Raw genomic sequence first — 56,864 nt, 5'->3', positions numbered from 1 at the left:
GGCCGAAGTAGACGCCGCCGTTGTAGGACGTGATGCCGATCGAGAGCGCCTGCCCCTTGGCGAGCGGCGTCACCGGATAGGTCGAGAGCATCTCGGCGTCGCCGGCGTAGAGCGGGGCCTGCGGGCCCGGCACGTTGGTGATCATGACGTTGTAGAGCCGGCGAGACATCGCCGAGCCGAGCCGCGCCCCGAGGGCGTGCAGGGTCGGCGGGGCGAACCCGGCGAGGTTGGCGAGGGACGTCGCGCCGACCGCCTGGCCGCCCTCCATCTGCTGGCGCATCGCGAAGGCGATCTGGTGCAGGCGCATCGAGGCCCCGGGCTCGCCGACGGGCAGGTTGACGACGCACGCCATGACCTGGTTGGCATACATCCCGGCGGGGTCGTCGCCGTAGATGCTGACCGGCACCATCGCGCGCACCGACGTGTGCGGGCTCACGGCCTCGCCGCGTCCGAGGAGCCACGCGCGGAAGCCGCCGGCGATGGTGGCCAGCACGACGTCGTTGATCGTCACGTCCTCGGCGTACGCCCCACGCGCCAGGCGCTTGCGCACGAGGCGGTAGTCCTCGAGGTCGGTCGCGATCATGACCCACCGGCGGGCCGACCCGATCTCGGCGTTGAGGGGCGAGTCGGGGGCCGGGCGCGCCGCGGTGCGCGCGACGGTGGAGAGCACCTGGCCGGCGGACTCGACGGCACGCAGGCCGACGTTGAGGGCGTCGTTGAGGCCGCCGCGCACGAGGTCGACGACCTGGGTCGGGCGCCGCACCGCGTCGATGACGGCCCCGGTGACGAGCTCGACCGACGAGGGCGAACGGCTCGGCTCCCACGGCACGACGACGTCGTCCTGGCCCTCGCCCTTGACGGCGTCGACGATGACGTGGGCGATGTCGAGGGCGTTGACGCCGTCGATGAGCGCGTGGTGCGTCTTGGTGACGATGGCGAACCGGCCGTCGTGCAGCCCCTCGACGAGGTAGACCTCCCACAGCGGGCGGGTGCGGTCGAGCTTGCGCGGCTGGACCCGCGCGACGAAGTCCTGCAGCTGCCGGTCGCTGCCCGGGCGCGGGAGGCCCGCACGGCGCACGTGGTAGCCCATGTCGAAGGCCTCGTCGTCGACCCACACCGGGTTGCCGATGCGTCCCGGCACGTCGCGGACCTTCTGCCGGAAGCGAGGGATCGCCCCGATCCGGCTCTCGATGATCCGGACGAGCTGGTCGTAGTCGAACCCCTCGCGAGGAGGCTGGAAGACCATGACCGACCCGACGTGCATCGACGTGGTGGACTCCTCGAGGTAGAGGAACGACGCGTCGAGCGAGGTCAGGCGGTCAGACATGCTCACACTCTGCCAGACGCCCCTGCCTAGGATCGTGGCCATGCGTGCGTTTCGTGCCCTCCCGTATGCCGTGTGCGTCCTCGCCCTCGTCGCAGCCGCTGCGTGCTCGTCCGGCAGCCCCGAACCGGGGCCGGGCGGTGCCACCGGCGTCGCCTCGACGGGCAGCGTCAGGCGCCTCGAGGTGACCGTCACCGGCACGACCGTGACTCCGGCCCCGGCGCAGGTCGACCTGCCGATCGGCTCGACGCTCGAGCTCGTCGTGACGAGCGACCACGACGACGAGCTGCACGCCCACGGCTTCGACGTCGAGGCGACGCTCAAGGCCGGCACCCCGACGACGCTGCGCCTCACCGGCTCCGAGGCCGGGGTCTACGAGGTGGAGACGCACGACCCCGCCCTGACCCTGCTCACGGTCGCCGTCCGCTGACCGTGGGGCTCCTCCCGGCCGCGCTCGCCCCAGCCCGGCTCGGCGCGCTGGTCCCGGCCCACGGCGTCGGCAGCCGCGGCGACCTCCCGCTGCCGTTCACGGCCCTCGTCATCGCCGCGGTCGCGGCCCTCGTCATCTCGTTCGTCGCCATCGGCACCCTGTGGCGCGAGCCGCGCCTGAGTGACACGGACGGGGTGCTGCTGCCCGGACCGGTCGCCGCCGTCCTCGACTCGCACTGGCTGCGGGTCGTGGCGCGGGTCCTCGCGGGCATCGTCACGGTGTGGACGCTCGCCGCGCTCGTCCTCGGCCCCGACTCCGCCCGCAACCCGGTGCCCCACGTCGTCTACGTGTGGCTCTGGGTGGGGCTTGCCTTCTCCTCGATGCTGCTCGGTCCGGTCTGGCGGGTCGTCAACCCGCTGCGGGCGCTGCACGCCGGGCTGCTCCGCCTGGCCCACGTCTCCCCCGACCTCGCGGCGCTGCCCTACCGCTGGGGCCTCTGGCCGGCCGCGCTGGGGCTCGGGACCTTCACGTGGGTCGAGCTCGTCGCCGAGGACAACACCTCGCTCGGCTTCCTCCGGTTCCTCGTCGCCGGCTTCTTCGCCGTGTCGCTGCTCGGTGCGGCCGTCTTCGGCCGCACGTGGTTCGACCACGCCGACCCCTTCGAGGCGTGGTCACGCCTGCTGGGCCTGCTCGCGCCGCTCGGTCGGCGCCGCGACGGGCGGTGGGTGCTGCGCACGCCCCTCCACGGTGTCAACGGCCTGCGCGGCCAGCGGGGGCTCGTGCCCACCGTCGCCGTCATGCTCGGCGGGACGGCATACGACGGCTTCTCGGCCAACCTCTCGTGGGCGACGTTCGTGCAGACCTCACCGGTGCCGTCGGCGCTGCTGCGGACCGCCACCCTCCTCGCGTTCTTCGGCCTCGTGGCCGTGACGATCTGGCTGGCCTCGGTCGTCTCGATGAGGCTCGCCGGCGAGCCCTTCTCCCGCTCCTTCGCCTTCGTCAGCGACATCGCTCCGTCGCTGATCCCGATCGCCGGCGGCTACGTCATCGCGCACTACTGGTCCCTGTGGGTCTACCAGGGGCAGTATGCATGGCACCTGCTGACCGACCCGCTCGGCACCGGCGCCGACCTGCTCGGCACCGCCGACCTCACCCCGAGCGACCTGCTCATCCAGCCGACCCTCGTCGCGACGATCCAGGCCGTGAGCATCGTCGTCGGGCACCTGCTCGGCGGCCTGGCCGCCCACGAGCGCGCGATCACGGTCCTCGACCGCCGCGCCGCGGTGATCGGGCAGGTGCCGCTCATGGTCGTCATGGTCTTCTACACGCTCGGCGGTCTGACGATCCTCTTCGCGCCCTGAGCGGCGCCGCCTGCTCAGGTGCCGACAGCACTCGACGAGCGGCTACCCGCGCCCAGCCGACGTCGACGGCCGCGGCGATCGCGTCGGTCCCGACGATCTCCGGGCGGGGCCGTCCACGGCAGCAGGCCGGTCGCGAGGTCGGCGACGGCATGACGCACCGGAGAGTCCGGCGCGTGCTCGACGAGCGAGCGTCCGGCGAGCAGCGCCCCGTCGACGCCCGGGGCGTCGTCGGGCACGAACCGCACCGACGTGAGTCCTGCGAAGCGCAGGAGCGAGTCGGCGATGCGGGACTCGGGACGGGACCCGACGGCGCGGCTGCGGACCCGGTTGACGACGGGGACCGGCTCACCGGACGGCACCGTGCCGAGCTCCTGGAGGCCCCGGACGAAACGCTGCAGCGCCACCGGGTCGGCGCCACCGACGGCGACGACGACGTCGGAGGCCGCCAAGGAGGTCAGGGTGGCCTCGTTGCGGCGGGGGGCGACCGTGTCGTAGCTGAGCTCCTCGTCGTCCTCGAGGCAGAACGCGCAGTCGACGACGACGACCCGCACGAGCTCGCGGCTCAGCTCGAGGACCCGCTCGAGGGCGGCGGCCCGCACCTCGGGCCAGCGCTCCGCCTTCGGCAGCCCGGTCAGCACGCGCAGGCCCGGGACGACCTCGGGGGCGATCCGCGAGAGGGCGGGCAGGTCGAGCAGGCCCTGGTCGGCCGCGCGGCACGCAGCCGCGATCCCCGGCGCCTCGTCGAGCAGCCCCAGGGTCTGTGCCACGCAGCCCCCGTAGGTGTCGGCGTCGACGAGCAGCACCTCGACGCCGCGGCCGGCGATCTCGGCCGCGAGCGTCGTCGCGACGGTCGTGCGCCCCGGCGCCCCGGTGGGCCCCCACACCGCCACGACGGGCGCACGTTCGGGTCCCGGTCGCGGAGCAGTGCCGCGACCCGGGACCTCGCCGTCGACGGCCAGGACCGCGGCGTCGCGCGGCTCGTCCGACGCTCGACCCGGCGCGACGGCACCCGCAGGACGCCACCCGGAGACCTCGTCGGCGGCTGCGGCGGCTGCGGCGGCCTCGGCCGGGCTGGCCCCGTCGCGACCCGCGCCGTCGCGGAGGGCCGCCTCGAGATCGTCGACGTCGGCCGCACCGTCCTCGAGCGACTGCTGCCACCGGTCGGTGCCCGCATCGACCGCAACGGTGGCCGTGATCGTCAGCTGGCGGAGCCGGCGCTCCGCGCCCTCGTCGTCGGCGGGGTGCACCCCGATCACGCGGATCCGATTGGCGCGCAGGCGTTTCACGACCGCCAGGTCGAGTCCACGCAGGTCGGAGGAGACGACGGCGGTGTCGCCGAGGCCGGCGTCGGCCACCGAGAGCAGCTCGGACACGTCGGCACACCGACGGGTCACCGTCACGTCGCGCAGGCCCTCGAGCGTCGTCGCGACCGCCGACTCCCACTGGTGGCTGAGGGCGGTCAGGACCTCGGTCATGCTCCACCGCCCGTGACGGCTCCGACGGACGGGACGAGGGTCAGCTTGGCCTCGCCGTCCACCGCCTCGACGAGGGGCTGGACCTTGTCGGCGGGCACATAGATCTGCACCGACGTCATCGATCCCGACCCGAAGCCGCCACTGCTCGTCATCACCGCGGCCACGGCGGCGGACGCGAGGACCTTCTTCGTCGGGGTGGCCGCTGCGTCGCTCGTCGTCGAGGACTTGGGCGTGACGAAGACGTCGACGCGACTGCCGCGGGCCAGTCCCGTCGTGGACATCGCGTCGGCGCGGACGGTCACCCGCTGCACGTCGACGGCGTCGGCCCCACCGACCGCGGACACGGGCACGAGCTCGCCGGCGCGCACGTCGCGCACCATGAACGAGCCGGTCGGGGCGGGCGCGTCGGCGGCGAGGTAGCCGGTCATGCCGTCCGCGAGCCGGACGTCCGCACGCACGAAGGATGCCTCCTCGACCTCGTCACCGGCGACGAGGTTGCTCGCCGCGACCCAGACCGGGACCCGGTCGTCGGCGCTGGCGACGGCCTTGGCACCGAGCGTCGCCGCGACGACGACGAGCAGCACGCCGACCACGAGGCGGCTGTCGCGCCAGGACGGTCGCTGCAGGCGCTTGGCGCTGGGAGTGGCGAGCTCGGTCATGTGGGCCCCCTGTGGTCCGCTGGTCGATGCCTGGGCGCGCCGGGCGCAGGTCACCGCGACGACGCGGCAACATCTTGCATCAACCGGACGCAAACCGCCCGTCCAGGTGCACAGCTGGGGACGACGCACGATGACGGCGGGGTCGATCTCTAGGATGAGGACGTTCCCTGCCGTGGACCGACCGCTCGAGTGGCAGTCGGGCGGCGGTGTCCGTGCCCGGAGGCGGCGCGACGGGTACGGGTGTGGTCGAGGCCGTCGACGAGACGGTGCCAGAGGAGGAGACAACGTGGCCCAGCGGTTCCTGCAGCTCGCCGAGGTGTCGGAGATCCTCAACATCTCCTCCGCCCAGGCCTACGCCCTCGTGCGGTCCGGTGAGCTGCCGGCCATCAAGATCGGTGGCCGTGGCCAGTGGCGTGTCGAGGCCACCGAGCTCGAGGGCTACATCCAGCGGATGTACGCGGAGACGAAGTCCTTCGTGCAGGCGCACCCCTTCGGCGGCTCAGCCGAGGAGTGAGCCCGGGGCCGCCCCGCCCCGCCACCCTCAGAGGCGACGCACCGACGCGAGCGACCAGAAGGGTACGAGCAGCCGCCCGGTGACGTTGGCCGAACGCCGCGTCTCGTCGGGCGCGTGCTCGGCCAGCTCGAGGTGGTCGGACCCGACGACGTCGACGGTCCCCGTAGCCGGGTGCCCGTCCACGTCGACGACCTCCACGACGGCCCGGTCCCGGCTCACCGCCCGCAGCGCCGCCCCCAGCACGAAACGTCGGGCCACGACCGACGGCGTCCGGGCTCCCGGCCCCAAGCCCGACACGGCCCGGACCGCCGCAAGCGCCACCAGGACGGGCCGTCCCGGCGCGGTCTCGACGAGCGCCCAGTCGGGGCCGACGTCGACGAGCCGTCCCGCGACCACCCGCTCTCGCAGCCGCAGCCCGACGTGCGTCGCGTCGACATGGGCGAGCAGTCGCGCGTGGACGTCGAGCAGCGCCCGCTCACGCCGGGTCCGGTCTGCGACCTCGGCCTCGAGCCCGCGCACGTCATGCAGCGCGAGCTGGGCCTCGAGGTCGTCGAAGAGGCGGTCCCAGCGCATGCGCACACCCTCCCCTGCCCCGAGGACCGGGGCCACTCGATGTTTCTTGACCAACACCATACTTGACCAAACGTAGGTAAACTGCATTGAATGAAACCATGAACAGGGGAGCGCAGGCATCGACGGCCGCACGGTGCTCGGCGCTGACCACAGCCGGGGGCACGACAGCGGAGCCGGGCACGGCCCCCTTCGTCCGGCGCAGCCCGCGCGTCACCGACGGAGGACCACCGGCCACCGCCCGTTCGGTCCGGGCCGGCGCCCTGGGCCTCGGTGTCGCCGTCACGGCGCTCGTGCTCCTCGCGGCCGTCGCCCGGCGAGGCCTGGGCGCGACCGGTGGCACCGCCCGGCCCGACGACGTGCTCCTCGTCCTGCTCGCCTGGGTGGGCGTCCTCCTCGCCGCATGGCTGGCGCTCGGGTGCCTGCTCGGCCTCGCCGCCCTCCTGCCGGGGACGGCGGGACGGGTGGCGGGCCAGGTCGCCGAACGGGTCACCCCGGTCGCGGTGCGCAAGGTGCTGACCCTCGTCCTCGGCGCCTCCGTCGGCTCGATGGCGCTGCCACCGGCTGCGGTGTCGAGCGCCGACACCGGGCCGACCGCACGCGACGCCGGGGGTCAGGCCTCGTCTGCCGCGCCCGGGCTGTCACCCGGCTACACCCCGACCGACGTGACGCCCGGCTACACCCCGACCGACCTGACGCCCGGACACACGCCGACCGACCTGACGCCCGGCTACACCCCGACCGACCTGAGGCCCGGCCACGCACCCCCGGACGGTCGGAGTCCTGCTCCAGCAGGCCCTCCCCGGTCAACCCCGGGGGCCTCTCTCCCCGCCCTCCCGGATCCCACCGTCGGCGCGGGGCCCGGATACGCACCCACCCCGGCACCCGCCCCGCAGGGAACCGGGGCACCCGCACCGCCAAGCGCCCTTACCGGCCCGGGCTACGTCCCCACCCGACCCGCCCCCGTCCACGACGCCGACCGCTCACGCCTGCTGGCGCCGGCCCCGCGGCCCGTGGCATCGGCGCACGACCTCGTCACCGTCCGTCGCGGCGACTCCCTCTGGGCGATCGCCGCTCGTCACCTCGGTCCGGGCGCTTCCGACGCCCAGGTCGCCCACGAGTGGCCGAGGTGGTACGCCGCCAACCGCGACGTCGTGGGCGAGGACCCCGACCTGCTCGTTCCCGGGCTGCAGCTCCGTCCACCCTCGAGCGCGCCGGCACCGGCCGCCGCGTCCCGGTCGACCTCGCCCCACCCGTCCGTCACCCACCCCGGCGTCGGCAGCGGCGCCGCCGCTGAGCAGGGAGCCCGGTGATGGCCAGAGCGACGCCCGCAGCCGACCCGGCGGCCACGTCCGCGCGCGACGGCTTCACCGTCCGACGCATCCCCCAGACCGCACCACGGATCATCAGCGCCGACGAGGCCTGGCACGGCGAGCCGCCCTACGCCCAGGACGCCCTCGCCCTCGACTTCTTCGGCGCGCGCGACGACGAGGACTTCGGCCGCCAGCCGACCCGCACAAGCCTGCTCCCCGAGCCCGCCCCGCTCGTCGTCCGCCTCGCGCAGGCCATCATCGAGGTCGTCTCGGGCCAGCGACCCGCCCCGCAGCTGATCCGCCACACGGCGCCGACGATCTACTCGGTCATCGCCCGGCAGGCCATGGTCGCGGGCCGGCGTCGCGCGCCCGGGCCGAGACGTCCGGCGATCGTGCGTCGCGTGCGCGTGTGCGAGCCCGCCGACGGCATCGTCGAGGCCTGCGCCGTCGTCGTCTCCCACGGCCGCGTCCGGGCCCTCGCCCTGCGGCTCGAGGGCCTCGACGGTCGATGGCTCGTCACGGCGCTCACCATCGGCTGACCGCGACCCGTCATCGACGAGGGCACACGCGGCGTACGCCCTCGGACCGGGCGGCGAACGGCCCGGCACCCTCAGGGGCCGGGCCGTCTCGCGTGGTGGGTCAGCGGCGCTTGCGCTTGACCTTCTTGCCGCGGCGGTCGGCCTTGCGCTCGACGGTCTGCTGGCCGCTGGTCTCGACGGCGCGACCGTCCTCACCGGGAGCGGTGTAGTGCAGGGCTGCCGGGCGCTGCGCCCCGGGGTCGAGGTCGACGCCCGAGACCCGGACACCGGAGCCGAACGGGCGACGTCCTGCCGCCAGGGCCTCCGCCTCCTCGTCCGTCTCGCCGTTGCGGGCGGCGGCACCCGTCGTGTCGTCGGCCACGTGGCCGGCAGCGGCGAGCCCGCCGACGAGGTCCCCGACCGACATCGGTGCGGCCCCGACGGGGGTCGCAGCGGCCTCAGGAAGCTGCACCTCGACGGAGAAGAGGTGGCTGACCGACTCCTCCTTGATGGCCTCCATCATCGCCTCGAAGAGCTGGAAGCCCTCGCGCTGGTACTCGATGAGGGGGTCGCGCTGGGCCATGGCCCGCAGACCGATGCCCTCCTGGAGGTAGTCCATCTCGTAGAGGTGCTCGCGCCACTTGCGGTCCAGGACCGACAGGACGACGCGGCGCTCGACCTCACGCATCGTCTCGGCGCCGAGCGTCTCCTCGCGCTGGTCGTACGCGTGGTGCGCGTCGGACATGAGCTGCTCGCGCAGCAGGTCGGCGGTGATGGCCTGCCGGCCGCCGGCCATGTCCTCGACCTCGTCGACGGTGAGCGAGACGGGGTAGACCTGACGCATCGCGTCCCAGAGCTTCTCGAGGTCCCAGTCGGCCGCGAAACCCTCGGCCGTGGCGGCGTCGACGTAGGAGCCGACGACGTCGTTGACGAACAGCCGCAGCTGCTCGTGGAGGTCCTCGCCCTCGAGCACTGCGCGGCGCTCGTCGTAGATGACCTGGCGCTGGCGGTTCATGACGTCGTCGTACTTGAGGACGTTCTTGCGGATCTCGTAGTTCTGCGCCTCGACCGAGCCCTGGGCCTTCTGGATCGAGTTCGTCACCATCTTCGACTCGATCGGCACGTTGTCCTCCATGCCGGCCGTCTGCATGAAGCGGTCGACGAGGCCGGCGTTGAACAGACGCATCAGGTCGTCGTTGAGCGAGAGGTAGAAGCGCGACTCGCCCGGGTCGCCCTGGCGGCCGGACCGACCACGCAGCTGGTTGTCGATGCGTCGCGACTCGTGGCGCTCGGTGCCGAGCACGTAGAGTCCGCCGAGCTCGGTGACCTCCTCGTGCTCCGCCGCGACGTCACGCTCGGCCGCGGCGAGGGCCTCGTCCCAGGCGGCTTCGTACTCCTCCGGCGTCTCGTGCGGGTCGAGACCGCGGCGCTTGAGCTCTGCGACGGCCCGGAACTCGGAGTTGCCGCCGAGCATGATGTCGGTGCCTCGACCGGCCATGTTCGTCGCGACGGTGACGGCGCCCTTGCGACCGGCGTCGGCGACGATCGCGGCCTCGCGCTCGTGCTGCTTGGCGTTCAGCACCTCGTGCTTGATGCCGCGCTTCTTCAGCTGCTGCGAGAGGTACTCGCTCTTCTCGACCGACACGGTGCCGACCAGGACTGGCTGGCCGACGGCGTACTTCTCGGAGATGTCGTCGACGACGGCGTCGTACTTGGCGACCTCGGTGCGGTAGACGAGGTCGGCCTGGTCCTTGCGGACCATCGGGCGGTTCGTCGGGATCGGGATCACGCCGAGCTTGTAGATCGAGTTGAGCTCGGCCGCCTCGGTCTGGGCGGTGCCGGTCATGCCCGAGAGCTTGTCGTACATACGGAAGTAGTTCTGCAGGGTGATCGTGGCGAGCGTCTGGTTCTCGTTCTTGATCTCGACGCCCTCCTTCGCCTCGATCGCCTGGTGCATGCCCTCGTTGTAGCGGCGGCCGGGGAGCATGCGGCCGGTGTGCTCGTCGACGATGAGGATCTCGCCGTTCATGACGACGTAGTCCTTGTCCTTCTTGAACAGCTCCTTGGCCTTGATGGAGTTGTTGAGGTAGCCGATGAGCGGCGTGTTGACCGTGTCGTAGAGGTTGTCGATGCCCAGGAGGTCCTCGACGCGCGCGATGCCGGACTCGAGGACGCCGACGGTGCGCTTCTTCTCGTCGACCTCGTAGTCGCCGCGGCCGTCCTCACCGCGGTTCAGGCGGGCGGCGATGCGGGCGAACTCGACGTACCACTTGGTCGCGAGGTCGGCCGGGCCGGAGATGATGAGCGGCGTGCGCGCCTCGTCGATGAGGATCGAGTCGACCTCGTCGACGATGCAGAAGTTGTGGCCACGCTGGACGAGCTCGGCGGGGTCCCACGCCATGTTGTCGCGCAGGTAGTCGAACCCGAACTCGTTGTTGGTGCCGTAGGTGATGTCCTTGGCGTACTCGGCACGACGCTGCTCGGGCGTCATCGAGGCGAGGATGCAGCCGGTCTCCATGCCGAGCGCGCGGTGCACGCGGCCCATCAGCTCGGACTGGTACTCGGCGAGGAAGTCGTTGACGGTGATGACGTGGACGCCCTTGCCCGACAGGGCGTTGAGGTAGCTCGGCAGGGTCGCGACGAGCGTCTTGCCCTCACCGGTCTTCATCTCGGCGACGTTGCCCTGGTGCAGCGCGGCACCACCCATGAGCTGCACGTCGAAGTGACGCTTGCCAAGGGTGCGCTTGCTCGCCTCGCGGACGGCCGCGAAGGCCTCCGGCAGCAGCATGTCGAGCGTCTCGCCGTTGTCGAGGCGCTCGCGGAAACCCTTGGTCTCGTCGCGCAGCTCCTCGTCGGTGAGCTTTTCGAAGTCGGCCTCGAGGGCGTTGACCTGCTTGGCAAGGCCCTGGAGCTTCTTCAGGGTCCGGCCCTCGCCGGCGCGAAGCAGCTTCTCGATGACGGCCATCTGGTGATCTCACTCCCGACTGAACGTGTGGACTCGCCCGGTGGGCGGGCTCCATCGCCCGTGATGGGTCACGGGACCCGCCTAGGCTAGCCGCCTTCCGGACACAACGACCAACGCATCGGCGGTCGGGCCGGTTCCGGCACCGGCGCAGCCCGCGCCCCCTCCCGTCACCGACGGCGTATGCCGTGTGCCCGGGGGCGCGCTCAGCGGCTCGTGGCGGCGTCGGCCGGGGCGGGCTGCTCGGGCGCGGCGAGCGCGTCGCCCGACGCGGCGGGCAGGTCGCCCGACGGGTCGAGGGACAGGTCGACCCGACCGAGTCCGAGCCAGTCGGCCATCGACTCGAGGTTGGCAACCAGGGCGGGGCGGGCGTCGGCAGGGGCCCCGGGCTCCCACGTGACCCGGTGGCAGCGCAGCACGCCCGCGACGCGGTCGGCCTTGAGGTCGCAGCGCGCGACGAGGGCGTCGCCGTACAGGAAGGGCAGGACGTAGTAGCCGTGCACGCGCTTCTGCGCCGGCGTGTAGATCTCGATGCGGTAGAGGAAGTCCCAGAGGGCGTGGATGCGCTCGCGCTGCCAGACGAGCGAGTCGAAGGGACTGAGCAGGGCCTCGGCGTGCACGCGCCGGGGCAGCCGTGCCTCGGCGTGGAGCCAGGCCGGCTTCCAGCCCGGCACGGTGACCGGGATGAGCTCGCCGTCGGCGACGAGCTGGGCGATGGCCGGGCGGGCGTCCTCGCGCTTGATCCGGAAGTAGTCGGCCAGGCACAGCTCGGTGCCGACGCCGTGGGCCCGGGCGGCGATGCGGACGAGCTCGAGATGGCGGTCGGGGTCGGCCTCGGGACCCGGCCGGTCGGTCCAGGCCGCCCGCAGCGGCGGTGGGGCGGTCGCGGCGAGCGCGGCATAACGTCGCTCGAACTGGGTCGTGCGCCCCGCGGAGCTGATCTGCCCGGCCCAGAAGAGGTACTCGAGCGCCTGCTTGACGTCGGACCAGTTCCAGCCCCAGTGGTCGGTCCGGCGCGGCTGGTCGTGCGCGAGGGCGACCTCGACCTCCCGCGCCGTCATGGGGCCACGGGCCTCGACCTCGGCCCGCACCAGGTCGACGTAGTCGGGGCGCTCCTCGAGGATGCGCCGCATCCCGCCCCACGCCTTCTCGGCGGCCGCGCGCATGCGGAAGTCGAGCAGCGGCCACGTCGAGGGCGGGACGAGACTGGCCTCGTGGGCCCAGTACTCGACGAGGCGCCTCGGGGCACGGTCGCGGGCCCGGTCGAGGAGCGCGGGGTCGTAGGGCCCCAGACGTGAGAAGAACGGGAGGTACTGGCTCCGGGCGAGGACGTTGACGCTGTCGATCTGGACGACCCCGACGCGGTCGATGACGCGCTGCACATGGCGCATCGTCGCCGCGAACGGCTCGGGTCTCGGGTCGAGGAAGCCCTGGGCGGCGATGGCGACGCGGCGGGCCTGGGCGCGCGTCATCGGGCGCGTGACGACGGTCATGGACGGTGCTCCTGGACAGGTCGGCCGTGTCGGCGGGGTCGGCCGTGTCGGTCGGGTCAGTTGGGTCAGTCGGGGTCGATGAGCCGCTGGCGCACGGCATACATGGCTGCCTCCATGCGTGAGTGCATCTGCAGCTTGTCGAGGATGTTGCGGATGTGGTTGCGCACGGTGTTCTCGGAGATGAACAGCTCGGCGCCGATCTCGCGGTTGAGCTTTCCCTTGGCGACGCGCTGGAGGATCTCGAGCTCGCGCTGGGTCAGCCGCGGCAGCTCCAGGCCGGGCGTCGGCGCCGGGGGGACGTCCTTCTGGCTGATCGCCTTGAACTCCTCGAGCAGCTTGGAGGCCATGAGCGGAGAGAGCAGGGACTGACCCTGGAAGACGCCGCGGATGCCGGCCGCGACCTCCTCGGGCGGCACGTCCTTGAGGAGGTAGCCGTTGGCCCCGGCGCGGACCGCCTCGAAGAGGTTGGCCTCGTCGTCGGAGCTCGTCAGCATGAGGATGCGCGCCGAGGGGACCCGCTGCTTGATGACCCGGCACGCGTCGATGCCCCCGCGCTTGGGCATGCCGACGTCCATGACGATGACGTCGGGCAGGATCTCCTCGGCCTGGTCGACCGCCTCGACCCCGTCGGCGGCCTCGCCGACGACCTCGATGCCGTCCTCGGTCGACAGGACGGTCTGCAGTCCCCGGCGGTAGAGGGCGTGGTCGTCGACGATGAGGACACGGATGACGTCGGGGGGCGGGTTCACCCCTCCATCTTGGCCCAGACCACGGACACCGCGCCCGCCGGAGGCCCCGCCGCGCCGTCGGGGCACCGGGGACCCGTCGGGGCGTCCCCTCGGGAGGGGACGCCCCGACGCCGTCGATGCCCGGGGTGCAGGGGGTTCAGCCCGTGGCGGCGACGGCGGCGTCCGCGTCGGTCTCGAGGTGCAGCACCCCGTAGCTCCAGCCGCGTCGCCGGTAGACCACGCTCGGGCGGTCGGTGTCGGCGTCGTGGAAGAGGAAGAAGTCGTGTCCGACGAGCTCCATCTGGTTCACGGCGTCCTCGAGAGACATGGGCGCGGCCGTGTGGATCTTCTCGCGGACCTCGATGGGAGAGTTGCCGAGCGCACCGAAGCGCTCGAGGTCGTCGACGCGGCCCTCACCGGAGTCGCCGGAAGCGGCGTCGCCCCGGGCGGACCCGTTGGCAGAGGCGTCGATGCGTGCGGTCGCCTGCGCGACCGACTCGGGGATCCGTCGTCCGCGGCTGACCTTGCGCTTGTCGTGCACCCGCCTCAGGCGGTCCATGAGCGTGTCCACGGCCGCGTCGAGGGCGGCGTACTTGTCGTCGAGACAAGCCTCCGCCCGGATCACGGGGCCCTTCGCGTGGCACGTGATCTCGACCTTCTCGGACCCGCGGGCGACCCGCTCGTGGGTGACGACGACGTCGATGCGGTGCACCTTGGGCGCGAGCGCGGGCACCTTGGCCAGTCGCTCGTCGAGCTGCTCACGGAATCGGTCGGGGATCTGGACGTGGCGTCCAGTGACGACGATCTCCACGGTTCCTCCTTGATCGCGCACGTCTTCTTCGTGCGGTGCAGTGAGAGTGTTTCCGGGCCTCTGGTCACCTAGGACAGGCCCGCGGTCGACGCGGCACCACCCCTTCCTGTCGATCACGTCCCGGGGAGGCGGCCGGCAGGCCGTTCCTCGTGGGACGGGGGTCCATGACTCGACACTACTTGGGCCGCGGGCCCACTGGAAGGCGTGCCGGACATCCCCCGGCAACATCACACGCACGGCGCCCGCCGGGCCACCCCCACCCGCCCCGGGTCATCCACGGGTCCGCTGGGTGGCGGCCAGCGAGGCCCCCATGACGGAGCCGGCGCCCGCGGCTCGGAGCGCCCTGGCCGCCTCGGCGAACGTGGCACCGGTGGTGACCACGTCGTCGACGAGCAGGCAGCGCCGACCCCGGATCACGCTGCGCCACAAGGGGATCACAGACAATGCCCCAGCGAGGTTCCCGCGACGCTCGACCGTCCCGAGCCCGGACTGGTCCTCGACCCGGCGCACGTGGCGCAGGGCCGGGGCGACGCGCAGCGCGGGTCCCGGTCGGTCGGCGAGCTGCGCCACCGCCGCCTCACACAGTCCTGTCATCGGTGTGTCGCCGCGTTCGCGCACGGCGCGCCGCGAAGAGGGCGCGGGCACGACGAGGACGGCTCCCCCGTCCCAGCCGGCGCCGGCCAGTGCTGCGTCGAGCGAGGTCGCGAGCAGGGGCACGAGCACGGCCTCGAGGTCGCGGCGGCCGGCGTCCTTCCACGCCGACACCGCGGCCCGGAGCGGGTCGGCGTAGACACCCCAGGCGTGCACCGGCGGCATGCCGTCCGGGACCGGGTGCGGGACGACCCAGGGCCCTCCCCCGTGCACGCGGGCACCGGTCGACACCACGGGCGTACGCGTGGAGTGCCCGCGCGCGTCCCGTGACGCCGCGGCACCGAACGCCAGATCGGCGAGGGCACGTCGGCAGCGTGCGCACCAGAGGCTGCCCGGGCGCAGGCACCCACCGCACTCCCGTGGCAGGACGAGGTCGGTGAGGGCGCTGTCCCGCACCCGGGCCAGGGCGCCCGACAGGACGACCCGCACGGACCGTCCGACGGCTCCGGCCCGCTCGAGGCGTGACGGGCTCCCCGGCCCCGGCCCGCGATGCCCTCGCACGGCTCCAGCCCACCGCACGGGGACCCGTCGGTCGAGGCAGCCTCCCGCCCCTGGGGACGGTAGGCGTCACCGCCGAGGGGCTGTGGACGGGCGGAGGGCGCCGCTCAGCCGCCGGGGACGAGGACGTCGCTGCCGCGCTCGATGAGCGGCCAGTTGGAGCCGGCCCTGGCGAGCACCCGGTTGTCGCTCGTGACGATGATGAGGCCGCGTGGACCGCCGACGGTCGTGATCGTGACGGCACCGGGGACGGGGCTCAGACGCGCTGCCCCCGAACGGGTCCCGTCGACGCCGGCGCCGATCGTCGCGAGCCAGGCGCGCATCGCGTCGCCCTTGCGCACCTGCCCCAGCACGGCGTAGCTGACCGGGTCGAGCCACGTGACGTCCTGGATGCGCGTCAGCGACTGGGCCTGGCGCAACGGCTGCGACAGTCCCTCCGGCTCGCCGTTCGTCGCCCGGACGATGCCGCTCAGACCGAGCTGCTCGTCGCCCCCCGAGCGGTCGGTCGTGACGACGAGCACGCGCGTGGCGTCGGCCGCGACGGAGATGGACTTGACCCGGCGGTCCCCGAGCCACGGCGTGCTGATCGGCTTCGGCGTCGAGTCGGGGTCGCTCGAGACGGAGTCGAGGACGAAGACCCGGTTGTCGCCGTGCCCGTCGCTGCCCGCGATCCACAGGTAGCCGTCGGCGTCGTAGACGGGCCGGATCAGCGACGCGGCGAACGGTGCCACCGACCTCGGCTGCTCGGTGGCCTTCCAGATCGACAGGTCCCGGCGGTTGGCCGACACGGCCGCGACCTGCTTGCCGTCGACGGACAGGGCGAGGGTGCGCCACGTGTCGGGGATGCGCGCGACGTCCCCGTCCTTGGGCTTGAGGTCAGGTCGCTTCGCATCCTGGGTGTCGGGCACGTAGCGCGGGTCGAAACGGCGGAGGGCGTCGCCCGTGCGCAGCAGGGCCGTGTCGAGGAAGGTCTTGGGGACGAGGCCGTAGCCGAGCTCCGACGCGGACGCCACCGAGGTCACGCTGCCGGGCAGCTCGAGCTGGGTGCTGTCTACCGCCAGCGACACCGAGCTCACCGACGAGATCTGGCTCAGGGTCTTGCTCAGCTGGGCCCACATCGCGGCCCGTCCGACCGGGTCCGCGGACAGGGCCTCGCTGCTGAGGTTGACCTGGGCCCTGCCGTTGACGACGGGGACGGCGTTGACGGCCAGACGGGTGCCCGCGGGCACGCCCGTGGTGACGGCGCCGGCGAGGTGACCGGGGACGGCGCTCAGCTGGGCGCGGGCCAGAGTGGTGGCCAGCCGGGTCCCGATCGGGAACCACCGCGAGTCGGGCACGAGGTCGCGGCCGGTGCGCGTCACGTAGTGGACGACGCGGTTGACGTAGACCCGGTTGAACTGGTCGTTGTCGAGCCACAGCCCGAAGCCCGTGCTGGGCAGCTCGACGCGCCACTCACCGCCGACCTTGGTCAGGCCGAGGATGACCTTCTCCCGCGCGCCCGGGGGCTGCTCGACGTAGCGTCCGTCCGGCGTCAGCCGGGCGAGCCCGGCCGCGCTGACCTCGACCGTGTCGTCGGTCAGCCGTCGCACCGTGAGGTCACCGTCGTAGACGACGACGTCCTCGCTCGACCAGCGCCACAGGTCGACGGACTGCGGCACGAGGAACGACCGCCCGGTCGCGTGGGTCTCGTCGGTGTCCTCGCCGGCACGGAGGAAGCCGCGGACGACGGCCTCCTGGCTCGCCCCGTCCACCGGACCGACGGCCACGACGCGGACCGGCTCGTTGAGGACCTCGCCGAGCGCGCGCCCCTCGACGACCGGGCCAGTGGCGGGCAGGCCGCCGCAGGCCGCGAGGGTGGTGGATGCGACGAGCAGCAGCGCCGCGAGGCCGCGGGCTCTCACGGGGCACGCTCCACGACGATGCGTCGCAGGCGCACCGTGTCGTCGTCGGCAGGCTGGTCGGGACCCGACGAGCCGGGGCGGCCCGCGGTGTCCATGGAGTCGTCCCGTCCGGCCGCGCGTGCCCGGGCGGCCTCGGCTGCGAGCGGGCTGAGCGGCAGCGGCGAGCTCGTGATGGTCGCGTCGGCCTGGCGCGGCAGGGTGAGGCGGAAGCACGACCCCTCGCCCCGGGCGCCCCAGGCCTCGAGGCGGCCGGCATGCAGCCGAGCATCCTCGAGGGCGATGGCGAGGCCCAGGCCGGTGCCGCCGGTCGTGCGTGCTCGGGCGGGGTCGGCCCGCCAGAAGCGGGTGAAGACGAGTGCCGCCTCGCCCGGACGGAGCCCGACACCGTGGTCCCGCACGGTCACTGCGACGGCGGAGTCGTTGGAGCCGATCGTCAGCTCGACGGGCTTGCCCTCGCCGTGCTCGACGGCGTTGGACACGAGGTTGCGCAGGATGCGCTCGATGCGTCGCGAGTCCATGTCGGCGACGACGGGGCTCGAGGGTGCGTTGACGACGAGCCGGGTGCCCTTGCGCCCGGCCAGGGTGCGGTGGGCGTCGACGGCGCGCTCGACGCAGGCGCGCAGGTCGCTCGCCTCGACTTCGAGCACCGCGGCGCCGGCGTCGAAGCGGGAGATCTCGAGCAGGTCGCTGAGCAGCGACTCGAAGCGGTCGAGCTCCCCGCGGAGCAGCTCGGCCGAGCGTGCCACGGTCGGCTCGAAGTCGCCGCGTGAGTCGTGGATGAGGTCGCCGGCCATGCGGATCGTCGTGAGCGGCGTGCGCAGCTCGTGCGACACGTCCGACACGAAGCGCTGCTGCACGCGCGAGAGGTTCTCGAGCTGGGCGATCTGCTGCTGGATCGAGGCGGCCATGCCGTTGAAGGAGGTGCCGAGGCGCGCGAGGTCGTCCTCGCCCTTGGCCTGCATGCGCTCGTTGAGGTTGCCCTCGGCGAAGCGCTCGGCCACCGCGGCGGCGCGACGCACCGGGTCGGCCACGAGGCGCGTCACGACGAAGGCGATGGCACCGATGAGCAGGATCAGGGCAGCCCCACCGAAGAGGAACGTCTGCCCGATGAAGCTGATGATCTCGCGCTCGCGGTCCATCGGGTAGATGAAGTAGAGGCCGTAGTTGCCCGCCACCGGGAGCACGACCTTCTGGCCGACGATGACGGCCGAGATGCTGTCGCTGCCCTCTTCGATGGTCGCGACCTGCAGGTGCTGTCGCTCGGGCTGGGCCGCGACCTGCTGACGCAGCTCGTCCGGGATGAACCGGACGCCCACGCTTCCGCTCTCGATCGGCCCGACGATGAACGGCGACCTGTTGTCATCGAGGCTGGTCAGCACGACATAGCGGGTCTCGTTGCCGGCGTCGCGGCGGTAGGTGTTGATCAGCGTCGTCGCGAACTGCGTCAGCTTGGCCTGCGTGTCGGTCTGGTCGGTCGAGTCGAACTGTCCCTGCGCGTCGGTGGCGTCGCGCAGGCTGTCCTCGGACGCGATGCGCTGCCGGCTGTCGACGAGCCCCTGCGCGATCGAGCCGTAGAGGTAGGTGCCGACCGCGGTGAGCACGAGGATGCCAAGCAGCATCGTCACGACGACGACGCGGAAGCCGAGCGAGGCCCGCCAGAGATGGAGCAGCCGGCGCCACGCGCCACGCAGCGCCGAGCCCACCCGCGAGGCGAGGCCCGCGGGTCCGCTCCGGGCCGCGCGTTCGGTCATGTCAGGTCGGCCCGGCCTTGTAGCCGACACCACGGACGGTCACGACGATCTCGGGCCGCTCCGGGTCGTGCTCGATCTTGGAGCGCAGTCGCTGCACGTGGACGTTGACGAGGCGGGTGTCGCCCGCGTGGCGGTAGCCCCAGACCTGCTCGAGGAGCACCTCGCGGGTGAACACCTGCCACGGCTTGCGGGCGAGCGCGACGAGGAGGTCGAACTCGAGCGGCGTCAGCGACAACGACTCGCCGTCGCGCTTGACGGAGTGGCCGGCCACGTCGATCTCGAGGTCGCCGATGGACAGCTTCTCGGGCGCCGGCTCGTCACCGCGGCGCAGCCGGGCGCGGACGCGGGCGATGAGCTCCTGCGGCTTGAACGGCTTGACGACGTAGTCGTCGGCGCCGGACTCGAGACCGACGACGACGTCGACGGTGTCGGTGCGTGCCGTGAGCATGACGATGGGCACCCCGCTCTCGGCGCGGATGCGGCGGCAGACCTCCATGCCGTCGAGCCCCGGGAGCATGACGTCGAGCAGCACGAGGTCGGGCCGCGACTCACGGAAGGCGCCGACCGCCTCGGAGCCGTCGGCCACGTGCGTGACCTCGAGCCCCTCGTTGCGCAGCACGATCCCGAGCATCTCGGCGAGTGCGAGGTCGTCGTCGACGACCAGTACCCGACCCTTCACGACACACTCCTTCCCGGGACCCGCGGACCACGCGCCCCGTACGTCCTGACCAAATCATCACACACGCCTGACGACCTGCTGACCGTCCCGAGCCCGTATGCCGTCCGCGCACCCTCCGCGGCCGCCTCCCGAGAGCGCGCCACGCGGCCTCCGGCCTCGGACGGGACGAGGGGCCCCGACCGTGGTCGGGGCCCCTCGTCGAACGGCTCGGCGCAGCCGCTCAGCTCTGCGTGACGTACCACTTGCCGCCGATCTTGACGGCCTTGAAGCTCGAGACGACGTCGGCGGCGAGGGCCGGCTCGGTCGTGACGCTCTCGAAGGTGGCGTTGTTGCCGTTGACGGTGGCGCCGCTGATCTTGAGGCCCTGGAAGGCGGCCCCGAGCTCCTTGATCTGGTCGAGCATCGGGGTGATCGTCTTGCCGCACGCTGCGGCTGCGCCCGGGATGCTCGAGATGGCCTTGCCGCCCGTGGCCATGAGCTCGCACACGGTGTTGCCGTCGCCGGCCACCATGGCGCCGAGCCACGAGGTCATCGCGGCCTCGGGCGTCGACTGGTCGACCGGCCCGGCGGTCGCGCCGGGCGTGCCGGTGCCGGTGCCCGTGCCGGTGGCGCCGGTGTCGTCGGTCGTGCCCGACGACATCGTGTCGGACGGAGAGGTCGCGCTCGAGGTCGAGCCGACCGCTGAGGTCGGGGTGGCCGCCGGGTCGACGGACTTCGAGCAGGCGGCGAGCGAGACGGAGAGGGCCAGTGCGAGTGCACCGGTCAGGAGCTTCTTCATGGAGGGTCCCTGCCAGACGGGTGGTCGGTGAGTCCCCCGATCCTCCCACGGGACGGGGCTCCCGGAGCCGTGAGGGGCGGGGCGCGACCTGCTCCCGGGGATGCACGACGCCGGGCGCCAATCCCCCCCAAAAGCCCCCGTGCGGTCCGGCGAGCGGGGATGATCGCCCGGTGACGAGCGACACGAGGGGAACGACCCCGGCCGCCGCGCTGGACCCGCAGGCCGGACCTGCCGCCGGCGCAGCGGGCGGCACGCCCGACCGCACCTCCGGCGGCACGCCCGACGGCTCCTCCGGCGGCACCCCCGAGAGCGGTCAGGAGCCGGCACCCCGCGGTCGACGTGGCCCCCTCCCCCTCGGCGTGCGCCAGGCCCTGCCGGGGCTCGTGATCCTCGTCGCCGTCATCCAGATCGCGCGTCCGGTCGGGGATCCCGACACCTTCTGGCACCTGGCGGCTGGCGACCGGCTCCGCGAGACGTGGACCTTCAACGGGCCCGACCCGTGGAGCACGATGTCGACCCAGCCGTGGCGGCTGCACGAGTGGCTGCCCGAGCTGCTGATGAGCGTCGTCCAGCAGCTGCTCGGGCTGCCCGGTGTCGCGTGGCTGCTCCCGCTCGGCGGTGCCGCCATCGGCCTCACGCTGTGGCGCGCGACCCGGCCGCGGGCCTCGCTGCTCGCCTCGGCCGCCGTGACGTCCGTGGCCCTCGTCGCGATGAGCCAGAGCCTGTCGCTGCGGCCCCACCTGCTCTCCTTCGCCTTCGCGGTGGCGTTCACCGCCGCGTGGCTGCGCTCGGCCGCCGACGGCCGCCCCAGGTGGTGGCTCGTGCCGGTCACGTGGGTGTGGGCCTGCACGCACGGCATGTGGTTCTTCGGGGTCGTCATCGGCGTCGTGGCGCTGGCCGGGATCGCCCTCGACCGTGCCGTGACCCGTCGGCAGTGGCTGCGGCTCGCGCTCGTTCCCCTCGCCTCGGTCGCCGCGGCCGCCGTGACCCCGACCGGACCGGAGCTGCTCCTGTCGCCCTTCGCCGTCAACGAGACGACCCAGTACATCGAGGAGTGGATGCCGCCGTCGCTCCACCAGCCCGGCTTCCTCGCGTTCCTCGCCCTCGCCGGCACCGTCGTGCTCGTGTGGGCGCGGTCGCGATACCGCGCCCGCTGGACCGACATCCTGCTCGTCGGCCTGGCGATCGGGCTGGCCCTGCTCTACAGCCGCACCGTGGCCGTCGGTGCCGCCGTCATCGCGCCCGTCGCAGCAGTGACCATCCAGGGCCTGCTCCCACCCGACCGGGAGCCGGTGACCCGGCGCGAGGTGGGCCTGACCGTCGGGCTGACGGCCCTCGGCCTGCTCGTCGCGGCGCTCGTCCTCCCGACCAGGGCGGCCGTCCCGGCCTGGGGCGCCAACGACCTCGACACCCCCCTCGGCGCGCTGCCGCAGGGCACGGTCGTCTGCAACGACTACGGGGTCGGGGGCTGGCTCATCTGGCGTCACCCGAACGTGCGCCCCACCATCGACGGTCGCGTCGAGGTGTATGCCACCGGGCACGTCAAGGAGCACATCGACTTCGAGCGGGCCGCCCCTGGCTGGCAGGACTACGTGCGCCGGACCGGGTGCACCTACGCGCTGCTGACGAAGGGACAGCCGGTCGTCGAGGCCCTGACCCAGCAGGCCAGGTGGACCGTCGTCCAGCGCGGCTCCGAGTACGTCCTGCTCCGCGCGCCGCTCTGACGGCGAACACCTCCGCCCCGGACGTACGTATGCCGCCCACCTCCGTGAGGTGGGCGGCATACGTACGCCGTTGCGTGCCGTCCCGATGCGGAGCGGCGGTGCGGGTGGGCTCAGTAGCGGTAGTGCTCCGGCTTGTACGGGCCGGCGATGTCGACGCCGAGGTACTCGGCCTGGCCCTTGGTCAGCTCGGTGAGCCGGACGCCGAGGGCGTCGAGGTGCAGGCGCGCGACCTTTTCGTCCAGGTGCTTCGGCAGGGTGTAGACCTGCTTGGCGTAGTCGCCGGTCTTGGTGAAGAGCTCGATCTGGGCGATCGTCTGGTTGCTGAAGCTGTTGCTCATGACGAAGCTCGGGTGGCCGGTCGCGTTGCCGAGGTTCATCAGGCGACCCTCGGACAGCACGATGATCGAGCTGCCGGACGTGAAGGTCCACTCGTGGACCTGCGGCTTGATCTCCGTCTTCTGGATGCCGGCGACGCGAGCGAGGCCCGCCATGTCGATCTCGTTGTCGAAGTGGCCGATGTTGGCCACGATCGCCTTGTTCTTCATCTTCGTCATGTGCTCGGCCGTGATGACGTCGTAGCAGCCGGTCGTCGTGATGAAGATGTCGGCGGACTCGACGACGTCCTCGAGGCGGGCGACCTGGAAGCCCTCCATCGCGGCCTGCAGGGCACAGATCGGGTCGATCTCGGTGACGATGACGCGCGCGCCCTGGCCACGGAGGGACTCGGCGCAGCCCTTGCCCACGTCGCCGAAGCCGGCGACCACGGCGACCTTGCCGCCGATGAGGACGTCGGTGGCGCGGTTGAGACCGTCGATGAGCGAGTGGCGGCATCCGTACGTGTTGTCGAACTTGCTCTTGGTCACCGCGTCGTTGACGTTGATGGCCGGGAAGAGCAGCTCGCCGGCCTCGGCCAGCTGGTAGAGGCGGTGGACACCGGTCGTGGTCTCCTCGGTGACGCCCTTGATGCCGGCGGCGACCGTGGTCCACTTCTGCGGGGCCGTGGCGAGCGTCTGGCGCACGAGCTCCTTGAAGACGCCGAACTCCTCGGAGTCCTCCTCGGTGGTCGGCGGCACCTGGCCGGCCTGCTCCCACTCGCGGCCCTTGTGCACGAGCATCGTGGCGTCGCCGCCGTCGTCGAGGATCATGTTCGGGCCCTCGCCGCCGGGCCAGGTGAGGATCTGGTCGGTGCACCACCAGTACTCGGGGAGCGTCTCGCCCTTCCAGGCGAAGACGGGCACACCCTGGAGGTCGTCGGCCGAGCCGTGCGGGCCGACGACGACGGCCGCGGCGGCCTCGTCCTGCGTCGAGTAGATGTTGCAGGAGGCCCAGCGGACCTCGGCACCGAGCGAGGTGAGCGTCTCGATGAGCACGGCCGTCTGGACGGTCATGTGGAGCGAGCCGGCGATGCGGGCGCCCTTGAGGGGCTGGGCCTCGGCATACTCCTCGCGGATCGCCATGAGGCCGGGCATCTCGTGCTCGGCGAGTCGGAGCTGGTGTCGGCCGGCCTCGGCGAGGCTCAGGTCGGCAACCTTGTAGTCGAAGGACATGAGTGATCGTTTCCTTTGATCGTCGGTGTGCAGACCCGGCGCGCCCCTCTGGGCTCTTGTGGCGGGTCATCACCCACGCCGGCAGTCGCCCAGTCTAGCGGCGCGCCCGACGGGCCTCGAATCACCTGTCGAGCCCTGAGCGTCGTCCGTCTCCGCGCTCTCTGACGGCATACGGGGCGTGGTCGACCCCGAGGTGTGCCGCTGGACCCCGCACGCGCGTCAGTGCGTGGCCGCGGCCTCGTCGTGCTTCTTGCGGCGCGGGAGGACGTGGAGCACCGCGACGACGACCGCGCCGACCACGAGGCCGATGAGGGCCGAGGCGAGCGTGTTGACGACCCACGCCAGGAAGCCGCCGATGCCGGCGACCCCGGACACGCCCTCCTCGAGGTGGTGGACGACGTCGTAGAGGGCGTGCCAGCCGAGCTCGTCGACGCCGACGAGGAGGATGTGGCCACCGACCCACAGCATCGCGGCGATGCCGACCGTCGACAGGACCGAGAGCAGCTTCGGCATCGCCTTGACGAGGCCGCGCCCGATGCGCTGCGAGGCGCCCGACTCGCGCTCGGCGAGGTGCAGGCCGACGTCGTCCATCTTGACGATGAGGCCGACGACGCCGTAGACGAGCGCCGTGATGAGCAGCGCAACGATGACGAGGATGATGAGCCGCGAGACGAACGGCTCGGTGTCGACCTCGTTGAGGGCGATGACCATGATCTCGGCCGACAGGATGAAGTCGGTGCGGATCGCGCCGGAGACGACGGCCTTCTCGTCGACCTCGCCGACCTCGGCCTCCTCCTCCTCGTGTCCGGCGACGATCTCCCAGACCTTCTCGGCGCCCTCGTAGGCGAGGTAGGCGCCGCCCACCATGAGGATCGGGGTCAGCAGCCACGGCAGGAACTGGCTGAGCACCATGATGACCGGGAGGATGATGAGCAGCTTGTTGCGCAGTGAGCCGAGGGCGATCCGCTTGATGATCGGCAGCTCGCGCTCGGGTGCCAGCCCCTGCACGTAGCGCGGGGTGACGGCCGTGTCGTCGACGACGACGCCGGTGGCCTTGACGCTGGCCTTGGCGGCGGCCGCACCCACGTCGTCGACGGACGCCGCCGCGAGCTTCACGAGTGCCGCGATGTCGTCGAGTAGGGCTACGAGTCCGCCTGCCATGGCGTCATCCTAGGGTGGTCTGGGAGCCGGCTGGGAACGCGCTCAGGCCGGTGCGTCGAGCTTCAGCCCGAGCAGCGCGTTCTCGACGACCTCCGCCAGGGCCGGGTGGATCCAGTACTGCCCGCGGGCCAGGTCGTGGACCGCGGTGCCGAACGCCATGCCCTGCACGAGGGGCTGGATGAGCGAGGTGGCCTGGGCGCCCATGAGATGGGCGCCCAGGAGGAGTCCGGTGTCGGGGTCGGCCACGAGCTTGCAGACGCCCGTCGTGTCCTCCATCGCCCAGCCGTACGCCGTGTCGCCGTAGGCCTGCACGTATGCCGTGTGGGCCAGCCCCTGGTCCACGCACTCCTGCTCGGTCAGGCCGACGGTGGCGATCTGGGGGTGGCTGAAGACCCCCGACGGCACGTTGTCGTGAGGCAGCCGGCGCAGCTCGTCGGGGTGCACGAGGTTGTGCGCGATGGTCCGCGCCTCGGCGTTGGCCAGGTGCTTGAGCTGGTGGGGCGCACTGATGTCGCCGAGGGCCCACACCCCGGGTGCGCTGGTGCGACCCCAGGCGTCGACCTCGACGCGCCCGTCGTCGAGCAGGCTCAGGCCACCGGCGTCGGCTCCGAGCCCCGCGCTGTTGGGACGGCGACCGGTCGCGACGAGCAGGAGGTCGGCGTCGACGACGGCCGTGCTGTCGAGGTGGAGGCGGACCCCGGCTCCCCCGTCGCCCCGCTCGAGACCGACGACGCTCGTGCCGGTGCGCACGTCCCACTGCTCGCGGGCGAGGTCGGTGAAGCGCTGCGCGATCTCGGTGTCGAGGTGACGCAGCAGCAGCGAGGAGCGCGCGACGACGGTCACGTGCACGCCGAACGAGGCGAAGACGTGCGCCATCTCGGCCGCGATGAAGCCGCCGCCGATGATGGCTAGCCGCTCGGGCAGCGCGTCGATGCGCATGATCGTGTCGGAGGTGTGGAACGGCACGCCCGCCTCGGTGACGACCTCGGGGATGACCGGGTGGGCGCCGGCGGCCACGACGACCTGGTCGGCCGTCAGCGTCTCCTCGCGTCCCTCGCCGAGGTCGACGGTGAGCGTCCGGTCACCCGTGAAGCGCGCATGCCCGAGGTACGCCGTCGTGTTGGGACCCTCGACGCGGTAGCGCCGGCCACCGTCGGAGATGGGGTCGATGCGCCCGAAGACCCGGTCGCGCACGTCGGCCCAGCGCACGCCCTGCAGGGTGGCGTCGACGCCGTAGCGGCCGGCGTCGCGCACGTCTCGGGCCATGTCCGCGGCGTAGACGAACATCTTCGTCGGGATGCAGCCGACGTTGAGGCAGGTGCCGCCGAACGTCCCGCCCTCGATGATCGCGACGCGCTTGTCGTCGAAGTCGGGCGTCACGAGCGAGTTGCCCGATCCGCTGCCGATGATGGCCAGGTCGTAGTGCTCCGTCACCGTGGCAGCCTACGTGGCACACCCGGCCGAGCCGGGACGGCATCCGGTCCCGTGCGGCCCGCCCACGGCATACGCGGCCGGTCGTCTCCGGGGGCTCAGGTGTCCCGGGCCCCACGCAGCAGGCGGACGTGGGGCGACGTCGCGGGGTCGAAGCCGAAGCCCAGAGCGAGGTAGGTCGCGGCGAAGTCGGTCAGGGCGACGTGGTGGGCGAGGCGCAGCAGCGGGTCGGCTGCGGGGGCGTCGACGAGCGACACCCGGACCCCGGCGTCCTCGGCGACGGACACGACGGTGTCGGCGAGGCCGTGGCCGTCCCCGGGCGAGGTGTCGCGCAGCATGATGAGCCGCAGCGGCGGCCGGCTCGGGCCGTCGAGAAACGGGTCGGCGAAGATGTCGTCGCTCCCACCGCCGCCGGACTGGCCGGGTGCCAACGGACCGTCGAAGCACGCGACGATCTGGCTGGCCGCGTCGGGCAGGGCGCCGTGCGCGACGGGCACCCGACCGGTGCGACCGAACATCGCGGCGGCCCGGCGTGCGGTGACGTCGCCGAAGGGGCCCTCACCGAGGACGATGGGCGTCGACTCGGCCAGCTCGGTCGCGAGCACCTTGGCGGGGTTGACGAACGACTCCGACGAGGGACGCGCGTCGGTGGCCGTGCGGTCGAGGAGGTCGGCGAGCTCGGCGAGCGTCTCCTGGCTGACGGACGCGATGCCCATGGCGTCGGCAGCGAGCAGGGCCGGCGTGGCCTGGGCCCACACCGACGTGCGGGAGGACGAGCCGCCGACGGCGATCGGGACGTGCACGCCGTGGGCACGCGCGCAGACCTCGGCCAGCGGCGACTCGCCCGCGCCGACCGTCACGAGGAACGCACCGCGCCGGGCCGCCTCGGCTGCGAGGGCGAGGGTGCCGGCCGCACGACCGGACTGCGACACCGCGATGACGACGTCGAGGGCCCCCACCCAGCCGGGCAGCGACCCCGACGAGCAGCTCTGGACCGGCAGCGCCGACGCGCCGCGCGAGACGGCCTCGAAGAGGTCGGCCACGGCGACCGACCCGCCGGCGGCCGCGACGACGACGCCGCGGGGCTCGACGTCACGCAACCGGTCGAGACCGGCCTCGGCCGACGCGGCGACGGTGCGGCGCACCTGGGCGCCGGCGCCGGCCAGGGCGCGCAGGGTGTCGCTGGAGTCGAGGGAGGCGAGGGCACCCTCGTCGTCGAGGCGGGCTTCGTCGAACACGGCGCCCACGGGCCTCAGCCGTCGGTGCGTCGGGCGAGGTCGACGAGGAGGACGGGGACGCCGCCCTCGACGGGGTACGCGAGGTGGCAGGCGTCGCAGCGGAGCTCGGCGACCTCGGCGTCACCGACGACGTTCACCGCGTCGGTGAGCTCACCCTTGCACTGCGGGCACCGGATGATGCCGCGCAGCCACGGCTCGATGGTCTGCTGGCTCTGGCTCACGAAGCGTCTCCTGCGTCCTGGACGGTGGTGGACCCGGTCTCCTCGGGAGCGTCGGGTGCGTCGGGGGTGTCGGCGCCCGACCGGATGAGGGCGAGCAGCTCGTCGCGCACGTCCTGCATCGTCTCACGGTCGGCGGCCTCGACGTTGAGCCTCAGGAGCGGCTCGGTGTTGGAGGCGCGCACGTTGAACCACCACATGGGGACGTCTCCCTCGGGGCTCGTGACGGTGAGCCCGTCGAGCTCGTCGGTGCCGGCCCCACGCACCTGGGCCCAGGCTCGCACCTGCTCGACGACGGCGGCCTGGTCGGTCACGGTCGAGTTGATCTCGCCGGAGGCGACGTAGCGCTCGTACTCGTCGCAGAGCTCCGACAACGGGCCGTCCTGCTCACCGAGGGCGGCGAGGACATGCATGGCGGCGAGCATCCCGGTGTCGGCGTACCAGAAGTCACGGAAGTAGTAGTGGGCCGAGTGCTCGCCACCGAAGACGGCTCCGGCGCGGGCCATCTCGGCCTTGATGAACGAGTGACCGACGCGCGTGCGCACCGGCGTCGCGTCGTGCTCGACGACGATCTCGCGCACCGCGGCGCTGGAGATGACGTTGTGCACGATCGACACCTCGGTGTCGCCGCCCTCGCGGGCCCGGAGGATCTCGCGGATCGCGACGAGGCCGGTGACGGCACTCGGCGAGACGGGCTCGCCGTCGGCGTCGACGACGAAGCAGCGGTCGGCGTCACCGTCGAAGGCGAGGCCGATGTCGGCGCCGTGCTCGCGTACGGCGGCCTGGAGGTCGACGAGGTTGGCCGGGTCGAGGGGGTTGGCCTCGTGGTTCGGGAAGGTGCCGTCGAGCTCGAAGTAGAGCGGGACGATCTCGAGCGGCAGCTCGGGCAGGTCGGCGCCCGTGCCGAGCACGGCCGGAACCGTGTGACCGCCCATGCCGTTGCCGGCGTCGACGACGACCTTGAGGGGACGCGAGCCGGACAGGTCGACGAGGCCGCGCAGGAAGGCAGCGTAGTCACCGAGCAGGTCGCAGGTCGTCACCGACCCGGGACCGCCGGCCGGGTGGGCCAGTCCGGTGCCGCCGTCGAGCAGCCACTGGGCGAGGTCGCGGATCTCGGCGAGACCGGAGTCCTGGCCGACCGGACGCGCCGCCGAGCGGCACAGCTTGATGCCGTTGTACTGGGCCGGGTTGTGGCTCGCGGTGAACATGGCGCCGGGCAGGTCGAGGGCGCCACTGGCGTAGTAGAGACCGTCGGTCGAGCAGAGCCCGATCACGGTGACGTCCACGCCACGCGATGTCACACCGGCGGCGAAGGCCGCGGAGAGCTCGGGCGAGCTCGGCCGCATGTCGTGGCCGATGACGACGCCGCTCGCGCCGTCAGGCACGGCGACGACCTCGGCGAACGCGGCACCGATGGCGTGGGCCACGTCGGGCGAGAGCTGGTCGGGCACGATTCCACGTACGTCGTAGGCCTTGACGAAGTCTGCGAGGTGGGGCACGCCGAACACCCTAGTGGTCAGGAGTCCTTGAGGATGCGCAGGTGTCCGCGGCGGCCGGACTCGACGGCGCCGGAGTCCGCCTCCGCGTCGGCCTGGCCCCGAGAGGTCGTGCGGGCCTCCCCCGGGCGGCTCGTGCGCGGCCGGCCGGCCTCGCGCACGGCGTCGGCCAGCGCCAGGAGGTCGTCGGCGGCCAGGGCCGGCTCGGGGAAGTCGCCGCCCACGCGCACGACCTCCCAGCCACGGGGAGCCGTCATGCGCTCGGCGTGCTCGCGGCACAGGTCGTAGGTGTGCGGCTCGGCGTACGTCGCGAGCGGACCCACCACGACCGCGCGGTCCGCGTAGGCGTAGGTCAGGGTCGCGACGGCGGGACGGGCGCATCCCGTCTTCGAGCACCCACGTGTCAGACCCACGATCCGGGACTCTAGTCCGCCCTCCGGAAGAGGACGAATCACCACGCCGTCGGATCACGAGATCACCGAGGGCGTATGCCGTCGGGTGGCGTCACGCGTCCCGGCGCCGGTCGATCTAGAGTGGGCTCGTGGACACCGCCTCGCCCCGCACCCCCGGGCGTCGACGTCGGCGTGACCGGCACGGCCGCGGCCGACGTGGACCACTGGCCTGGCCGCCCGTGCCCGCCATGACCTCGCGCCGGGACGAGTTCGACGACTTCGTCCTCGACGCCGCGGCCCGACTCGAGGCGACGTGCGGGCGTGCCTTTCCCGCAGTGGAGTTCGCCGTCGAGGACGTGCCTCGCGGACCCGCCCCGTGGGACCACCGCGAGGTGCCGCTCGGCCGCCTCTACCCGGCGACGAGCGCGCGTACGGCGCGGATCGTCGTCTACCGCCGCCCCGTCGAGACGCGGGTCACCGACCGTCGTGACGTCGCGGCGCTCGTCGCCGACATCGTGACGGAGCAGGTCGCCGGCCTGCTCGGGGTGTCGCCGGAGGAGCTCGACCCCGGCTTCGGGGAGTGACGGACCGCTGGTGCCCCACCGGTCCGTCACCGGGCCTCCCTCGCACATCGCCGTGACGCCCCGTCACCGTGGCCCCCGTCCGCGCTAGTTGCGCACCTGACGCACCGGCACCGACAGGGCCCGCACCGGCGCGTCGCTGAGCGAGGCGACCGAGAAGAACGGCACTCCCCTGTCGACGCCTGACACGGAGACGACGCCGCGCAGGAGGCCCTTCGTCGGCACGACCCACACGCCGTCGGCGTCCTTCGCGTCGACCGCCACGGTCGTCTCGGCCGGCACGTCCACCGTGGACACCTGCGCGCCGTCACCGGTGCCGAGGCGCACCTGTGCCGTGGCGGGAGACGAGCCCGCCGTCAGGAGAAGGCGTTTCGTCGTGCCGTCGAGCCCGGGGAGCTGGACTCCGGCGACGCCCCGAAGAGGTGGCGTCGCGGGCGTCCAGGCGAAGTCACCCATCTGGTCGCCGGTGGTCGACCGTCGCTCGGTCCACGCCGCCGCCACGAGCGGATGGTCGGACCGGACACCCAGGCCCATGGTGGCCGTGTTGGACGGGACGCCCACGTCGAGCGTCGAGCCGGCCGGGACGCGGACGGCCCTGAGGCCCTCGGGCTGGACCGCACCCTTGTCGGTGAGCAGGCGCACCTGGGCCAGGGCCTCGGTGTCGCCGGGGTTGGCGAGGCGCAGCCAGATCCCGCCGCCGGTCTCGACGCCGGGCACGACGAGGTCGGTGCTCGGTGACGCAGCCCGGGTCGAGTCGTCGATGCCGCGGCCGGTCGCCCCGAGGATCCACTGCTCGTCGAGCACGGCCGACACGACCCCGCCGATGGCAGTGACGTGGACGACCGGCCCGGCCTCGTCGGGGGCGACGGCGTCGAGCGACACGACCTCGCGCGACAGCGGCGGGATCGAGATGCTGCGTTCGCCGGCCGCGTCGACGGGGCCTCCGCGCCCGAAGGCCTCGAGCGAGACCGACACGGCGTTGGCGCCGGGGTTGTTCACGATGATGCGCTCGGTGCGAGAGGGTCCTCCACCGCCGCCGACGAGCCAGACGTCGGACGACGGAAGCTGGCACGGTGTCACGGCGAGGCCGCGGTCGTCGTCGCCGCTGTGGCGCCACACCTGCGTGGCCACGAGCCCGGGGGCGAAGGCGCCCCTGGCCTTCGCGATGACGACCTCGGGGGCCGAGACACCGGCCGAGGCCACCTCTCCCCGGTCGGACGTCTGGGCCAGTCCGGTGGACGACGGGCCGGCGAGCAGCTGCACCGTGCCGGAGCCGCCGACCGGCGCCCCAGCGACGACGCCCTGGTCGGGGGTCGCGGCGGCGACCGTGACGGTGCCCGTGACGTCACGCAGCCCGGTGGCGCCGAGCCGCTGCTGTCCCGGGCACACGAGAGAGGCCTCGTCGAGCAGGACGTTGGACGACTCGGGCAGGCCCGCCTGCTGACCCGGGGTCGCCAGCTGCAGCGAGCCGCTGACGCGGGTGGCGCCGAGCGCGAGGCCCGCGGCCACGAGCGCCACCGACCCCGCCCTGACCATGCCGGACACGTTGGTCATGTGCGCCTCCTCGAGCGTCGGTTGCCGAAGGGCACGGCCATGAAGACCACGAATCCGAGCAGCAGACCCTGCCCGAGGCGCCACCACGGCTGTGCCGCAGCGAGATCGATCTCGAGGTCCCCCGAGGTGGCGGGCACGGCATACGTCGGCTGGGCTGCGCCGGCCACGGGCGGCAGCTCTCGTCCGTCGAAGGTCACCAGCGCCTGCTGCGACCACTCGGCGGGCTCGGCGAGGACGACGAACCGGGCTGCGGAGCCGGCGGTGGCGGCAGGCAACGTCGTGCTCACCGCGGCGTGCGGCCCCGAGGTCGGCACGACCCGCAGCAGCGCACCGTCGCCGTCGACGAGGCGGGCTCGCGATGGCGCGGTCGCCGGGGCCCCGCCGTCGGCGGCCGGCAGCGGCTGGACCTTCCAGAGGATGCCGCGCTCGCTCGTGCCGAGACGGCTCAGCCCCTCGGAGGAGTCGAGCCGACGGGCGAGGGCGGAGTCGGCCGTCGCGCGCACCTGGACGAAGCCGACGCCCAGGCGGGCGAGTGCGGTCGAGTCGAGGGAGTCAGCCCCACGACCGCCGACGAGGTTGGCCACCGCGTCGACGAGCGGGGCGTCGTCGGCGTCGGGGGTGCGGTCGAGGTCGCGCAGCACCTCTCCCGGCTCCTGTCCGGCCAGCACGAAGTCGACGACGTCGTCGGACGGGCGCAGGAGCAGCAGACGGTTGCCGAGCGGGCCGCTCCCCTGCTCGAGCGCGACGGCGGGCAGGGTGGCCTGTCCGACCGAGAGCGTGCGACCGATGCCCTGGAACCCCCAGGCGGCGGCGCCGGCCAGGACGGGGACGACCGCCAGCGTCGCGGCGGCGACGGCGGCCGCGAAACCCCAACGGCGGCCGGGTCGGCGCAGCGAGGCGAGCACGGGCCTGCTGCCCGCCAGCACGCCCACGAGCAGGCCGGCCAGCCAGAGCTGGATGCCGACGCCGGCCCAGAGGTGGGCCGCCGCGGACCGTCCGACGCCGGTCTCGGCCGAGCCGAGCACGACCCGCTCCGACACGAGGGCGCAGGCGAGCCCGACCAGCGCGAGGAGCCCGCCGGCCAGCAGTCCGACCGACTCGGCACGGCTGCGTCCGCGGGTCGCGAGGCCGACGATCCCGAGGAGGACGAGCGGGGCCCACAACCACATGGCCCAGGTCGTGGCGCCCGGCTCGCCGAGGACGTGCGCGAGCACGCCCCACGGGCCGCGGGCCTCGGAGGTGGTGACGAGACCGGGGCCCGACAGGAGCAGGCGCGGGTCCTCGACGAAGCGGGCCACCCACGGCCCGAGGAGCGCGGTGGGCACGACGAGCAGGACGAGCGCCCGGGCACGACGCAGGCCGGGGCCGAGCACGAGGAGGAGCAGGGCAGCCACGACCGAGAGCGCGAGCAGTGGCGGGGCGAAGGCCCCGAGCACGGCGGTCGCGAGCGCCGTCGCGAACGTCGCCGTGAACGTGCCGTCACGACGCGCCGCGAGGCAGTAGCCGGCGAGGACGAAAGGCAGGAGCACGTGCACGACGGCGACGCCCACCCGGCCCTGCGAGATGCCGGTCGCGGCGACGCCGGCCGTCCCCCACGCGAGGGCGGCCAGAGCCCGAGCCGGCCGCGACGAGGTGACGACGCGTCCGGCGAGGTAGGCGGACCACGTCGCGAGCACGGGGGTGAGGAAGAGCAGCCACGCGAGCGTCACGCCCGCACTCGAACGGCTCTCGGCGACGCCGGGGACCCGCTCGGCGAGCCAGGTGAGGGCCGAGAGGACGGCGAGATGGGGTCCGGACTCGGCGCCGGTGCCGAGGCCCGCGCCGTGCCAGGCGTCGCGGAAGGCGTGCCAGAGGCCGGACGCGTCGGTGGTCAGGGGCCGCAGCTCGCCACCGGCCACACCGGCGTTCGTCGGCGACAGGGCGCCGGCGCGGATCGCGTCGCGCCAGGCCACCGTGGTCGCGACGAGCACGGCGAAGACGGCGAGGAAGCCGGGGTGGGTGACGATGCGACGCGGCAGCGAGGCGGGGAGGTGGTCGAGGGACTCGGAGTCTTCGGCGACGGGACCGGTCTCGGTGGTGACCGCCGCCTCGCGGCGGGCGCGGGTGCGCTCGGGCGTGATGGCGTCCTGGATGTGGTCGATGGTCGTGCGGGCGGCCACCGCAGGGGCGACGAAGAGCGTGCCGAGGTGGTCGCGACGCAGTCGTTTGGTCCGACGTCCGCGCCAGCGGGCGCCGAGGGTCGCGACGGGGTGCAGCAGCGCGCCGACGTCGGTGAGCTCGCGCCAGGCCTGCCTGGGGCGCTTGGCCACGAGCAGGGTCAGTGACGACACGACGGCCGACAGGGCCATCCAGACGGCGAGGAAGGGCGCGGCCAGCGGCGAGCACCGGGCCAGCGTGACCTGCCGGGCCGCCCGGCGGCCGCGGCGTTCGAGCTCGCGCGGCCGGGCGACACCGGGTCGCTCGCCGTCGATGCCCGCGGAGGCGTCGCGCACGACCGCTCCGGGCACGACGATCACGCGGTGGCCGGCGAGCTGCGCCCGCCAGCCGAAGTCGAGATCGGCTCCGTGCTCGACGAACGCGGTGTCGAAACCGCCGATGTCGTCGTAGGCGGAGCGTCGCACGAGCATGCCGCTCGTGCTCACCGCGAGGACGTCCGCGCGGTGGTCGTACTGGCCCTGGTCGGCCTCCCCGCGGACGGGCGAGGCGAGCCGGCGGCCCGTGCGGGTGATCTGGATGCCCATCTCGACGAGCCGTCGCGGGTCGTCCCAGTCGACGATCTTGGGGCCGGCCACCCCGACGGACTTCGACCGGAGCCCGGCCTGGAGCAGCTGGGCCAGCGCGTTGCCGCGCGGCACGGTGTCGTCGTGGAGCACCCACACCCAGCTCGTCGAGGCATCGGCACCGACGGGGAGCGCGGCGATGCCGGCGTCGATGGCGCGACCGATCGGGACGCGCCCGTCGAGTCGGACGATCTCGACGGACGGGATGGCCCGTCGCACTCCGGAGTGGGCGCGCGCGATGGCGTTCGACGTGTCGCTGCTCGCGACGTCGACGATGACGAGCCGCGCTGGCGGCAGTGTCTGGGCGGCCAAGCCGTCGAGACACTGCGCCAGCCACGCAGCTCCGTTGTGCACGACGACGATCGCGTCGACCGTTCCGTTCGGTCGCTGCCCGGTGGAGGGAGGGGCGGACAACGACACGGACGACGCACTCCCCGCGCCAGCGGGGGTGCTCAGGTCTTCGGCGAGCTCGTCGGGCACAGCGGCTACCTGCACCCGGACACCTGCGAGGTGCCGGGGTGGAACCTCACGATCAGACCGCGCGCTTCTTCAGCTTGCGGCGCTCTCGCTCGGACAGTCCGCCCCAGATGCCGAATCTCTCGTCATTGGACAGGGCGTACTCGAGGCACTCGGACCGCACCTCGCAACCCACGCAGACCTTCTTGGCCTCGCGCGTGGAGCCGCCCTTCTCGGGGAAGAACGCCTCCGGGTCGGTCTGGGCGCAGAGCGAACGCTCCTGCCAGGAGAGCTCACCCTCCTGCTCGCCCGTGTCCGACCAAACCACCATCAACTCGTGCATGACCCCTCCTCGACCCTGACTGCACTTTGTGTCAGCACTGTCGCACCGAGCGGCACCGTTCTCCGGAGGTTCTGGACAAATACGTCCATTCATCCCAGTGATCCAACCCCGACCGAATACAACAATGAAATTACATGCGTGTCATATGCCCCACGTCAAGCCCGTTGGTGATATTCGCAGGTTCGAAATGCCGGGGCCGACCCCGAACGACGTGACGGGGACAGCCTGCTGAGAGGATCGGCGCATGCGCATCACCGCCCTGGCCGGAGGAGTCGGCGGCGCCCGGTTCCTCCGGGGCCTGCTCCACCACGCCCGACTGACCTACCCGCTGGTCCCCGATTCCGATCCCACGGATCCGCTCGAGCTCACCGTCATCGGCAACACCGGCGACGACATCACGCTCTTCGGGCTGCGCGTGTGCCCGGACATCGACACGCTGCTCTACACGCTCGGCGGCGGCATCCACGAGGGCCAGGGCTGGGGACGCGCCGACGAGTCGCACCACCTCGCCGCGGAGCTCGCCGCCCTCGGCGCCGAGCCGCAGTGGTTCACGCTCGGCGACAAGGACTTCGGCACCCACGTCTACCGCTCACAGTTGCTCGGCCAGGGTATGCCGCTGAGCGCGGTCGTCGACCGCCTCTCCGCCCGCTGGGGGCTCGGTGAGCTCGGGGTCCGCCTCCTGCCGATGACCGACACCCCGGTGGAGACCCACGTCGTCGTCGAGCAGGACGGCGAGCAGCGCGCGATCCACTTCCAGGAGTGGTGGGTGCGCCACCGCGCCGAGCTGGCGGCCGACCGCTTCGTCGTGGCCGGTCTCGACCGCGCCACGCCGGCGCCGGGCGTCCTCGACGCGATCCGCGAGGCCGACGTCGTCATCCTGCCGCCGAGCAACCCCGTCGTCTCGATCGGCATCATCCTCGGGGTCCCGGGGGTCCGCGACGCCCTGCGCGGTACCCGGGCGCCCGTCGTCGGGGTCTCCCCGCTCGTCGGGGGCCGTCCCGTGCGCGGCCACGCCGACGTGTGCCTGCGCACCATCGGCGTCGAGGAGTCGAGCGCCGGCGTCGCCGGGCTCTACGCGGACTTCCTCGACGGCTGGCTCGTCGACGAGGACGACCCCATGCCGGAGCGCCGCGGCCTCGAGGTCGTGCGCCGCCCGCTGCTCATGAGCTCGGTCGAGGCGGCCGCCGACATGGCCGGCGCCGCGCTCGACCTCGGCCTGCGGCTGCGCGCCGAGCGGGCACCGGCGTGACCGCACCGATCACGATCACCCCGCTCACCGGCATACCCGAGGTGTGCGAGGGGGACGACCTCGCCGACGTGCTGCAGGTCGGACTCGACCACGCGGGCGTGCGCCTGCTCGACGGCGACGTCGTCGTCGTCTCGAGCAAGATCGCGAGCAAGGCGCTCGGCCTCGTGACGCACGACCCCGACAAGGACCGCGTCGTGCGCGGCGAGACCGAGTACGTCGTCGCCGAGCGCTCCGTCGGCGACCGCGTGACGCAGATCGTCCGCGCGAAGGCCGGCCCGATCATGGCCGCGGCCGGCGTCGACGGCTCCAACACCGGGGCCCGCGGTGGCTGGCTGCTCCTCCCCCACGACCCCGACGGCGTCTGCGAGCAGGTCCACGACGCCCTCGTCGAGCGGCACGGGGTCCGGGTCGGCGTCGTGCTGAGCGACACGGCCGGGCGCGCCTGGCGCGTCGGCCAGGTCGACTTCGCGCTCGGGGCCCACGGCCTACGTGTCCTCGACGACCTGCGTGGCGGCAGCGACGCCGACGGCAAGCCGCTCGAGGTGACGACCCGCGCCGTCGCCGACGAGATCGCGGCAGCGGCCGACCTCGCCAAGGGCAAGGTGTCCGCCGTCCCCGCCGCGGTCCTGCGCGGCCTGTCCGGGATCCTCGTCGACGAGCCCCTCGAGTCCCATCCGCGAGGGCGCGACCTCGTGCGGACCGGGCCCGGCGACTGGTTCGGCTACGGCCGGGTCGAGGCCGTACGCGCCGCGCTGGGGATCGAGCCGGGCACCCCCGCGGCCGTGGCGGTCGGCGTGGCCCCCGCGGGCGCAGACACCCGCCTCGAGGCGGTCTCGCGCGCGGTCCGCGCGGCGATGCACGGCGTCGAGTCGGGCACCGCCGACGTCGGGCGTCTCTCCGTCACTCTCGGGGCCGACAGCCCCTACGAGCTCGGGCAGCTCGTCACCCGGCTGCGCGCCGCGCTGTGGTGCGAGTGGCTGGTCGCCGACGTCGCACCCCCGTCACCCGACGGGCTCTCGGTGGTCGTCCACGTCTCGGGCACGCACCCGGCCTGAGCCGTCGGGACGGCTCAGGCCGGGTGCCTCAGCCGACCGTGAAGACGACCTTGCCGAAGACGTCGCCGTCGACCATCCGGGCGAAGGCGTCGCGCGCCTCGGCGAGCGGCAGGACCGAGTCGACCACCGGCTCGATGCCGCGCTGCTCGACGAGGCGGGCCAGCTGGGCGAGCTCCTCGCGGGTGCCCATCGTCGAGCCGACGACGCGCAGCTGCTTGAAGAAGATCTTCGTCAGCTCGGCCTTGGCGGGGGCGTCGCCCGACGTCGCACCGGAGATGACGACCGTGCCTCCGGGACGGAGGGAGTTGACCGAGTGCGACCACGTGGCGGCGCCGACCGTCTCCATGACCGCGTCGACGCGGTCGGGCAGGCGCTCGCCCGAGGCGAAGACGCGGTCTGCCCCGATCTCCAGGGCCCGCCGGCCACGGGCCTCGTCGCGCGACGTGGCCCACATCCGGTAGCCCGCGGCCGAGCCGAGCTGGATGAGCGCGGTGGCGACGCCGCCGCCGGCGCCCTGCACGAGCACCGTGCCGCCCGGCTGCACGCCGGAGTTGGTGAAGAGCATGCGGTAGGCCGTGAGCCACGCCGTCGAGAGGCACGCGGCCGTCTCCCACGCCATCGACTCGGGCTTGGGCACGACGTTGCCGGCCGGCACGAGCACCTTCTCGGCGAGCGTCCCGTCGTGCAGCTCGGACAGGAGTGTGCGCCGCGGGTCGAGGGTCTCGTCCCCGCGCCACCCCTCCGACGGGATGACGGCGTGGACGATGACCTCGTTGCCGTCGGGGTCGACGCCGGCACCGTCGCAGCCGAGGACCATGGGCAGCCGGTCCGGCGCGAGACCCACCCCGCGCAGGGACCACACGTCGTGGTGGTTGAGCGCGGCGGCGCGCAGGTCGACGACGGTCCAGCCGGGCCTGACCTCCGGGTCGGGACGCTCCCCGACGACGAGGCCGGAGAGCGGGTCGGAGGCGGACTGACCGGCGGCGTAGGCAGCGAGCATTCCAGCACCATAGTGACCGGAGGTCGAGCGGCGCCCCGGTAGGGTCCTGCCCGTGACCGACAACACCCCCGTGCGCCGCGAGCCCCAGGACGCGCTGACCGCGACGGCGACGGCAACGGCAACGGCGACGCGAGAGCGCACCACCGCCACGGCGGCCGGCGAGAGGGACGCTGTCGCCGGTGTCGGACGCCGGGGCGTCGACGCGCAGTCGGTCGCCCTCGTCGCCGTCTTCACGGCGCTCCTCGTCGCGGCCGCGGTCGTGCCCGGCATCCCCGTCGGCGGGTTCGGCGTGCCGGTCACCCTCCAGACCCTCGCCGTGATGCTCACCGGGCTCGTGCTCGGACCGCTGCGCGGCGGGCTCGCCGTGCTGCTCTACCTGCTGCTGGGCTTCGTCGGGCTGCCGGTCTTCAGCCGCGGCCAGTCCGGACTGCAGGTGCTGAGCGGACCGACCGCCGGCTACCTCGTGTCGTTCCTCGTCGCGGCCGCGGTCGTCGGCATGGCGGCTCGGATCGTGGTCCGAGCCACCAGCCGGTCCCTGTGGGTCCCCCTGCTGCTCGTCGCCTCCTTCGCCACGACCGTGGCGGTCGTCCACGTCCTCGGCGTCGTGGGGCTCATGGTCAACCTCAGGCTGCCGCTGTCGGCCGCGATCAGCGCCGACCTGCCCTTCCTCCCGGGCGACCTGGCCAAGGACGTCGTGGCCGTCGTCGCAGCGGTCGCGGTGCACCGCGCCTTCCCGGACGTCCTCGCGCGCCCGCGCCGCCTGCGCCGCCCGCTCGCGTGACCCGTCCGTGACGGAGGTCCGCCTCGACGGCGCGACGGTCACGGTCCCCACCGACGACTCACCGGGGCACCGGACGCGCACCATCCTCGGGCCCGTCGACCTCGTCCTGACGCAGCCCAGGGTGACGGTCATCGGCGCCAACGGGTCGGGCAAGTCGACCCTGCTCAGGCTGCTCAACGGTCTCGTCACCCCGACGGCGGGCACGGTCACGGTCGACGGCCTCGACACCGTGCGCCACGGGGCGCGGGTGCGCCGCCGCGTGGCCTTCGCGTTCACCGACCCGATCTCGCAGCTCGTCATGCCGACCGGCCGTGAGGACGTCGAGCTGTCCCTGCGACGGCTGCACCGGTCACGGAGCGAGCGCAGGACCGCCGCCGAGCAGGTGCTCGACCGCTTCGGGCTGGCCCACCTCGCCGACCAGAGCGTCTACGACCTGTCGGGCGGCGAGCGCCAGCTCATGGCCCTCGCGGTCGTCCTGGCGACGGAGCCGGGGCTGCTCGTCCTCGACGAGCCGACGACCCTCCTCGACCGGCGCAACACCATCCGCCTCCGCGCCCTGCTCGACTCGCTGCCCCAGTCCGTCGTCGTCGCGACCCACGACCTCGACCTGGCCCTCGCCGCAGACCGGTCGCTCGTCGTCGACGCCGGACGCGTCGTCTTCGACGGCGATCCGGCGACGGCGGTGCAGCACTACGTGGCACTGGCCGACGCGCCGTGAACGGTCCGGGCCTGTTCACCGCCCACGTTCCCGGCAGCTCGGTCGTGCACCAAATGCCCTTGTGGCTCAAGCTGGTCGGCGTTCTCGGTGTCGGCGTGATGCCCTGGGTCACGCAGTCCGTGTGGCCGCTGGCGCTGATGACGCTCGCGCTCGCAGGGGTCGCGCTGGCGGCGCGCCTTCCGGCCCGCCGCCTCGCGCGGTCGATGCGCGGCCTCCTGCCGGTGCTCGTCGTGCTGCTGGCCTTCCAGTGGTGGTCCCACGACCTCGCGTATGCCGTCCGGGTCGTCCTCGGCATCGTCAACGCCTTCGTCGCGGCCGGCATCCTCACGGCGACGACTCCGGTGACCGACCTGCTCGACGGCGTGGTGCGGGCGGCCCGGCCGCTGCGTCGCCTCGTCGACCCCGAGGTCGTGGCGCTCACCCTCGGCGTCGTCGTGCGCTCCGTGCCCTGGGTCGCCGGGTCGTTCTCCAGCGTCCGCGAGTCGGCGCGCGCCCGAGGGCTCGACCGGGACCCACGAGCCGTCGTGGTGCCGACCGTCGTGCACGTCGTCGCCTTCGCCCGCTCGACCGGTGAGGCGCTGGCGGCCCGAGGACTCACCGACCCCGCGGACGACGACGCTCCCGGCGCCTGAGGCACCGCGAGCGTCGACCGGTCGGACTAGCGCACTCCCCCGAGGGCCCGGGCGGAAACGGCGTCGGCGACGGCGGGCGCCACGCGATCGTCGAACACGCTCGGCACGATCCGGTCGGCCGTGGGCGCGTCGACGAGTCCGGCGATGGCGTGCGCCGCTGCCAGCTTCATCTCCTCGGTGATCCGACGAGCCCCGGAGTCGAGCGCGCCGCGGAAGATCCCCGGGAAGGCGAGCACGTTGTTGATCTGGTTCGGGAAGTCGGAGCGGCCGGTCGCGACCACCTCGGCGAACCGTGCGGCCACGACAGGGTGCACCTCCGGGTCGGGGTTGGCGAGCGCGAAGATGATCGCGCGTGGCGCCATCCTCATGAGGTCGCGCTCGGCGACCGTGCCCCCGGAGACGCCGATGAGGACGTCGGCCCCCGTGAGCGCGTCACCGATGTCGCCGTTCACGCCGCGCCGGTTGGTCACGTCCCGGAGCTGCTGCTTGTGGGCGACGAGGTCGTCGCGGTCGGGCCCGAGCACGCCTCGGGAGTCGACGACGACGACGTCGCCCACGCCGGCCGACACGAGGATGCGGCTCACGGCCACACCCGCGGCACCCGCTCCCGAGACGACGACGGTGAGGTCGTCGAGGTCCTTGTCGACGACCCGGACCGCGTTGAGCAGCGCGGCCAGGGCCACGATGGCCGTGCCGTGCTGATCGTCGTGGAAGACGGGGATGTCGAGACGGGCCTGGAGGCGTCGCTCGATCTCGAAGCACCGCGGCGCCGAGATGTCCTCGAGGTTGATGCCGCCGTAGGTCGGGGCGATCCGCGCGACCGCGTCCACGATCTCCTCGACGGTGCCCGTCTCCATGCACACCGGGACCGCGTCGACGTCGGCGAAGTGCTTGAAGAGCACCGCCTTGCCTTCCATGACGGGCATCGCGGCCAGGGGTCCGACGTCCCCGAGCCCGAGGACCGCCGTGCCGTCGCTGACGACGGCGACGGTGTTGCGTCGGCTCGTGTAGACCGCGGCGAGCGTGGGGTCGGCTGCGATGGCGCGCGAGACCTGCGCGACACCCGGCGTGTAGAGGAGGGAGAGGTCGGCCGCGTCGCGCAGGTCCGACGTGGCGTGTACCCCGAGCTTCCCGCCCACGTGGACCCGGAAGACCGGGTCGCTGGGGTCGAAGAGCTGGCTGGTGGGCAACGCACTCATGCTGGAACACCTCGTTCGCATGGAGACGAAGAGGGCAGGCGCCCTCACTGGTGGACAGTGCCGGGGGTCTGGCCTGCGGGTTTCGTTCTCGCGACGGGGGTTGCCCGAAGTCGTCATCATGGCACGACGGCACCGACCGGCCCAAGGCCCCCGGTCGGGGTGTGACGGCTCTCTCAGGCTCCGGCGGGCGCGGCGTCGAGCGACTTGAGGAGCGCGTCGACGACGCGGGGGTCGTACTCGTAGCCGAGGCCGAGGTAGATCCGCTCGACGGCGGCCTCGCGGGCGCGGGCGCTGCGGGCTCCCGCCGTGAGGTCCTCGTAGGCGTTGACGACCTTGACGATGCGGCTCGACAGTGGGATCTCCTCGCCCAGCTCGCGCACCTGACGGTAGGGCGTCGTCTGGTGCTCGAGGATCTGTGCGACCCCCTCGAAGACTCCGGTCTCGCGCACGATGGCGACCGTGTCGGCCTCGATGCGCCGCTGGTCGGCGGGCGCCGCGAGCACCGTGGCGCCACCGGGGATCGGCTCGACGAGGGCCACCTGTCCGATGTCGTGGAGCAGCGCGGCGTACTCGAGGTCGAGCAGCTCGCGCTCCGACAGCCCCAGCTCGCGCCCCACCTGCACCGACAGCGCGGCCACGCGCTCGGAGTGGCCGGACGGGGTGTAGCCGGCCGCGTCGGTGAGGCGTGAGAGCGTCCGGATGCTCTGGAGGTAGGTGGCGCGGATGCTGACGTAGCGACGGAAGGCGAAGAGCGTGAGGACGAGCGGGATGAGGAAGAGCGGCAGGGCCGCGATGCCGAGGGGTGGGGCGGCGAGCGCGATGAGGACACCCGTCACCGCGACCGCGATGGACAGCGCGAACGACGATCGGAACTCCTCGACGAACGTCCGACGGACGTTGGCTCGGGCCGACAGGCCGCGCACGACGGACGTGAAGAGCGCGTCGGTCACGAGGGCCAGCAGGCAGATCCCGAGGAGCAGGACTGCTTGCTCCCACGGTTCAGCCACCGCCTCGCGGAGGGGCGAACCCGGGCTCTGGCCTAGCACCGCCACCCGGTAGACGAGCGCCGCCACGACGATGGCCACGAAGCGCCCGCCCGCGTCGACGAGGCTCGTGTCGCGACGGGCCGCGACGCGCACCGTCGTCCCGAGCGCCATCGCCGTCGCCGTCACCGCGAGCGCGAACGGGGCGCCGTAGGGGACGTGCACCCGGCCCGGGAGCTCCGTGGTGAGGGCCAGTCCGAAGGCGGCTGCCATCGCGATGGGCGCCGCACCGCGGAAGCCGGGCGCCGAGATGTGGAACCACTCGCCGAGCACGATCGTGACGGCGAAGACCGCGACGACCCAGATCGTCCCGGAGTCGTGGAGGGAGGGGACGTCGCCGCTCCGGATCGCGACGAAGACCGAGGCGAGCAGGCCCAGGAGCCCGAAGACGGCGGCCACCGGCTCCCGGCGCAACGCGCCGTTCACGACGCCACCTCGGCCGGCGAGGACGCCGGCCATCCGTGCTTGTCCAGGGAGACGATGGCGGCCGAGACGACGTCGGGGTCGAAGCGACCCGCGTCGGACCGCAGTCGGCGGGCGACGTCGGCGACGGACAGCAGGGGTGCCGCATCGGGGGCGCGACCGGCGTCGTCGATCGCGGACGTGACGGCGACGATGCGCGCGGCGATGGGGATGTCATGGCCCGCGCGGCCGTCGGGTCGACCGCCTCCGTCGAAACGCTCGTGCTGGTGACGGATGCCCGACCTCGCGTCCTCGAGGAAGTCGATGCCCTCGATCATCCGGGCCCCGACGACGCAGTGGCCGTCGATGACGCGCCGCTCGGTGGGGCTCAACGAGGCCGGTGACCGGCGCAGGAGCCGTGTGGCGACACCCAGGTGACCGATCTCGTGCAGGGTCGCCGCGTAGCGCACCGTGCCGATCTGGCCGGGCGGGAGGCCGAGCTCCTCGGCGATCCACTCTGCGAGGACCGCGGCTCGCCGGCTCCGGTCCACGGCGGCCGGCTCCTTGGTCCCGAGGGCGGTGACGAGGGTGTCGATGGTCCGTTCGTGCGAGCGCAGCTCCTCGCCGTACTGGATGAAGGCCCACCTGGCCGCGAGCAGAGGAGCGAGGACCAGGAGCGCGCTGAACGGGCCGAGCCCGGCCGGGAACCAGAGGATGACGAAGAGCAGCCCGATGATCCCGTAGCCCACGAAGGCCACCCCGGACCCACTCAGCACCCGTCGGAGCTGGACGCCGAAGGGGATGCCCTGGTCGAAGTGGATGACACCGGACAGCAGGGCGGCGTTCAGCAGGCACGCCACCACGTCAGCGGCGAGGAGCGGCCACCCGAGGGCTCGGGCGAGCTCTGCCGTGCTCATGCCGACCGTCCCGCTCCCCTCGACGCCGCCGAGCATCGCGTAGACCAGGGCTCCGGCCGCCCCGACGATCCCGCTCATGGCGGCGTTGAACATCGTCGCGGTCCATCGTCGCTGTCGCCTGTCGATGAGCATCGAGACGCTGCCCACCAACCAGGCACCGAACGTGCCCACGATGGCGGCGGAGGCCAGCAGGATGATCGAGAGAAACGAGAAGCTGATGCGCAGTCCGACGTCGGGCTCGCGGATCTGGAAGCTCAGGATGCCCATGAGGCACAGCAGCAGGAGCGGTCCGAGCTCGGGTCGGGGCAGCAACAGCCAGGACGCCACACCGGTGGCGATCGACGTGATGACGACCAGGGCGAGGTACGCGGGCAACCACCGGGATCGACTGCTCACGATGGGGACCTTGCTCACATCGTTCACGGTAGTGCGAACGGCGCCACGGACGCAGTGCGTCCGCGGCGCCGCCGATAGTCCGTCGCTCAGCCGCCCCAGCCCCAGATGCTGCTGAGCGACATGATCGCCTGCGTGGCGAAGTCGTTGGACGCAAGTGCCGACAGGAGGGCGGCGTACATGGGGGGCTCCTTCATGTGTGGATGTTCCGGATGCGTGCGCCATGGAGGGGCGTTGCTGCGGCAGCACAGAACAACTGAGGTTTCCCTCGATGCTCAGGATGCCGTGCGCATGCGGGCGCACGGAAGCAGATCCGACGTATACATGCCGGATCTATACGAAGATTTTAAGGTTTCCAGAGGATCCCTGCGACCAGATTGGGCGGCACACGCGCGATGTGGAAGAATCGTGGCTTCGTGTCCCGCACCGGGGCCCGAGACCACTGTACGACCCATTAGGAGCCGACGATGAGCAAGCGCGCCCGCAAGCGCCGCTCCCGCAAGGGCAACGCCGCCAACCACGGCCGCAAGCCCAACGCCTGAGCCGCAGACGTCAGAGGCCCGCACCCGAGCAGCTCGGGGCGGGCCTTCGTCGTGTCCGGCGGCCGACGGTCGTGGCGTCCGGGCCGGTGGCCTCAGCCGCGGTCGACCTGGATGACGGTCATCGAGATGCGCGACATGATCGTCAGTCGCAGGGCCTCGGGCGCCTGCTCGCACTCGCACGACCGCTTGATGAGCGACTTCAGCGTGGTGTCGAGGTCGTACTCCTTCAGGCAGGGGCCGCACTCGTCGAGGTGTGCCTGGATCTTGGCGCACTCGTCGGGTCCCAGCTCCCCGTCGAGGTACTCGTAGACCCGCAGCAACGCCTCGGAGCAGTCGGTACGCGTCATGGCGCTGTCCGATGCACCTGTTCCACCCGTCGTGTGGTCGTTCATGACCGGCTTCCTTCCGTGCCAGCGGCCATCCCCGCACCGATCCCGGCGCCATCGGTCGAGCCGGCAGCGGCGAAACCGCGGTCGGCGGCATACTCCGAGAGGAGCTCGCGCAGCTGGCGGCGACCGCGGTGCAGGCGGCTCATGACGGTGCCGATGGGCGTGTCCATGATCTCGGCGATCTCCTTGTAGGCGTAGCCCTCGACGTCGGCGAAGTAGACCGCGAGGCGGAACTCCTCGGGGATCGCCTGCAGCGCGCGCTTCACGTCGCTGTCGGGGAGGTGGTCGAGCGCCTCCGCCTCGGCGGAGCGCAGGCCGACCGAGGTGTGCGACTCGGCCCGCGCCAGCTGGTAGTCCTCGATCTCGGCCGAGTCGGACTCGAGCGGCTGGCGCTGCTTCTTGCGGTAGCTGTTGATGTAGGTGTTGGTGAGGATGCGGTACATCCACGCCTTGAGGTTGGTGCCCGGCTTGTACTGGTGGAAGGCCGCGTACGCCTTGGCGAACGTCTCCTGGACGAGGTCCTCCGCGTCGCTCGGGTTGCGGGTCGTGCGCAGGGCGGCGCTGTAGAGCTGGTCGAGCAGCGGCATCGCCTCGCGCTCGAAGCGCGCTCGACGCTCGTGCTCGCTCTCGCTCGCGACGTCGACGGTCGCGTCCGCGCGGGCGACGTCGTCGGGGTCGGGCGCCAGGCTCGGCGCGGGCGCCGCCGCGCTCGCCCGGCTCGTCGCGGTCGTGTCGGTGCTCGGGTCCGGGAGCCGCAGGGCGGCGCTCGGATCGGTCTTCTTGTCCTTTGCCATCGCCTCCCAGCCTAGACCGGTGGGCTGCGGCACCCGACCGCGCTCGACCGGCACGGTCGTCACGCTCTCGGGCTCACGGGTGGGGCAGGTGACCATGCTCCGTGCAACGACACCTAGCCGGGGAGCATTCCCGCGATCGACGTGAGGGCCTCGGTCAGGGCACTCCGCGCCCCCTTGGGGAAGCTGTGCGCGCCGGGCACCTCGATGAGGGTCGCCCCCTCCGGCAGGTGCGGGCGCACCTCGTCCGGCGTGCCGAACGTGTCGTTGGTGCCCTGCACGACCCACGAGGGGTCGGGCGCGAGAGCGAGCTCGTGGGCGCGCAGCTTCTCGGGCTGGCCCGGCAGGTGGAGCGGGAAGCTGAGCAGGAGCCCCGCGTCGGCCTCGAGCGGCCCCGCCGTGCGGCACGCCACCCGCGCACCGGCACTGCGTCCCCCGACGACGAGCGGCCGCGGCAGGCGGCCGCGGCCCGTCACGAGCGCCTCGACGATCGGGACCCATGCGACGTCGAGGGTGGGCGGACGCCCGGCCACGCGGCGACCCGCGACGAGCCAGGGCTGCTCGACCAGCACGACGGCCCACCCCGCGCCGACGAGGACCTCTCGGGCGATGGCGAGGTCGATCGCGCCCAGCCCTCCTCCGGCCCCGTGGCCGAGGACGACGGTGCCGCGCGGGCGGGACGGCCGCTGGACGTGGGCGCGCCCCGGGCCGCCGGGAGTCTCGATATCGCGGACCGTCTCGCGGATCGGGGCGCTCACGCGCCGACCACCTCACCGGTCATCGGGTCGACGACGCCCTCGAGCTCGGACGCGGGGACGGGCTCGACGAGGGCGGGCCCGTTGTTGCGCGTGGCGCCCACGGCGCGGCTCACCGGGTGCGCCTCGAAACGTCCGGGCTCGGAGAAGTCGAGGACGCTCTGCACGTAGGCAGGGTCCTTCTCGTCGGGGTCGAGCCAGTGCTCCCACTGGGTCGGCTCGAGGACGAGGGGCTGCCGGTCGTGGATGCGGTCCATGCCGGGGTCGGCCGCGGTCGTGATGATCGTGAAGGTCGTCAGCCAGGCCGCCGGGTCGCCGTCCGGCAGCTCGCGGTCGCGCCAGAACTCGTACAGCCCGGCAAAGGCGACAGGGGCCCCGTCGGCGCGGTGGATGAAGAAGGGCTGCTTGCGCGGCTTGCCCTTGGCATCGACGGCCGTCGGCGAGACCTGCCACTCGTACCAGCCGTCGGCCGGCACGATGCACCGGCGCGAGAGCGCCGCCTTGGCGAAGGCGCCCTTGCCGAGCACCGACTCGGCGCGGGCGTTGGTCATGCGCAGTCCCGTCGTGACGTCCTTCGACCAGGCGGGCACGAGGCCCCACGTGAGCATCCGGAGCTGTCGTGCCGGGACGACGGGCCCGTCGGGGTCGTCGGGGTCGTCGCCACGCGGCCGTCGGGTGAGGACCACCGGGGCCTGCTTGGACGGGGCCATGTTCCAGTCGGGCTCGCCCGCCGGCGGGCTCTGGGGGTTCTTGAGCACGCTGCGCGCGGGCTCGTCGGTGTGGTCCTCGTCGACGTCAAAGGCCTCGATGAGCTCGTCCGGCCGCGCGCTCGCGGCATACCTCCCGCACATGCGCCACAGCGTATGCCGGGTGGCCGACGACAGGGATCGCGACGGCCTACGCGTCCGTGGCGCTCACGACGACCCTGAGGACGGGCGTGGGCAGCACGTCCCGCGCCGCGGGTATGTCGATACCGTAGGTGCCCACAGGTCCACGATGGCCACGACGCGTTCCGGCGGGTCGCGGCCAGAGGAGGAAAAACGCATGATCGTCCGTCGTCTCGCCCGTCCGCTGCTCGCATCCGTCTTCGTCGCAGCAGGTGTCGAGGCCCTCCGCCACCCGGCTGCGCGCACCGACCAGGCCGCCCACCTGCTCCAGAAGGTGCCCGGCCAGGTTCCGGGGGCCGACGTCGCCGCGAAGGACCCCGACCTCTTCGTCCGGATCAACGGTGCCGCCCTCGTCGGCGGTGGCGTGCTGCTCGCGACCGGTCGTCTGCCGCGCCTCGCCTCGACGGTGCTCGCGGCGTCGATCGTGCCGACCACGGCCATCGAGCACGCGTTCTGGGAGGAGACCGATCCCACGCGCAAGGCGCAGAGCCGCAGCCTCTTCCTCAAGAACGTCGGTCTGCTCGGGGGCCTGCTCCTCGCGGCCGTCGACACCGAGGGCAAGCCCGGCCTGGCCTGGCGCGCCCAGCACGCCACGAAGACGACGCGCCGCGAGGCCCGTCACGCCCAGCGGGCCGCCAAGCGTGAGGCGCGCCTGCTCGCCCATCGAGCCCAGGACGTCGTGAGCTGAGTTGAGTCCCGCTGATCCATCGCCCCACCCGACGTCCGAGACGGACGGTGTCCCCGACGGCGGCACCCTGACCGCGGAGCCGGACTGGGCCGCACCGCTCGCACCCGGACCGCTCGACGCCACGGTCGTCCTGCCCGGCAGCAAGTCCCTGACCAACCGCTACCTCGTGCTCGCCGCGCTGGCGAGCGACCGTTCGCGGCTGCGGGCCCCGCTCCGCTCGCGCGACACGCTGCTCATGGCCGATGCGCTGCGCGCGCTGGGCGTACGCATCGACGACGTGGCGCCCGAGGGCGAGTCCGCGGCGGGCGCGGTCCCCGACTGGGTGGTGACACCGCCCGAGAAGCTGAGTGGTGACGTGACGGTCGACTGCGGCCTCGCCGGGACGGTGATGCGCTTCCTGCCCGCCGTGGCTGCACTCGCCGACGGGCCGGTCCGGGTCGACGGCGACCCGCAGGCGCGGGTGCGCCCGATGGCGCCGGTCACCGACGCGCTGCGCGCCCTCGGGGTCGACGTCGAGGACGACGAGGGACGCCTGCCGGTCACGGTCAACGGACGCGGACGCGTGCCGGGCGGGTCGGTGACGATGGACGCGTCCGCCTCGTCGCAGTTCATCTCGGCACTCCTCCTCGCCGGCGCGCGCTACGACGAGGGCGTCACGGTGCACCACGACGGCAAGCCGGTGCCGAGCGAGCCGCACATCCTCATGACGGTCGAGACGCTGCGCGACGCGGGAGCGATCGTCGACGACAGCGAGCCCAACACCTGGCGCGTCGAGCCGTCCGAGATCAACGCCCTCGACGTGTCCGTCGAGCCCGACCTGTCCAACGCCGGACCCTTCGTCGCGGCCGCGCTCGTCGTCGGTGGCACCGTGCGGGTACCCGGCTGGCCGCAGCACACGACCCAGGCCGGCGACCTCCTCCGCGAGATCCTCGACACGATGGGCGCCGACGTGCGCCTCGACCGCTCGGGGCTCACCGTCGTCGGCAGCGGCGAGCTCGTCGGCATCGACATCGACCTGCACGACGCGGCCGAGCTGACCCCCACCGTGGCGGCGCTCGCGGCGCTCGCGTCGACACCGACGTGGATCCGCGGCGTGGCCCACATCCGGGGTCACGAGACCGACCGTCTTGCGGCCCTCACCGCCGAGCTCGGCCGGGTCGGGTCCAGGGTCACCGAGACCGACGACGGGCTGCGCATCTCGCCGGCACCCTTGCACGGTGGGCGTTTCCGCAGCTACCACGACCATCGGATGGCCACCGCGGGCGCGATCATCGGCCTGCGCGTGCCGGGCGTGCACGTCGAGGACATCGGCACGACCCGCAAGACGCTCCCCGACTTCGTCGGGCTGTGGCAGGGCATGCTCGACGGCTCCGGCCCGGTGGTGCTCTCGCGATGAGCTGGCGGGACCTCGACGAGGGAGACATCCGGGTCCGTCCCAGCCGCAAGGGGTCCCGGCCTCGCACCAAGGAACGCCCGGCCCACGCCGATGCCGTCGTCGCCATGGTCATCGGCGTCGACCGTGGCCGCTACACGTGCCTCATCCCCAAGGGAGCCCTGGGCAAGAAGGAGCCGGAGCGCATCGTCACGGCCATGAAGGCCCGCGACATCGGCCGCACCCGCGTCGTCGTCGGTGACGACGTCGCGCTCGTCGGCGACCTCGCCGGCGGGCCGGACGCCCTGGCCCGCATCGTGCGCATCGAGGAGCGGCGGTCGGTGCTGCGCCGCACGGCCGACGACACCGACCCGTTCGAACGCATCATCGTCGCCAACGCCGACCAGCTCGTCATCGTCACGGCGCTGGCCGATCCCGAGCCACGGCCACGCATGGTCGACCGCTGTCTCGTCGCGGCCTACGACGCCGACCTCGAGCCCCTGCTCGCACTGACGAAGGCCGACCTCGTCGATCCGGCCCAGTTCCTGGCGAACTACACCCCGCTCGAGGTCGAGCACGTCGTCACCTCGTGGAAGGACGGCGACTTCTCCGGCCTCGACCACCTCCGCGCCAAGCTGTCCGGCAAGGTCTCCGTGCTCGTCGGCCACTCCGGCGTCGGCAAGAGCACCCTCGTCAACGGTCTCGTCCCCGGCGCGCTGCGCGCCACCGGCGTCGTCAACGACACGACGGGACGCGGGCGTCACACCTCGACGAATGCCGTGGCACTGCGCCTGCACGGAGTCGACGGCTCCGACGACGGCTGGGTCATCGACACGCCGGGCATCCGGTCGTTCGGGCTCGCCCACATCGACGTCGACCACATCATCGACCACTTCCCCGACCTCGCCGCGGGCACCGACGGCTGCCCCCGCGGCTGCACGCACGACGAGGAGGAGTGCGCGCTCGACGCGTGGGTCGCCGAGGGCCACGCCGGACCTGCCGGCGCGTCGCGGCTCGAGTCGCTGCGTCGCCTGCTCAGCAGCCGGAGCACCGAGGAGCACTGAGCCGCAGCGGCATACGTCGTCGGGCTCACCGCCCCTGCTCGGACCGTTGCCGCTAGGTTGAGCCGGTGACCTCCTACGACGACGACCTTCGTCTGGCCCATGTCCTCGCGGATGCCGTCGAGAGGGTGACGATGGCACGCTTCCGCGCCGCCGACCTGGTCGTCGAGAGCAAGCCGGACCTCACGCCGGTCACCGACGCCGACCGCGCCGCGGAGGAGCTCGTGCGCCACCAGCTCAAGCGCACCCGACCCCGTGACGCCGTCGAGGGCGAGGAGTTCGACACGACCGGGCACGGTCCACGGCGGTGGATCATCGACCCGATCGACGGCACGAAGAACTTCGTCCGCGGCGTGCCCGTGTGGGCCACGCTCATCGGCCTCGTCGTCGACAACGTGCCGGTGCTCGGTCTCGTCGCCGCGCCCGCCCTGCAGCGCCGCTGGTGGGCCGCGACCGGGTCGGGAGCCTGGAGCGGTCGCTCCCTGTCGTCCGCCCGACGCATCTCGGTCTCGCAGGTCGGCCGGCTCGGCGACGCGTCGCTGTCGTACTCCTCGCTGGCCGGGTGGCGCGTGCGCGGCCGCCGCGACGACTTCCTCGACCTCATGGACGACTGCTGGCGCACCCGCGCGTACGGCGACTTCTGGTCCTACATGCTCGTCGCCGAGGGCGCCGCCGACATCGCCGCCGAGCCCGAGCTGGCGGTCCACGACATGGCTGCCCTCGTCGCGATCGTGCAGGAGGCCGGCGGCCGGTTCACCGGCCTCGACGGCAAGGACGGCTGCTGGAGCGGCAACGCCCTGGCGACCAACGGCCTGCTCCACGACGAGGTCCTGTCGCGCATCGGGATGCCACCGGCCTGAGACCGCGCTGGGCGGGCTGCGCTGCCCGGCATAGCCTTTCGGCATGAGCACCGAACCCACCCGGCAGTCCGAGGTCTCACCCCCCGTCGCCACGGTCCGCTCCGCCGGTGCCACGGACGTGCCGGCGCTGGCCACGGTCGCGGCGGCGACCTTCGAGCTCGCGTGCCCGCCCTCGATGACGCGGGAGCGGGTCGACGCCTTCGTCGACGAGGTGCTCTCGCGCGACCGGTTCGCCGGCTACGTCGCCGACACCGGCCGGCACGTCCTCCTGGCCGAGAGCGACGGGACCGCGCTCGGCTACGCCATGCTCGTCGCCGGCGACCCGCAGGACGGCGACGTCCGGGCTGCGATCCGACTCCGGCCGACGGTCGAGCTGTCGAAGATCTACGTCCTTCCGGAGGCGCACGGCACCGGGGCCGCGGCCCTGCTCATGGCCCGGTCCCTGGACTGGGCGAGCGAGACCGGTGCCGCCGGCGTGTGGCTGGGCGTGAACCAGCAGAACGAGCGCGCGCAGCGGTTCTACGCCAAGAGCGGCTTCGAGCGGGTCGGCACCAAGCGCTTCCTCGTCGGCGGCGTCTACGAGGACGACTACGTCATGGAGCGCCCCGTTCCCCCGCTCCCCTGACCGAACGCGGCGTTCGGTGGGGTGAGGTCGAGCGGCACGCGGGTGCCGGTCTCACCTCGACTCGAGCGGGGTACGGGGTCAGGCGTCCGTGACGACGGTGACCTCGCCGAGGTCGAGCGCCCGGATGTCCTCGAGGTGCGCGTCGACGTCGCCGACCACGACGATCGTCCACCCGGCCCCCGGGCGGCCCGTCCCGATGCCCGCGCCCTCGGCGAACCGGCCGTATGCCGCCTCGACCCTGCCGCGGTCGACCGCGGCGAGGTCGCGGAGGTTGTCGGTCGTGAAAGCCGTGGTACGTCCGTCGAGCGCCATGCCCACCGCCTCGTCGGCGATGGTGTCGGCCGTGGCGTAGCGGCCCGGCGCGGTCTTGGAGATGAAGTCGACGCCGGAGCGGATCTCCTTGTCGCTGAATCCGTTCCGGCCACTCTCGAGGATCTCGACGAGGAGCCGCAGAGACTCAGCGGTCGAGTCGGCTCGGACCGATCCGGACGTGAGGAAGACGCCACCGCGACGGCGGGGGCGGAAGCTCGACCGGATGCCGTAGGTGTAGCCCTTCTCCTCGCGCAGGACCGCGTCGATGCGCGCGTTCGGCGAGCCGCCGAGGACGAAGCCGAGCACCGGGTAGGGAGCCCATCCACCCTCGACGGAACGGTCAGGCCCGGGGGCGCCGATGACGAACTCGGTCTGCACCGAGCCCGGGCGCGAGACGAGCACGATGCGCCCGCGGTCAGGGGCGAGGGCGGCGGCGTGCTGGAGGTAGCGCTCCCGGTCGCGGGGGCCGCGGGACCATCCGCCGAGGGCCGACTCGACGAGCGCCGGCACGTCCAGCCCCTCGAGGTCCCCGGCGACGACGACGGTCCCTCCGGCCGCGACGACGTGCTCGCCGTGGAAGGCCACCACGTCCTCCCGGGTGATCGACGAGACGGTCTCGGGCGTGCCACCCGTGGGCCGGGACGAGCGGTCGTCGGGTGCGTAGAACGTGCGGACGAACTCGAGCCCGGCGCGGTGCGCGGCCACCGAGCGCTCCTGCTCGATCTCGGCGAGGCGCGTGCGCACCTGACGGGCGACCTCTGTCTGGGGAAAGGCGGGCTCGGTGAGGATCTGCCGGAGCAGGTCGAGGGCGGGCTCGAGGTTGCCCTTGACGACGTCGAGGTCGAGGGACAGACCGGCGTCGGCCATCCCCGCACCGAAGCTGACGCCCTTGCGCTCGAGGAGCCGGGCGAACTCCTCGGCGGTGTGCTGGGCGGTGCCCTCGTCGAGGGTGCGGGACATGACCGAGGCCACGCCCTCGCGCTCGCGCGGCTCGTCACGGAGCGACACGGGCAGGCCGAGGCGCACCGAGACGACGTACTGGCCGGGGACGTCGTAGGTGATCAGGCGCAGGCCGTTGGGCAGGTCGTGCGTGCTGGCCTCGGGGAAGTCCCAGGGCTCGGGCGGGGCGACGGAGGGGCGGGCGACGGCGGTCATGCGGCCTCCTCCGAGTCCTTGTCGGTGCGGTCGGTGCGGTCGGTGCGGTCGGTGTCGTCGGCGTCGTCGGGCTGGTCGGCGTCCTTGCTCGTGTCGGCGAGGTAGCGCACGACCGCCCGCGAGGCGGGGTCGAGCCACGCGGCGGCGGCCGCCCGGGCCTGCTCGGCGGTCACGGCTCGGATGCGGTCGACGAAGGTGTTGACGTAGGCCGGGTCGCCCGTGAGCAGGGCATGGTGGCTGATGTGGTCGGCTCGCTCCTCGATGCTCGCGAGTGCGCTCAGCCACGAGCGTTCGGTGTCGGCGATGACCGACTCGAGCTCGGCGGCGTCCGGTCCCTCGTCGATGAAGCGTCGGATCTCCTCGCACACCGCGGCCTCGACCTGCTCGACGTCGGCGCCGGCGGACACGTCGACGGTGATGGTGCCGAGCCCGACACCGTCCACGAGGCCCATGGTCCAGCCGCCCACGGCGACGGCCGTCTCGTCGGTGCGCACGAGCCGGCGCACGAGGCGCGAGCTCGCCAGGCCACCCAGGACGTCGACCGCGACCTGGCAGGCGAGGTAGTCGGGCGTCGTGTCGACCGGGAGCCGGAAGGAGACGTAGATGCGGTCGTTCGGGACGTCACCGACGCGGTCGAGACGCACCGGCTCGGACAGCGGTGGCAGCTGCGGGTGCCGCTCCCTGGCCTCGAGCTCGATGGCCGGGAGCCGGCCGAAGTACGTCTCGGCGGCCGCGAAGCCATCCTCGGGTGTCACGTCGCCGACGAGGGTGAGCACGGTGTTGTTGGGCCCGTAGTGCGCGCGGAAGAAGGCATGGACGTCCTCGAGCGTCGCTGCGTCGAGGTCCTCCATCGACCCGATCGTCGGGTGGTGGTACGGGTGGTCCTCCGGGAACGCGGTGGCGTAGATGTCGATGAGCGCCGAGCCGTAGGGCACGTTGTCGTAGCGCTGGCGCTTCTCCTCCTTGACGACGTCGCGCTGGTTGTCGAGGTTCTCCTGGGTCACGGCCTCGAGCAGGTGCCCGTGCCGGTCGGCCTCGAGCCACAGGGCGAGCTCGAGGGCGCCGGTCGGCACCGTCTCGAAGTAGTTCGTGCGGTCGAACCACGTCGTCGCGTTGAGGCGGGCGCCCTCGTCCATCAGGGCCGAGAAGTGCTCGCCCGAGGCGACGTTGCGGCTGCCCTGGAACATGAGGTGCTCGAAGAGGTGGGCGAAGCCGGTGCGTCCGGGAGCCTCGTGTCGGGAGCCGACACCGACCCAGAGGTTCACCGCGACGTTGGGCACCGTGTGGTCCTCGCTGACGATGACGCGCAGGCCGTTGGCGAGCGTGTGCTCCGCGAGCGGGTAGGAGATCGCTGTCACGGCTCGACCTTATGCGAAGCGGCGGGCAGGATGACGAGCCACGAACGCACACGGTCGCGCCGTGGACGTGCACAATGCGGGGGCCACACTCGGCACACCGTCGTCCACGTCCGTCAGGAGCAGCCACCCCGATGTCCGACCACCCCGTTCCCGAAGCCGCGTCGCCCGAGCCGGTGGGCCAGCCGGCCCAGCCGGCCCAGTCGGCCCAGTCGGCCCCGACCACGCCGGGTCGCCTGTCCGGGCTCAAGCGCTTCGGCGGATTCCTCCTCGCCATCCTCGTGTTCTTCCTGTTCCGGGCCTTCACCGCTGACGACGGCACCCACGGCATCAAGACCGGCGAGTGCATCGCGTCGGTCGGGACCGACGACTTCAAGAAGGTCGACTGCGGTGACTCGACGTCCTTGGGCTCGGTCACGTTCGTCGAGAAGAACGCCCCCACCGATGAGACGTCCGCCCTCGCCCTCTGCTCGAAGCACGGTGCCGCGAACGCCTTCACGAGCGCGACCTCGGACGGCGGCGCCGGGACCATCATCTGCGTCGCGGACCCCAAGTAGCCGACCCGCCTGCTGCACCGCTGACGACGGGGCGTCCGGCCAGCGCCGGGCGCCCCGTCGTCGCATGTGGCGCATGCATCAGGTAACGCCTGGTTATGCTCTTTTGAACTAGCATCACTATGCGGTATGCTTCGGGCATGGGTGGAGCTCCGGAGAACGACCTGCTGGCCACGATCCGTGCGAGCGTGATCGGTGAGGACCAGGTGATGCACGGGCCCTACGGCCCGCGCCGCGTCACCTACGCCGACTACACCGCCTCGGGTCGTGGACTCACCTTCATCGAGGACTTCATCCGCGACGAGGTCCTCCCCCGCTACGCCAACACCCACACCGAGAGCTCGGGCACGGGCCTGCAGACGACGCGGCTTCGCGAGGACGCCCGCCGCACCATCCGCGACGCCGTGGGCGGCGACGACGAGACGGTCGTCGTCTTCGCCGGCTCGGGCTGCACCGGGGCCATCGACAAGCTCGTCGGCATCCTCGGCCTCCGCATCCCGTCGAACTTCGAGGACCGTTGGCACGCCAGCGATCTCGTGCCTGCCGACCAGCGTCCCGTCATCTTCATCGGACCCTACGAGCACCACTCCAACGAGGTGATGTGGCGCGAGTGCGTCGCCGACGTCGTCGTCATCCCGCAGGACCTCGACGGGCACGTCGACATCGAGGTGCTGCGCCGGGGCCTCGTCGAGCACGCCGACCGCCCCCTGCTCATCGGGTCCTTCTCGGCCGCGAGCAACGTCACCGGGATCGTCACCGACACCGACGCGATCTCCTCCCTGCTCCACGAGC

The 56,864-nt window shown here is 72.8% G+C and carries 52 protein-coding genes and 1 pseudogene (1 of these 53 running past the window's edge); 20 read left to right on the top strand and 33 right to left on the bottom strand.

What is annotated here, in order from left to right; translation table 11 throughout:
* Window positions 1-1,327, bottom strand: partial view of a wax ester/triacylglycerol synthase family O-acyltransferase gene (locus ASG96_RS08680; protein WP_056753343.1) — the 5' portion only. It extends 95 nt beyond the left edge of the window; the window shows 1,327 of its 1,422 coding nt (coding positions 1-1,327); the start codon lies at window positions 1,325-1,327; the stop codon falls past the left edge of the window.
* A gap of 40 nt (window positions 1,328-1,367) precedes the next feature.
* On the opposite strand from ASG96_RS08680, the gene ASG96_RS08675 reads away from it, so the two are divergent.
* Together ASG96_RS08675 and ASG96_RS08670 are read left to right on the top strand one after the other, a co-directional pair.
* The gene (locus ASG96_RS08675) at window positions 1,368-1,754 is read left to right on the top strand and encodes a hypothetical protein (RefSeq protein ID WP_057587741.1); all 387 of its coding nucleotides are present in this window, start codon (window positions 1,368-1,370) and stop codon (window positions 1,752-1,754) included.
* Window positions 1,755-1,756: 2 nt separating this feature from the next.
* Window positions 1,757-3,115: a hypothetical protein gene (locus ASG96_RS08670; protein ID WP_235509116.1), complete on the top strand. Its 1,359-nt coding sequence runs from the start codon at window positions 1,757-1,759 to the stop codon at window positions 3,113-3,115.
* A gap of 14 nt (window positions 3,116-3,129) precedes the next feature.
* Here the strand turns inward: ASG96_RS08670 and ASG96_RS08665 are convergent, their stop codons facing one another.
* Both ASG96_RS08665 and ASG96_RS08660 read right to left on the bottom strand, forming a co-directional pair.
* Complete coding sequence (locus ASG96_RS08665) at window positions 3,130-4,590, bottom strand: ParA family protein (RefSeq protein WP_057587740.1); 1,461 nt, start codon at window positions 4,588-4,590, stop codon at window positions 3,130-3,132.
* Window positions 4,587-5,249 (bottom strand): hypothetical protein, encoded by a 663-nt coding sequence (locus ASG96_RS08660; protein WP_056753333.1) that lies wholly within the window; start codon window positions 5,247-5,249, stop codon window positions 4,587-4,589. Before ASG96_RS08660 ends, ASG96_RS08665 begins: the two co-directional genes overlap by 4 nt.
* Before the next feature lie 286 nt (window positions 5,250-5,535).
* Here ASG96_RS08660 and ASG96_RS08655 point away from each other — a divergent pair, with 286 nt between their 5' ends.
* On the top strand, window positions 5,536-5,763 hold the full coding sequence (locus ASG96_RS08655) for a helix-turn-helix domain-containing protein (RefSeq protein WP_020142994.1): 228 nt from the start codon (window positions 5,536-5,538) through the stop codon (window positions 5,761-5,763).
* 27 nt (window positions 5,764-5,790) lie between these two features.
* Here the strand turns inward: ASG96_RS08655 and ASG96_RS08650 are convergent, their stop codons facing one another.
* A complete protein-coding gene (locus ASG96_RS08650; protein WP_056754617.1) occupies window positions 5,791-6,336 on the bottom strand; it encodes a hypothetical protein in 546 nt (181 codons plus the stop codon).
* 98 nt (window positions 6,337-6,434) lie between these two features.
* On the opposite strand from ASG96_RS08650, the gene ASG96_RS08645 reads away from it, so the two are divergent.
* Both ASG96_RS08645 and ASG96_RS08640 read left to right on the top strand, forming a co-directional pair.
* A complete protein-coding gene (locus ASG96_RS08645; protein ID WP_057587739.1) occupies window positions 6,435-7,646 on the top strand; it encodes a LysM domain-containing protein in 1,212 nt (403 codons plus the stop codon).
* Window positions 7,646-8,185 carry an Rv3235 family protein gene (locus tag ASG96_RS08640; protein WP_056753327.1) on the top strand — a complete coding sequence of 180 codons (540 nt, stop codon included), beginning with the start codon at window positions 7,646-7,648 and terminating at the stop codon, window positions 8,183-8,185. The genes ASG96_RS08645 and ASG96_RS08640 overlap by 1 nt, the downstream gene beginning before the upstream one ends.
* A 100-nt stretch (window positions 8,186-8,285) precedes the next feature.
* Here ASG96_RS08640 and secA read toward each other — a convergent pair whose 3' ends face one another.
* From secA to ASG96_RS08595, 9 genes are all read right to left on the bottom strand, one after another.
* A complete protein-coding gene (secA, locus tag ASG96_RS08635; protein WP_056753324.1) occupies window positions 8,286-11,129 on the bottom strand; it encodes a preprotein translocase subunit SecA in 2,844 nt (947 codons plus the stop codon).
* A 203-nt stretch (window positions 11,130-11,332) separates the two neighbouring features.
* Window positions 11,333-12,619, bottom strand: coding sequence for a winged helix-turn-helix domain-containing protein (locus tag ASG96_RS08630; protein ID WP_235506415.1), 1,287 nt, complete (start codon window positions 12,617-12,619; stop codon window positions 11,333-11,335).
* Window positions 12,620-12,684: 65 nt separating this feature from the next.
* Window positions 12,685-13,368, bottom strand: coding sequence for a response regulator transcription factor (locus ASG96_RS08625; protein ID WP_157610749.1), 684 nt, complete (start codon window positions 13,366-13,368; stop codon window positions 12,685-12,687).
* Window positions 13,369-13,504: 136 nt separating this feature from the next.
* Complete coding sequence (hpf, locus tag ASG96_RS08620) at window positions 13,505-14,158, bottom strand: ribosome hibernation-promoting factor, HPF/YfiA family (protein ID WP_057587738.1); 654 nt, start codon at window positions 14,156-14,158, stop codon at window positions 13,505-13,507.
* Window positions 14,159-14,428: 270 nt separating this feature from the next.
* A complete protein-coding gene (locus tag ASG96_RS08615) occupies window positions 14,429-15,310 on the bottom strand; it encodes a ComF family protein (RefSeq protein WP_157623037.1) in 882 nt (293 codons plus the stop codon).
* 104 nt (window positions 15,311-15,414) lie between these two features.
* Window positions 15,415-17,208 carry a GerMN domain-containing protein gene (locus ASG96_RS08610; protein WP_056753317.1) on the bottom strand — a complete coding sequence of 598 codons (1,794 nt, stop codon included), beginning with the start codon at window positions 17,206-17,208 and terminating at the stop codon, window positions 15,415-15,417.
* Window positions 17,205-18,959, bottom strand: a complete 1,755-nt coding sequence (gene mtrB, locus ASG96_RS24145; protein WP_304437878.1) for an MtrAB system histidine kinase MtrB — start codon at window positions 18,957-18,959, stop codon at window positions 17,205-17,207. The genes ASG96_RS08610 and mtrB overlap by 4 nt, the downstream gene beginning before the upstream one ends.
* A gap of 1 nt (window position 18,960) precedes the next feature.
* Entirely contained in the window at window positions 18,961-19,638 is a 678-nt protein-coding gene (mtrA, locus tag ASG96_RS08600) for an MtrAB system response regulator MtrA (protein ID WP_056753314.1), read from the bottom strand.
* Between the two features lie 220 nt (window positions 19,639-19,858).
* A complete protein-coding gene (locus ASG96_RS08595) occupies window positions 19,859-20,416 on the bottom strand; it encodes a hypothetical protein (protein WP_235506414.1) in 558 nt (185 codons plus the stop codon).
* Window positions 20,417-20,586: 170 nt separating this feature from the next.
* Here ASG96_RS08595 and ASG96_RS08590 point away from each other — a divergent pair, with 170 nt between their 5' ends.
* On the top strand, window positions 20,587-22,140 hold the full coding sequence (locus tag ASG96_RS08590) for a hypothetical protein (protein ID WP_057587737.1): 1,554 nt from the start codon (window positions 20,587-20,589) through the stop codon (window positions 22,138-22,140).
* Between the two features lie 110 nt (window positions 22,141-22,250).
* Here ASG96_RS08590 and ahcY read toward each other — a convergent pair whose 3' ends face one another.
* The 7 genes from ahcY to ASG96_RS08555 form a co-directional block, all read right to left on the bottom strand.
* Window positions 22,251-23,687 (bottom strand): adenosylhomocysteinase, encoded by a 1,437-nt coding sequence (gene ahcY / locus ASG96_RS08585; RefSeq protein ID WP_057587736.1) that lies wholly within the window; start codon window positions 23,685-23,687, stop codon window positions 22,251-22,253.
* Between the two features lie 219 nt (window positions 23,688-23,906).
* Window positions 23,907-24,848: a DUF808 domain-containing protein gene (locus ASG96_RS08580; RefSeq protein WP_056753297.1), complete on the bottom strand. Its 942-nt coding sequence runs from the start codon at window positions 24,846-24,848 to the stop codon at window positions 23,907-23,909.
* A gap of 42 nt (window positions 24,849-24,890) precedes the next feature.
* Window positions 24,891-26,282, bottom strand: coding sequence for a mycothione reductase (locus ASG96_RS08575; RefSeq protein ID WP_057587735.1), 1,392 nt, complete (start codon window positions 26,280-26,282; stop codon window positions 24,891-24,893).
* 95 nt (window positions 26,283-26,377) lie between these two features.
* Window positions 26,378-27,526, bottom strand: a complete 1,149-nt coding sequence (locus ASG96_RS08570; protein WP_082588524.1) for an SIS domain-containing protein — start codon at window positions 27,524-27,526, stop codon at window positions 26,378-26,380.
* A 5-nt stretch (window positions 27,527-27,531) separates the two neighbouring features.
* Entirely contained in the window at window positions 27,532-27,738 is a 207-nt protein-coding gene (locus ASG96_RS08565; RefSeq protein ID WP_056753292.1) for a Trm112 family protein, read from the bottom strand.
* Entirely contained in the window at window positions 27,735-29,243 is a 1,509-nt protein-coding gene (locus ASG96_RS08560; RefSeq protein WP_057587734.1) for a phosphomannomutase/phosphoglucomutase, read from the bottom strand. Before ASG96_RS08560 ends, ASG96_RS08565 begins: the two co-directional genes overlap by 4 nt.
* Before the next feature lie 8 nt (window positions 29,244-29,251).
* Window positions 29,252-29,644: a DUF3499 domain-containing protein gene (locus tag ASG96_RS08555; RefSeq protein WP_056753286.1), complete on the bottom strand. Its 393-nt coding sequence runs from the start codon at window positions 29,642-29,644 to the stop codon at window positions 29,252-29,254.
* A gap of 227 nt (window positions 29,645-29,871) precedes the next feature.
* Here ASG96_RS08555 and ASG96_RS08550 point away from each other — a divergent pair, with 227 nt between their 5' ends.
* Complete coding sequence (locus ASG96_RS08550) at window positions 29,872-30,207, top strand: metallopeptidase family protein (RefSeq protein ID WP_056753284.1); 336 nt, start codon at window positions 29,872-29,874, stop codon at window positions 30,205-30,207.
* A gap of 84 nt (window positions 30,208-30,291) precedes the next feature.
* On the opposite strand, the gene ASG96_RS08545 is transcribed toward ASG96_RS08550, so the two are convergent.
* The 3 genes from ASG96_RS08545 to ASG96_RS08535 all read right to left on the bottom strand — a co-directional run bounded on the left by ASG96_RS08545 (window position 30,292) and on the right by ASG96_RS08535 (window position 35,337).
* Complete coding sequence (locus ASG96_RS08545; protein WP_057587733.1) at window positions 30,292-31,758, bottom strand: DUF5719 family protein; 1,467 nt, start codon at window positions 31,756-31,758, stop codon at window positions 30,292-30,294.
* Window positions 31,755-34,958 carry a glycosyltransferase family 2 protein gene (locus ASG96_RS08540; RefSeq protein WP_255359591.1) on the bottom strand — a complete coding sequence of 1,068 codons (3,204 nt, stop codon included), beginning with the start codon at window positions 34,956-34,958 and terminating at the stop codon, window positions 31,755-31,757. The genes ASG96_RS08545 and ASG96_RS08540 overlap by 4 nt, the downstream gene beginning before the upstream one ends.
* Before the next feature lie 112 nt (window positions 34,959-35,070).
* Window positions 35,071-35,337 (bottom strand): WhiB family transcriptional regulator, encoded by a 267-nt coding sequence (locus ASG96_RS08535; RefSeq protein WP_020143018.1) that lies wholly within the window; start codon window positions 35,335-35,337, stop codon window positions 35,071-35,073.
* A gap of 244 nt (window positions 35,338-35,581) precedes the next feature.
* Between ASG96_RS08535 and cofD the strand changes: the two genes are divergently transcribed.
* Both cofD and ASG96_RS08525 read left to right on the top strand, forming a co-directional pair.
* The gene (gene cofD, locus ASG96_RS08530; protein WP_056753280.1) at window positions 35,582-36,586 is read left to right on the top strand and encodes a 2-phospho-L-lactate transferase; all 1,005 of its coding nucleotides are present in this window, start codon (window positions 35,582-35,584) and stop codon (window positions 36,584-36,586) included.
* Complete coding sequence (locus tag ASG96_RS08525) at window positions 36,583-37,641, top strand: coenzyme F420-0:L-glutamate ligase (RefSeq protein WP_056753279.1); 1,059 nt, start codon at window positions 36,583-36,585, stop codon at window positions 37,639-37,641. The genes cofD and ASG96_RS08525 overlap by 4 nt, the downstream gene beginning before the upstream one ends.
* A gap of 28 nt (window positions 37,642-37,669) precedes the next feature.
* On the opposite strand, the gene ASG96_RS08520 is transcribed toward ASG96_RS08525, so the two are convergent.
* Window positions 37,670-38,641, bottom strand: a complete 972-nt coding sequence (locus ASG96_RS08520; protein ID WP_057587731.1) for a zinc-binding dehydrogenase — start codon at window positions 38,639-38,641, stop codon at window positions 37,670-37,672.
* Between the two features lie 52 nt (window positions 38,642-38,693).
* Between ASG96_RS08520 and ASG96_RS08515 the strand changes: the two genes are divergently transcribed.
* The 3 genes from ASG96_RS08515 to ASG96_RS08505 are packed head-to-tail and all read left to right on the top strand — an operon-like array spanning window position 38,694 to window position 40,772.
* Window positions 38,694-39,422 carry a biotin transporter BioY gene (locus ASG96_RS08515; protein ID WP_057587730.1) on the top strand — a complete coding sequence of 243 codons (729 nt, stop codon included), beginning with the start codon at window positions 38,694-38,696 and terminating at the stop codon, window positions 39,420-39,422.
* A gap of 7 nt (window positions 39,423-39,429) precedes the next feature.
* A complete protein-coding gene (locus ASG96_RS08510) occupies window positions 39,430-40,140 on the top strand; it encodes an energy-coupling factor ABC transporter ATP-binding protein (protein ID WP_057587729.1) in 711 nt (236 codons plus the stop codon).
* Window positions 40,137-40,772, top strand: a complete 636-nt coding sequence (locus ASG96_RS08505) for an energy-coupling factor transporter transmembrane protein EcfT (RefSeq protein ID WP_082591695.1) — start codon at window positions 40,137-40,139, stop codon at window positions 40,770-40,772. The genes ASG96_RS08510 and ASG96_RS08505 overlap by 4 nt, the downstream gene beginning before the upstream one ends.
* 26 nt (window positions 40,773-40,798) lie before the next feature.
* Here the strand turns inward: ASG96_RS08505 and ASG96_RS08500 are convergent, their stop codons facing one another.
* From ASG96_RS08500 to ASG96_RS08490, 3 genes are all read right to left on the bottom strand, one after another.
* A complete protein-coding gene (locus ASG96_RS08500) occupies window positions 40,799-41,971 on the bottom strand; it encodes an NADP-dependent malic enzyme (RefSeq protein ID WP_057587728.1) in 1,173 nt (390 codons plus the stop codon).
* A gap of 173 nt (window positions 41,972-42,144) precedes the next feature.
* Window positions 42,145-43,440, bottom strand: coding sequence for an HD-GYP domain-containing protein (locus ASG96_RS08495; protein ID WP_235506411.1), 1,296 nt, complete (start codon window positions 43,438-43,440; stop codon window positions 42,145-42,147).
* A complete protein-coding gene (locus ASG96_RS08490; protein ID WP_235506410.1) occupies window positions 43,437-44,729 on the bottom strand; it encodes an HD-GYP domain-containing protein in 1,293 nt (430 codons plus the stop codon). The genes ASG96_RS08495 and ASG96_RS08490 overlap by 4 nt, the downstream gene beginning before the upstream one ends.
* Before the next feature lie 464 nt (window positions 44,730-45,193).
* On the opposite strand from ASG96_RS08490, the gene ASG96_RS24630 reads away from it, so the two are divergent.
* On the top strand, window positions 45,194-45,268 hold the full coding sequence (locus ASG96_RS24630) for a 50S ribosomal protein bL37 (protein ID WP_369791897.1): 75 nt from the start codon (window positions 45,194-45,196) through the stop codon (window positions 45,266-45,268).
* A gap of 92 nt (window positions 45,269-45,360) precedes the next feature.
* Here ASG96_RS24630 and rsrA read toward each other — a convergent pair whose 3' ends face one another.
* From rsrA to ASG96_RS08470, 4 genes are all read right to left on the bottom strand, one after another.
* Window positions 45,361-45,660, bottom strand: a complete 300-nt coding sequence (rsrA, locus tag ASG96_RS08485) for a mycothiol system anti-sigma-R factor (RefSeq protein ID WP_056753262.1) — start codon at window positions 45,658-45,660, stop codon at window positions 45,361-45,363.
* Window positions 45,657-46,451, bottom strand: coding sequence for a sigma-70 family RNA polymerase sigma factor (locus tag ASG96_RS08480; protein ID WP_235509113.1), 795 nt, complete (start codon window positions 46,449-46,451; stop codon window positions 45,657-45,659). The genes rsrA and ASG96_RS08480 overlap by 4 nt, the downstream gene beginning before the upstream one ends.
* A 113-nt stretch (window positions 46,452-46,564) precedes the next feature.
* Window positions 46,565-47,206 carry an alpha/beta family hydrolase gene (locus ASG96_RS08475; RefSeq protein ID WP_057587726.1) on the bottom strand — a complete coding sequence of 214 codons (642 nt, stop codon included), beginning with the start codon at window positions 47,204-47,206 and terminating at the stop codon, window positions 46,565-46,567.
* Entirely contained in the window at window positions 47,203-48,054 is an 852-nt protein-coding gene (locus tag ASG96_RS08470; protein ID WP_056753254.1) for an SOS response-associated peptidase, read from the bottom strand. Before ASG96_RS08470 ends, ASG96_RS08475 begins: the two co-directional genes overlap by 4 nt.
* 193 nt (window positions 48,055-48,247) lie before the next feature.
* On the opposite strand from ASG96_RS08470, the gene ASG96_RS08465 reads away from it, so the two are divergent.
* The 5 genes from ASG96_RS08465 to ASG96_RS08445 all read left to right on the top strand — a co-directional run bounded on the left by ASG96_RS08465 (window position 48,248) and on the right by ASG96_RS08445 (window position 52,696).
* Complete coding sequence (locus tag ASG96_RS08465; protein WP_057587725.1) at window positions 48,248-48,778, top strand: DoxX family protein; 531 nt, start codon at window positions 48,248-48,250, stop codon at window positions 48,776-48,778.
* A 1-nt stretch (window position 48,779) separates the two neighbouring features.
* A complete protein-coding gene (gene aroA, locus ASG96_RS08460; protein WP_082591694.1) occupies window positions 48,780-50,174 on the top strand; it encodes a 3-phosphoshikimate 1-carboxyvinyltransferase in 1,395 nt (464 codons plus the stop codon).
* On the top strand, window positions 50,171-51,214 hold the full coding sequence (rsgA, locus tag ASG96_RS08455; protein ID WP_057587724.1) for a ribosome small subunit-dependent GTPase A: 1,044 nt from the start codon (window positions 50,171-50,173) through the stop codon (window positions 51,212-51,214). Before aroA ends, rsgA begins: the two co-directional genes overlap by 4 nt.
* 65 nt (window positions 51,215-51,279) lie before the next feature.
* Window positions 51,280-52,071: a histidinol-phosphatase gene (gene hisN / locus ASG96_RS08450; RefSeq protein ID WP_056753247.1), complete on the top strand. Its 792-nt coding sequence runs from the start codon at window positions 51,280-51,282 to the stop codon at window positions 52,069-52,071.
* Between the two features lie 43 nt (window positions 52,072-52,114).
* Entirely contained in the window at window positions 52,115-52,696 is a 582-nt protein-coding gene (locus tag ASG96_RS08445) for a GNAT family N-acetyltransferase (protein WP_056753245.1), read from the top strand.
* A gap of 78 nt (window positions 52,697-52,774) precedes the next feature.
* Here ASG96_RS08445 and ASG96_RS08440 read toward each other — a convergent pair whose 3' ends face one another.
* Together ASG96_RS08440 and ASG96_RS08435 are read right to left on the bottom strand one after the other, a co-directional pair.
* Window positions 52,775-54,163: a pitrilysin family protein gene (locus ASG96_RS08440; protein WP_057587723.1), complete on the bottom strand. Its 1,389-nt coding sequence runs from the start codon at window positions 54,161-54,163 to the stop codon at window positions 52,775-52,777.
* Window positions 54,160-55,521, bottom strand: a complete 1,362-nt coding sequence (locus tag ASG96_RS08435) for a pitrilysin family protein (protein WP_057587722.1) — start codon at window positions 55,519-55,521, stop codon at window positions 54,160-54,162. Before ASG96_RS08435 ends, ASG96_RS08440 begins: the two co-directional genes overlap by 4 nt.
* Window positions 55,522-55,652: 131 nt before the next feature.
* On the opposite strand from ASG96_RS08435, the gene ASG96_RS08430 reads away from it, so the two are divergent.
* Both ASG96_RS08430 and ASG96_RS24140 read left to right on the top strand, forming a co-directional pair.
* Window positions 55,653-56,075: a hypothetical protein gene (locus ASG96_RS08430; RefSeq protein WP_057587721.1), complete on the top strand. Its 423-nt coding sequence runs from the start codon at window positions 55,653-55,655 to the stop codon at window positions 56,073-56,075.
* 119 nt (window positions 56,076-56,194) lie between these two features.
* Window positions 56,195-56,864: pseudogene (locus ASG96_RS24140) on the top strand (aminotransferase class V-fold PLP-dependent enzyme); the annotation flags it as partial.

The organism is Terrabacter sp. Soil810 (assembly GCF_001429645.1).
GTDB lineage: Bacteria > Actinomycetota > Actinomycetes > Actinomycetales > Dermatophilaceae > Terrabacter.
The sequence above is the reverse complement of the archived record's forward strand: the minus strand, read 5'-3'. Positions and strand labels throughout refer to the sequence as shown.

Excerpts from the sequence above, each read along its gene's own strand:
- cofD (WP_056753280.1), top strand. The coding sequence starts at position 35,582 with ATGCGCATCACCGCCCTGGCCGGAGGAGTCGGCGGCGCCCGGTTCCTC.
- ASG96_RS08500 (WP_057587728.1), bottom strand. The coding sequence starts at position 41,971 with ATGAGTGCGTTGCCCACCAGCCAGCTCTTCGACCCCAGCGACCCGGTC.
- ASG96_RS08640 (WP_056753327.1), top strand. The coding sequence starts at position 7,646 with ATGGCCAGAGCGACGCCCGCAGCCGACCCGGCGGCCACGTCCGCGCGC.
- ASG96_RS08535 (WP_020143018.1), bottom strand. The coding sequence starts at position 35,337 with ATGCACGAGTTGATGGTGGTTTGGTCGGACACGGGCGAGCAGGAGGGT.
- ASG96_RS08480 (WP_235509113.1), bottom strand. The coding sequence starts at position 46,451 with ATGGCAAAGGACAAGAAGACCGATCCGAGCGCCGCCCTGCGGCTCCCG.
- ASG96_RS08595 (WP_235506414.1), bottom strand. The coding sequence starts at position 20,416 with ATGAAGAAGCTCCTGACCGGTGCACTCGCACTGGCCCTCTCCGTCTCG.
- ASG96_RS08645 (WP_057587739.1), top strand. The coding sequence starts at position 6,435 with ATGAACAGGGGAGCGCAGGCATCGACGGCCGCACGGTGCTCGGCGCTG.
- ASG96_RS08545 (WP_057587733.1), bottom strand. The coding sequence starts at position 31,758 with ATGACCAACGTGTCCGGCATGGTCAGGGCGGGGTCGGTGGCGCTCGTG.
- ASG96_RS08665 (WP_057587740.1), bottom strand. The coding sequence starts at position 4,590 with ATGACCGAGGTCCTGACCGCCCTCAGCCACCAGTGGGAGTCGGCGGTC.
- mtrB (WP_304437878.1), bottom strand. The coding sequence starts at position 18,959 with ATGACCGAACGCGCGGCCCGGAGCGGACCCGCGGGCCTCGCCTCGCGG.
- rsrA (WP_056753262.1), bottom strand. The coding sequence starts at position 45,660 with ATGAACGACCACACGACGGGTGGAACAGGTGCATCGGACAGCGCCATG.
- ASG96_RS08675 (WP_057587741.1), top strand. The coding sequence starts at position 1,368 with ATGCGTGCGTTTCGTGCCCTCCCGTATGCCGTGTGCGTCCTCGCCCTC.
- ASG96_RS08465 (WP_057587725.1), top strand. The coding sequence starts at position 48,248 with ATGATCGTCCGTCGTCTCGCCCGTCCGCTGCTCGCATCCGTCTTCGTC.
- ASG96_RS08430 (WP_057587721.1), top strand. The coding sequence starts at position 55,653 with ATGTCCGACCACCCCGTTCCCGAAGCCGCGTCGCCCGAGCCGGTGGGC.
- ASG96_RS08660 (WP_056753333.1), bottom strand. The coding sequence starts at position 5,249 with ATGACCGAGCTCGCCACTCCCAGCGCCAAGCGCCTGCAGCGACCGTCC.
- secA (WP_056753324.1), bottom strand. The coding sequence starts at position 11,129 with ATGGCCGTCATCGAGAAGCTGCTTCGCGCCGGCGAGGGCCGGACCCTG.
- ASG96_RS08550 (WP_056753284.1), top strand. The coding sequence starts at position 29,872 with ATGACCTCGCGCCGGGACGAGTTCGACGACTTCGTCCTCGACGCCGCG.
- ASG96_RS08440 (WP_057587723.1), bottom strand. The coding sequence starts at position 54,163 with ATGACCGCCGTCGCCCGCCCCTCCGTCGCCCCGCCCGAGCCCTGGGAC.
- ASG96_RS08650 (WP_056754617.1), bottom strand. The coding sequence starts at position 6,336 with ATGCGCTGGGACCGCCTCTTCGACGACCTCGAGGCCCAGCTCGCGCTG.
- ASG96_RS08445 (WP_056753245.1), top strand. The coding sequence starts at position 52,115 with ATGAGCACCGAACCCACCCGGCAGTCCGAGGTCTCACCCCCCGTCGCC.
- ASG96_RS08630 (WP_235506415.1), bottom strand. The coding sequence starts at position 12,619 with ATGACCGTCGTCACGCGCCCGATGACGCGCGCCCAGGCCCGCCGCGTC.
- ahcY (WP_057587736.1), bottom strand. The coding sequence starts at position 23,687 with ATGTCCTTCGACTACAAGGTTGCCGACCTGAGCCTCGCCGAGGCCGGC.
- ASG96_RS08470 (WP_056753254.1), bottom strand. The coding sequence starts at position 48,054 with ATGTGCGGGAGGTATGCCGCGAGCGCGCGGCCGGACGAGCTCATCGAG.
- ASG96_RS08520 (WP_057587731.1), bottom strand. The coding sequence starts at position 38,641 with ATGCTCGCTGCCTACGCCGCCGGTCAGTCCGCCTCCGACCCGCTCTCC.
- ASG96_RS08580 (WP_056753297.1), bottom strand. The coding sequence starts at position 24,848 with ATGGCAGGCGGACTCGTAGCCCTACTCGACGACATCGCGGCACTCGTG.
- rsgA (WP_057587724.1), top strand. The coding sequence starts at position 50,171 with ATGAGCTGGCGGGACCTCGACGAGGGAGACATCCGGGTCCGTCCCAGC.